Here is a 56156-nt window from a genome sequence, read left to right as displayed (position 1 = left end):
AAACATGGGACAATGGAAAGCCGCTGCGCGAGACGATGGCGGCGGACATTCCGCTCGCCATCGATCATTTCCGCTATTTCGCGGGGTGCATCCGCGCGCAGGAAGGCGGCATTTCGGAAATCGACCATGACACCGTCGCCTATCATTTCCACGAACCGCTGGGCGTGGTGGGACAGATCATCCCGTGGAACTTTCCGATATTGATGGCGGTGTGGAAACTCGCTCCGGCGCTTGCGGCGGGCAATTGCGTGGTCCTGAAACCGGCCGAGCAGACCCCGGCCTCGATCATGGTGCTGGTCGAACTGATCGGCGATCTGCTGCCCGCGGGCGTGCTCAATGTCGTCAACGGCTTTGGCGTGGAGGCGGGAAAACCGCTCGCCAGCAGCAATCGCATCGCCAAGATCGCCTTTACCGGCGAGACGACGACGGGCCGGCTCATCATGCAATATGCGAGCGAGAACCTGATCCCCGTCACGCTGGAGCTGGGCGGCAAGAGCCCGAACATCTTCTTCGAAGACGTGTGCCGCCACGACGACGATTTTTTCGACAAGGCGATCGAGGGGCTGGTGATGTTCGCGCTCAACCAGGGGGAGGTGTGCACCTGCCCGAGTCGGGCGCTCATCCATGAAAGCATCTATGACCGGTTCATGGAACGCGCGATCGCGCGGGTGGAGGCGATCAAGGCGGGCAACCCGCTCGACATGGAGACCATGATCGGTGCGCAGGCCTCGTCCGAGCAGCAGCAGAAGATCCTCTCCTATATCGATATCGGCAGGCAGGAAGGCGCCGAATTGCTGACCGGCGGCGAGGCGGCGCGCTTCGATGGCGAGATTGCGGGCGGCTATTACGTGAAGCCGACGGTGTTTCGCGGCAACAACCGGATGCGCATCTTTCAGGAGGAAATCTTCGGCCCCGTCCTGTCCGTCACCACGTTCCGGGACGATGACGAGGCGCTGCGGATCGCCAATGACACGCTCTATGGCCTCGGCGCCGGGGTGTGGAGCCGAGATGCCAACACCTGTTACCGGTTCGGGCGTGCGATCCGGGCCGGGCGGGTGTGGACCAATTGCTACCACGCCTATCCCGCGCATGCGGCGTTCGGCGGTTACAAGCAATCCGGCATCGGGCGCGAGAACCACCGCATGATGCTCGACCATTATCAGCAGACGAAGAACATGCTGGTCAGTTACAGCCCGAAGAAACTCGGTTTCTTCTGAGGCGCTACCGCTCGCGATGCGGCGAATGTCCGCCGCATCGCATCCCGCATTCAAAAATCGAGGAGAGATGTCATGAGCAAGACCATGAAAGCCGCCGTCGTGCGCGCATTCGGCGAACCGTTGCGGATCGAGGAAGCGCCGGTGCCCGAGGTGCAGCCCGGCATGATCCAGGTCGCGATCCAGGCGTCCGGCGTGTGCCACACCGATCTGCACGCCGCGGAAGGCGACTGGCCCGTCAAACCCGAACCGCCCTTCATTCCCGGACACGAGGGCGTGGGCTTCGTCTCCGCCGTGGGGAAGGGCGTGACCCACGTGAAGGAAGGGGACCGGGTCGGCGTGCCGTGGCTCTATACCGCGTGCGGCCATTGCACGCATTGCCTCGGCGGATGGGAAACGCTCTGCGAAAGCCAGCTCAACACCGGATATTCGGTGAACGGCGGTTTCGCGGATTACGTGCTGGCCGACCCGAACTATGTCGGTCACCTGCCGGACAACATCGGCTTTAACGAGATCGCGCCGGTGCTGTGCGCCGGGGTCACGGTCTACAAGGGGCTGAAGATGACCGACACGAAGCCGGGCGATGCGGTGGTGATCTCCGGCATTGGTGGGCTCGGTCACATGGCGGTGCAATATGCGGTCGCGATGGGGCTGAACGTGGTGGCGGTCGACGTGGACGAGGCAAAGCTCGACCTCGCGCGCAGGCTGGGCGCCGTGGGTACGGTCAACGCGCGGACCGAGAGCGACCCCGCCGCCGCGGTCAAGCGGATGACCGGGGCGGCGCGCGCGCCGCGCTGGTGACCGCGGTGAGCGAGACGGCCTTCGAACAGGCGGTCGGCATGGTCGGGCGCGGCGGGACGGTGGCGCTCAACGGCCTGCCGCCGGGGGATTTTCCGCTCAACATCTTTGGCATGGTGCTGAACGGTATCACGGTGCGCGGCTCGATCGTGGGCACGCGGCTCGATCTTCAGGAATCGCTCGATTTCGCGGGCGACGGGAAGGTGAAGGCGACGATTTCCACCGCCCGGCTCGACGATGTGAACGCCGTGTTCGACCGGATGCGCAAGGGGCAGATCGAAGGGCGCGTCGTGCTCGACCTGACCCAATGACAGGCGCCGCCCCGGGGCCGGGGCGCGGGGCGATCATGGATGGCGGCGTCGTCCGCCGCGTGATCGCCACCGCGGCGGGGGCCGCACTGCTCTCGGAGCTGATCGCGCGGCACGGTCCCGTGCTCATCCACCAGTCGGGCGGGTGCTGCGACGGGTCCAGCCCCATGGTCTACCCCCGGCACGCGTTCCGCCTCGGCGCGTCGGACATCCTGCTGGGCATGATCGGCAGCACGCCGGTCTATATCGGCGCGGCGCAATTCGCGGCGTGGAAGCATACGCAGCTCATCCTCGATGGGGTCGACGGGCGGGGCGGCATGTTCAGCCTCGATAACGGAACGGGCCGGCGCTTTCTCTTGCGCAGCCGCGCCTATGACGAAAGGGAAATTGCCATGTTGCACCGGGCAGACCGCCTTCGCGCGATGCAGGGCGCGCTCCTACACGATGCCGACGCATTCTGGCTTTGCGAAGCCCGCCGCCTCGACTGGAGCGTGTTCCCGACCCGCGCCGACGAAAGCAGCTTCGACGCGCATGATTTCGGCATACGCTGGTTCGCCGATGGCATGCTCAACGTGTCGGTCAATTGCCTCGACCGGCACATCCCCGCGCGTGGGGACCAGTAGGCCATCGTGTTCGAGGGCGATGAGCCGGGAGAAGGGTGCGTCCTGACATATCGCGAATTGCACGCGAAGGTCTGCCGCTTCGCCAATGCGTTGAAAGCCAACGGCATAGGCAAGGGCGACCGGGTCGTCCTCTACATGCCCATGGTGCCGGAGGCGGCCATCGCGATGCTGGCCTGCGCCCGGATCGGCGCGGTGCATTCGGTGGTGTTCGGCGGATTTTCTCCCGACAGCCTGGCCGACCGTATCGTCGACTGCGGCGCGGCCTTGATCGTCACCGCCGACGAAGGCACGCGCGGCGGCAAGCGCATCCCGCTCAAAGCCAATGTCGATCTCGCCCTCGACCGTGCGCGCGATGTCCGCACGGTCATCGTCATGCGGCGCACCGGGGGCGCGGTCTCGATGACCAAGGGCCGCGACATCTGGTGGCAGGATGCCTGCGCCGCGGTGTCCGCCGATTACCCGGCCGAGCCGATGGAGGCGGAAGACCCGCTTTTCATCCTTTATACCTCCGGCTCCACCGGCAAGCCGAAGGGCGTCGTCCACACCACCGGGGGCTATCTGCTGTGGTGTACGCTCACCTACGATCTGCTGTTCGGGCCGGAAAAGGGCGGGGATGTCGCCGACGATCTGTTCTGGTGCACCGCCGATGTCGGATGGATCACCGGGCATAGCTATGTCGTTTACGGCCCGCTTTCGAACGGGGCGCGTACGGTCATGTTCGACGGGGTGCCGAACTATCCCGATCCGGGCCGCCTGTGGGAAACGAGCGAGCGGCTGGGCGTGACGATCGTCTATACCGCGCCGACCGCGATCCGCGCGTTGATGCGCGAAGGCGACCGGTGGGTGACGGCGCGCGACCTTCGCGCGATACGCTTGCTGGGAACGGTGGGCGAGCCGATCAATCCCGAGGCGTGGAAATGGTATCACCGGACGGTCGGGCGCGGCGAATGTCCCATCGTCGACACCTGGTGGCAGACCGAGACGGGGGGCGCGCTGATCGCGCCGGTGCCGGGGGCAACCGACACCCCGCCGGGAAGCGCGACCCGGCCTTTGCCCGGCGTTTATCCCGAACTGCTCGATGGCAATGGTCACGTCCTGCCCGGCGCGGCGGAGGGCAATCTCGTGCTCACCCGAAGCTGGCCCGGACAGATGCGTACCGTCCACGGCGATCACGAACGGTTTTTTCAGACCTATTTCAGCACGTTTCCCGGCACCTATTGCACCGGTGACGGCGCGCGGCGGGACGCGGATGGCCATTACTGGATCACCGGGCGGGTCGATGACGTCATCAATGTTTCCGGACATCGCATGGGCACCGCCGAGGTGGAGAGCGCACTCGACGCGCATGACAGCGTCGCCGAAGCCGCGGTCGTGGGCATGCCGCATGCCATCAAGGGGCAGGGGATCCACGCCTTCGTCACGCTCAATGCCGGGGAGGAAGGGGGCGACGCCCTGCGCTGCGAATTGCGGGCGCTGGTGCGCCGCGAAATCGGCCCGATCGCCACGCCCGACATCATTCAGTTCGCACCGAACCTGCCCAAGACGCGTTCGGGCAAGATCATGCGGCGCGTGCTGCGCAAGCTCGCCGAGGGACGGTACGATCAACTCGGCGATCTCTCCACGCTCGCCGACCCCGCCGTGGTGGAGCAATTGCGCGCGGGCACGAACACGCCGTACTGAGCGCCGTCATTCGCCTCGCGCGCGCGTGCCGAATTCAAACTTGAAGGGTGGTTTGATGAATCCGAATTTTCTTTCGCCATGCCGCCCTGCCTCGAGGGCACTCCGGCCATAGCCAGCCCCATACGCTCGCGCGTCACGTTCGGTCGGGTAGGGATACATGATCAAATGCCCGGCTTATTGCCCCAGTGCCGGCAAGTGAATTCCGTCCTTCACACAGCAAGGCCTCATAGCCAGCCACCGATTCGGGGCGAAGCCAGCTCAACTTGATGGGTCTTTGCATGCGCTCCCGATCAAACGCGCTGCAAATACGTTTCACCTACGGGGAGCACCCGCCGGAATTGGGCAGCGCATCAAATGGCGGAAAAGCTGGTGCACCCGACAGGATTCGAACCTGTGGCCTCTGCCTTCGGAGGTCTAAGCTACCCAGTCTAGCGCGGTTTCCCCGAGATTGAGCCGGTTAAAGAAAGCTCGACTTTCTGCGGGTTTACACTAGAAAACGGTCTCGCCGGGTATCGGCGGGGCTTAGCGCAGCGCGCGCTTTTGAGTTCCCCGGCGTTTCCCCGAATGGTTTTGGAAGAAGCGAGATGGAAGCGACAACAACAGCCGTGGAGCACGACGCGAAGCGGGACACGATCACCGATAAGGCGATTGCCAAGCTCAAGGCCGAGCCCGGGAAGCGCCTCGAGTGGGCCGACACCGTGGTGCCGCAACTCCGGCTCCGGGTCAGCGACAAGGGGGCGAAGCACTGGTCAGTGATCTACCGGGTCTCTGGCGCTGGCGACGGCGGCAAGAAGGGGCCGATGCGCCGAATGTCCTTGGGCGATTATCCCCGCGTGACCATCGCCAAGGCCCGGGACGCGGCGCGCGATGCTCTCGACGTTGCGGAGAAGGGCTTCAACCCGGCTGTTCAACGCAAGACCGAGGCCATCGCCCGGAACGAGCGGACCTTCGAGGCCGTGGCCGAGAGGTTCATCGACGAGTACGCGAAGGAGGAGCAGAAGGAGTGGAAGTCCACGAAGGCCTACCTCGACACCTATGTCGTGCCGCACTGGCGCGGGCGGCCGGTCGATGAGATCAAGCGCTCGGACGTGAACGCGCTGCTGGTGAAGGTCCGCGCGCAGGCAATCGAGCGAGCCCGGGAGCGGGCGAAGAAGGCGGGCAAGCCGAGGACCGACGAGCGCCACGAGCTGAGCGGTCTCTAGGCCGCCCGGGAAGTCCGAAAGCGCATCCGCACGCTGTTCAACTGGGCCGGGGAGGAGGACCTCGTGATCTTCAACCCCGCGCTCGTGATGCCCACGAAGAAGAAGAGCGCGAAGAAGTCGCTCGCCTACACGGCCCGCCGTCGCGCGTTGTCGATGGACGAGCTGCGCCGCGTGTGGGACGCGGCGGAGGAGATCGGCTATCGGTACGGCCGGGTGATCCAGCTCCTTATCCTGACTGGGCAGCGGCGCTCTGAGGTCGCCAACCTGAACACCGATTGGCTCGACATGAAGGAGCGATGCGTGACGGTCCCGGCGTGGCATTACAAGACCGACCGGCAGCACACCTATCCGCTCTCGGCCCCCGCCGTCGCCATCATCGAGGCGCTCCCCAGCTACAAGGCGCTGCCGAAGAAGCTGGACAAGACGCACTACCTCTTCCCCACCGACAAGGGTGACCGTCCGATAAGCGGCTTCTCGAAGGCTAAGCTGCAACTGGACGCGAAGATTGCCGAGCTCGGGGAGAAGAAGGGCCTGCCGCCGCTCGAGCCATGGACCGTCCACGACATTCGCCGGTCCGTTAAGACCGAGATGTCCCGGCTGGGCGTCCCCCACCTCCATTCCGAGCAGGTCCTCGGCCACGTCCTGCCAGGCATCGGTGGCGTGTACGATGTGCACGACTACATGGCCGAGAAGCGGGCAGCGCTCGACCTGTGGGGCGACCAATGGGCATAGAGCCGGACCCCGAGACGCGGCAGCGGGCCTCCGAGGCATACTGGGCAGCGGAAGTGCCGTTCCAGTCCAGCCGCAATTCGGCGGACGCCCGCGAACGCATCCGCAACATCAAGTCGCAGGCGGGGATAGACGGCTTGGAGCCGCGTCTCCGGGAGCTCTGGGACTGGCACGTCAAGTACCAGCGCGGCTTCGCTGAGATGCCCTTCGAGATGCAGAAGGCTGAGTTCCTCTTCCTACAGGTCGAGGAGGCAGTGCCAGAGCTCGAGATACCCGCGCCATACGGCCGCCGGGGGTACGACGCCTATCAGGCGGCCGCCGTCCCGCTTCTGGCTTGGTGGGAGGCTGGCGGCAACCGCGTGACTGCCAATCGCGGGCGAGCCGCCTCTAAGGAGGGCCGGAAGCAGCCCAAGCCGAGCGCGGCCGTTTCCTTCCTCGCAGCGGAGTTCCTCCGCATCACCCCGGACCTCGGGGACCGGGCGCTCGACGTGGCGTTCAAGGTGGCACAGCGACACATTCGTAATCGCACGACATTACGGTAATTTCTTCTAGGCCGCGCAGCGGCGAGAACCTCCTCAGACGAGAAAAGCCGTCGATAGAGGAGGTCAACATGACCCAGCGCCAAGTATTGCTGACGCTGCCCGAGGTGGTGGCGATGACACGGCTGAGCAAGCCGACGATCTACAAGTACATTGCCGACGAGGAACACGACTTCCCGAAGCAGGTCCGCCTCGGCCCGGGCCGGGTTGTTTGGGTGAAGAGCGAGATCGACCACTGGCTAAGGCAGCGGATGAAGAGACGGGACGAGGACTTCGATAAGTTCGCCGCTCGCATGTCGGAGGAGCTCGGCATCCCGGTGACAGTCGCTAAGCGCCCCTCGGACACCGCCTGACGGCGTGCCTCGGGCCGCCCAAACGACAATTCCGCCAATCCTGAAAGGGAAGGACGGACCGTCCGGCTTCATGACGTAAGCCGGACGGCCCTAACCATCGGCGGGGCAGGAGAACCCCATGAGTGACGTTATACCCGGCGCGGAGCCGGGACCGAAGGCCGAAGGGTTGAGCGCCGATACGCTCCCCGAGGCCAAACTCGAGGAAGCCGTCGCGCATCTCGCCCGCGTCCGCCCCGGCGGGCTAGTCGCGTTGACGGCCATCCCGCCGGACGGCGGCCCGACAAAGACCCAGACATTCGGCCCCGGTGACGAAGGCGCGGCCCGTCAATGGCTCGAGGACCGAACGCGCGAGGGGATGAACCTCTATTGGACCGTGAACCCGACCCGCGGGCGCATTCGGTCGAAGGCCAAGAAGGAGGACATTGAGAACCTCGACTGGATCCACGTGGACATTGACCCGGTCGATGGCGCTGACCCGGCCGAGGCGCGGGCAGCAGCGCTCACCTTCCTCGGAGACTACAAGCTCCAGCCCACCCTAACCTTGGACAGCGGCGGTGGCATTCAGGCGTTCTTCCGTATTGAGGAGCCGGGCCTGTATATCGGCTGCAACCTCGAAGTAGCCGAGCAGGCGGAGTGCTACACGCGGCAGCTCGAGGCCGAGCTCGCCAAGATGATTGCGGAGGACCCCGAGCTCCGCGCCCTGATAAGGGTCGATGGCACTCACGATTGCTGCCGCCTCATGCGCCTCCCGGGCACGATCAACCGGCCCAACAAGAAGAAGCGGGACGCTGGCCGGGAGCCCCGGCTCGCCTCGGTGGTCGAGTATCACCCCGGGCGGGTGTACTCCTTGGGTGACGAGCTCACCGCCGCGCCACCTAGGAATGCCTCTCCGAGTGCCGGACAGCCGACGGTACAGCTCGAGGGCGATCCACCACGCCTGCGCGACCTAGACGAGCTCCCTTCCGCTGTGACGAACCGGACCCGGATGCTGATCGTGCAGGGCGATGACCCCGATGACCCGTTGCGTTACAATTCGCGCTCGGAGGTGACCTTCGCCGTCTGTTGCGAGCTCGTCCGGGCGAATTGCAGCAACGAGCAGATCGCGCTCGTCCTTCTTGACCCCGATTTCGGAATATCGGCCCACACCCGCGCGCAGAAGGGGGCGCTCAAATATGCGGAGCGCCAGATTGAACGAGCGCGGGCCGAGGTCGAAGAGCCGATGCTCGCCCGGCTGAATGCCGACCATGCGGTGATTATGTCCTACGGCAACGCCTGTCGCGTCGTCTCGTGGCAACCGAGCGAGGTGGACCCGAACCGGCAGGAGATGGTCGTCCAATCCTTCGCTGACTTCAAGAACCGCTACCTGAATGTCCGGGTCCAGACCGGCCAGACCAAGGAGGGCAACCCCGTCTATTCGCCAGCCGGTAAGTGGTGGCTCGAGCATCCCCTCCGGCGGCAATATCGCAGCGTTGTGTTCCTGCCGAACGAGGAGGTGGACGACCGCTTCGAGTACAATCTCTGGCGCGGTCTCGCCGTACAGCCGCGCGCAGGCGAGTGGCCCCTGTTGCGGGAGTTGATCGAGGACGTGCTCGCAGCCGGAGATCGGGACGCGGCCAAGTACCTGCTGAATTGGGCCGCCTATTCCGTGCAGCACCCGGAGCGGCGGGCCGAGGTGGCGATAGTCCTCCGGGGAGGCAAGGGCACCGGCAAGAGCACCTTCGGTCGCCTTATGAGCCGGATATTCGGCCAGCACGGCACGACCATCGCGAGCTCCCACACCATGACCTCCAACTTCAACAAGCCGCTGCACGACTGCTGCCTGCTGTTCGCGGACGAGGCGCTGGCGCGGGGTGAGAGCAAGGCCGAGGGCATCATCAAGAGCCTAATCACCGAGCCGAACATCATGATCGAGCCGAAGGGCGTGGACCCCTTCCCGTCGCGCAACCGGCTCAAGGTCATCATCGCCTCGAATGACGAGTGGGTTGTGTCCGCCAGCGCGGACGAGCGCCGCTTCGCCGTGTTCAACGTGTCGCCGGACAAGGCCTTCCCGCCGGGGAGCCCCGAGACTGACGAACGAGTGCAGTGGTGGATCAAGTTGAACGAGGAGATCGACAACGGCGGCCTCGAGGCCTTCCTGCACGACCTAATGGCGATGGACCTAGGCAACTGGCATCCGCGCCTCGATGTGCCGCAGACGGTCGCCTTGCGTGAGCAGAAGATCAAGACGCTCAAGCCGATGGAGGAATGGCTGCTGGACGTAATCGAGGCGGGGATTATCCCCGGGCAGGCTCCGACCGGGGCCGAGCTCAACGTCCGCTCGTCGAATGGACGGGACCGGCGCGACGGACTGCCGGGGCCGCAGGACACGAGCGAGCGCGACCGGCGCGACGGGTGCGCGGGGCTCTATGACCTGTTGCGGCAGTCCAGCCCCGCGCTTCGCAATGTGTCGGACGCTCGGCTCGGTGCCTTCCTGCGGGAGTGGGGCTTCGAGAATTACAAGCACCAGCAAGCGGGCGACTACTGGCGGGGCTGGGCATTCCCGCCGCTTGCCGACCTCCGCAGGCGGTGGCGCAAGGCCTTCGGCGCGTGGGACTTCGATGAACCCGAGGACGGCTCGGAGGCCACGTGGGCGAACGCCGCGCCGTACTGACCCCGGGCCAGACGGGTTCGCAGACGGGTTAGGCTTGCCCGAAACCACGCGTTTCTTGGACCGCAGACGGGTTAGACGGCTAGACGGGTCGCGCGGCAATTCAGCCCGAAAGGGAGCCAAAGGGAGGCTCGAAGGCGGAGGTCTCGGTTATTCTCTGACCTTCTCTCTAACCCGTCTAAGCCGTCTAAGCCGTCTGCCGCCAGTATTTTTGTGGCCCTCGGGCAGACGGGTCGAGCCTCCGCAGACGGGTCGAGCCGTCTTGTTGGGCATTTGTATGGGCGAGGTGGTCTGCCGCCCGCCGTTTGCTGCGTTTGTCCCCGCGCGCGCGGGCGCGAGATCGGGCCGCCCGCAGCCGGGAGCTTTTCCTCTTAGAGGCCCAGCCCCGCCTGCGACGTTTCCAGCGTTCCTTGGGCTTCTTGTCGCAGCGCCGTTCCCCGGGGCATCCGAGGGGAAACGCGGCCGCTATTATCAACGCTCCGCCGTTCGTTCCGTTGGCCTCGCCAGCTACTCTTCGCACATGAAGCTGACCGACCGCCGCAAGAGGGTTTTCCTCGCAGAGCTCGCCCGCCACGGCATCATGGCGCGCGCCGCCCGGGCCGCCAGTCCGCGCGCGTCCGCCCGGTACGGTGCATTGCAGACCTTCAAGGATGAGCGCGACCGTGACCCGGAGTTCGCGGCGCAGTGGCAGGAAGCGGTCGAGGCGGCCGAGGCCAGCATCGAGGCCGAGATTTACCGGCGCGCGCAGGAGGGGTGGGAGGAGCCCATCTTCGGCGGCCGCCACAAGGAGAAGATCGTCGGCACTGTCCGCAAGTATTCGGACCGCCTGCTCGAGCTGCGCGCCCGGGCGATGCTGCCCGCCTACCGGGAGACGCACGGCATCGCCGTGAACAAGCAGGTGACGCACACGGTCGATGCCGGTGTCTTGGGCGATGCCGTGGCGAAGGTCGCTCTCCAGATGGCCGACAGCCTCCGCCCGCAGCTTCCGGCTCCGGCCCGGGTGATCGACCATGAGTAGGGACAGCGCCCTCGACCTCCTCGCCTTCGCGGTGGGCTACCGGCTGATGTCTCCCGGTGAACGCCGCGCGCTGCGCATCTCGGTCCTCTACGAGATGGGCGAAGCAGCGCCTGCGACCCCCGAATTGGCCGTCCTGTGGCATGAGGACCGGCTGATTCGGGGCGAGCGGGAGCCCACCAGCGTCTATGACCGATGGGTCCTGATGAAAGCCCGGGACGAGGAAGCGCGACCCGCATTCGATGAACAATTCTGGCGCGCCCGGCGCGCTGACCTCGAGGGCGCAGGCTTCGAGCCGAAGGAGGCGCGCGACGTGATCGCCTCGGTGCGCGCGTCCTTGGGCAACCCCACAGGAACGGAAGGAGACGACAATGGGAATTTTCAAGCAGCAGCGGCCTGATGGGTCGGAGCCGGAGACCGGACAGCCGGACGCCGAACACACCGACCGCCTGCGCGAGATCGCGGCCGAGAAGGTCGAGGCGGCGCGCGCCTCTCGGAGGCCATCGCGGCCGCCGGGGAAGCGATGAGCGCCCTCTTCGACAGCGACCGGGCATTCCTCGCTGAGTACCGTCAGTGCTACGGGGCTGAGGCGCATTCCGCGTCCCGCTTGATGCACCAGTTCCGGGGGACCCTGTTGGGCGACCTCGAGGTGTCCGCGCCGGACCTCCTCCGCCACCTGAACCAGCCGCGACAGTCCCGAGCGAAGGCCCAGACCATCGCCACCCTGATAGCCCGGCAGGTCGAGAATGACCTGTCCTCCCTGCCCACTGAAAAGGAACCCGCACAATGACCCTGCCCAAGAAGATGGTCGTCCGCGACATGACCGTGAACGAGATTTCGACCGTGGACGTGCCCGCCGTGAGGGGCGCGACCGCCGTGATATTGAAGAGCACAACCGCCACGCTGCGCAAGAACGCGGCCGAGGTCGCGGCTGGCGAAGCCGCCCCGCTGTACAAGGCGGCCGAGTACGCAGACGCGATGATGGTACGCGCCGGGGAGATCGCCCTCGAGAAGGGCTGCACCCCCGGCAAGGCCCTCCTCGATTGCTCGGACACCGACCCGGTTCTGATCGAGCTGGCCTGTGCCGAACGCTCGGCAGAGATCGCCTTTCGGAAGGCCCGCACCGATGCGGTCTATGAGAGGAGCGACCGATGGAGCTGACCGAGGAGGCGGTCCTGGGCCACTACGTCGCCACCTTCGACGAACGAACCCGGAGCGCGCACACCGTTGCGCTCTCAGCCGCCATCGCCACGGTGAAGGACCGCTGGCCCACGCTCGAGCTCGTCCGGCGCGTCTCGCACATCTACGGCGTGATGGTCGAGGAGCTCGCTGCGTTCTTCGGGCTCATACGCCAGCCCGGGGAGCGGGAGGTGTGGGTGGACGTGTTCCGCTCGCCCGACAACCAATCGCTCGTCCGCGACACGATGAACGCGGGCCAGCGCCGGGCCTACGGGACGATGCTGGTGATGCTCGAGGTGGCGTGAAACAGCGGCCCCGGACATACCGCAAGCGTCGGGACGTGTTCGATGAGCTCGTCCCGACCGAGACGCGGCCCTGCCTCCGGTGCCGCAAGCCCTTCGAGAGCGAGGGGAACCACAACCGCCTGTGCTACGCCTGCGCGAATGCGGACGTGAGCCCCTATGCTGTTTAGCGCTGGAATAGGAGACACTATCGTGAACAATGCCGCCCTGTCGAATGCCTCGTGTACCGAAAACGCAGCCCGGTACGCGGAATGGTGCGAGAAGGCCGCCGCGTGTACCTTTGGGCAGTACCTCGAGCTCTACCGGCACCATTGCGACCCGCGCGGTGACTTCGCGCGTGACGGCTTCGACGATACAGGCTTCCCCTCCGGCGCGAAGAGCTGGGAGACGGTCGAGAGCTACCTGTTGAGCAAGCGCGCGTGTATCGAGGCATTCGAGGCCGGACGCCAAATCTGGCGCTCGTATGTCCGCGATATGGCACAATGGGGTGACGAGGAGCTTGTCGCCGCGTGGGAACACGAGAGGTGCTCGGGCTTGGCGGTCGCCTAGCCGTCGAGGAAGGCCCGGAGCCGGGCGGCCAGTGCGTCGAGGTCCGCGATCTCGCATTCCCACACCGTGGCGCTGGACCACCCCATGCCATCTAGCGCGATGCGCGCCGCCTCGTCCCGTTCGACGTTGCGCGCCAGCTTGGGTGCCCAGTAGCCCGTGTTGGAGCCCGGCGTTCGACCTTCCCGGCACTCCGCGTGCTGGTGCCAGAAACAGCCGTGAACGAATATGACCTTGCGCCTCGGCCCAAACACCAGATCGGGCTTGCCGGGGAGATCGCGCCGGTGGAGGCGGTAGCGGTAGCCGAGGCCGTGGAGCATCCGGCGGACGATGAGCTCGGGCTTCGTGTCCTTGCTGCGTATCCGGCGCATATTCTCGCTGCGCCGCTCCGGCGTCAGCTTGTCAGCCATCCCGAGAAATGCCCGCCTCCTCGGCCAGCCGCCACTCCTCGTCTGTCTTGGGCGTGTAGGAGATGTACTCGCCCCGGCGACAGAACGGCAGGCCGAGCGCCTCGATAAGCGCGGGGTGCTTCGTGCCGGTTAGCAGGAGGATGCCCTTCTCGAGCAATCGGTCCCGGCTCCCCCGGCCGTTGTCCGCCCGGGTCCGGCGTGTGAAGTCCTTCTGCCGGGCCGTCGCGTCGATCACGTCCCGCGTGATCGGCCGCTCTTGAACCTCCTCGAACAGCGCCATGACACGTTCGTTGCCGGAGCGGGCGGAGGTGATCCGCTCCGTCGCCTCCGGGGAAACCGTGCGCCAGAAGTTGGGCGGATAGGGATGCTCACAAAGCAGCCAGAGGATATGCTCGAAGCCGGTTGCGCTGATTCCCCGCTTCGCGTCCCGATTGCCGACGCCGCCGTGCATCACCTCGGGCCGAATGACGATGAGGCCCACGTAGCAGAGCGAGCGCTCCTCGTCCGCCGCGATGATGAGGCAGGGGTGTCCGTATGCCTCGGGCGGGATTGTCCAGTTATCGCCGGTCGTGAATTTGATATCGACATCGTGGCCGAGGATGATCGTATCGAGGAGCCCCTTCTTGAGCCGCAGGAAGCGGCGCACGACAATCTCGACGTGCGTGCCAATGAAAGTCTTCTCGACCTTCTCGAGCTCGTTGAAGTCCCGGCGGCCGGTGCGCGGCGTATTGATGAGCGCGTCGATGCATTCGCGCAGCATAATCGGCATCTCGGTCGAGAGCTCGGCCCGGCCGCCCGCCTTGCGGTCTATCTCGTCTGCAATGCTCTTGAGCAGCTCGTAATCCGGGTGTCCCGGAACGACTAGACTTGCTGGTATCCTCTTGCGCAAAACCACCCCCGCGAAACTGTCGGGGGGTGGCTAGCACATTGTGAGATCGGGATGAAGTTAGGCGCGGCGCTTGGCGACCGCGGGATTGGCGAGGGCTGTAGCCACCTTCTCCGCAACGGCTCGAGCGACCGGGGGCGGGAAGGCATTGCCCACCTGTCGATAGGCGGCCGTCTTGCGGCCCACGAAGCGCCAATCGTCCGGGAAACCCTGTAGCCGCGCTACCATCGGGACCGTGAGCCGGGGCATTCCCACAAAATCCCGCTCCGGCGGGGCATCGGCCAGCGTCTTGCCGTTGACCCCGAGGGTGGCCCATGCCGCCTTTGCTCTCGTTGGGCCGAGGTCCGGGCCGCCGTGCTTCTTAGAGCCGCCCACCACCGTCGGCGCTATCTCGTCCGCCCGATCGCGCCACTTCTTCGCGCCGCGCCAGCCATCGGCCGCCATCTGGTCGTAAAGGGTTTGGCCGACCGTCGCCGGGTTATGGGCCTCCGCTTCGGGCCAATCGAAGGCATCGACGTACTTGGATTGAAGCGCGACAATGACGACACGCGGCCGGAGCTGCGGGACGCCGAAGTCCGATGCGTTGAGCAGCCGCCAGTCTGCCTCGTAACCGAGCTTCTTGAGCTGCTTCTTCAGCCCCTCCCGGTAATCGTGGAACACGGCGCTGAGGAAGCCCCGGACGTTCTCGATCATGACAGCGCGGGGACGCGTGGCGTCGATGATGTCGAGGGCATCCGGGAAGAGGTTGCGCTCGTCGCGCTCTCCGAGTTGCTTGCCAGCGAGCGAGAACGGCGGACAGGGGAGCCCGCCTGCGACAAGGTCCACGCCCTTGAAATCGGCGGCCCGCTCCTTGAACACCCGGAGATCGTCCTCGATCACGTTCCAGCTCGGCCGATTGGCCCGGAGCGTCTCGCAACAGCTCGAATCAATCTCGACCAGCGCCTCGTGCTCATACCCGGCCTTCTCGAGACCAAGCGCCTGTCCCCCGGCCCCGGCGCAGAGTTCTAGCGATGTGAGCATGACGTTCCCCTGATTCACGATTTGTTCTTCACTGCCCTATTGAATCGAAAGCCGGGGATCAAGGCAAGAGATTGTTCATCCCTGTCCGGGGAAAACGGGTCCAGCCGCGTGACTCGAGCGGGAGTCTCTGCGGCACCGAGAGTTCCCCTGCCGTTTCCCCGAGCTCCTCTGGGGCCGAGGATTTCACATCTAAGCTGTTAAAAAGGTTGGCGCACCCGACAGGATTCGAACCTGTGACCTCTGCCTTCGGAGGGCAGCGCTCTATCCAGCTGAGCTACGGGTGCGTGCCGAACGCGATTAGCAGGGTGATGATTGGCTGACCAGCCCTTTTCAAAGGGCGTCGGCACATTCGGGCCGGGAATCGAAAAATCCGCCATGAGCGTGCATTTTCACGGGGCGCAAACGTCCCGAACGCTTGCCAGGTTCGTATTTTGTTCTTTAATACGTCACCATGTCCGATTCGCTTTTACATACCACGCCCGCGTCCCCGTCCCCGTCGGCGCCATCGACACGGGCGCAGGCCGTCGCGCGCGGAATCGGCCGTCTGTTCGCGCGCAACGATATCTGGACCCTGCCGGAAGTCCCGCTGCGCAATGGGCGGCGGGCGGATCTCATGGGGATGGATGCGAGCGGGCGTCTCATCATCGTGGAGATCAAGGTGGCGCGCGCCGATCTGCTCGGCGATTCCAAATGGCCCGATTATCTGGACTATTGCGATCGGTTCTACTGGGGGCTTTGCCCGTCGCTCGACCGGGCGTGCATGGACATGCCGGAGTTCATGCCCGATTCCTGCGGGCTGATCGTGGCCGATGGCTATGATGCGGAAATTCTTCGGCCCGCGCCCTTGCTCACGCTCGCGCATGCCCGCCGGAAGAAAGAGGTGGAGCGGCTCGCCCGCATCGCCATCCGGCGCCGGCAGGTGGAGTGTGACCCGCAATGCGCACCGTGGGGCCAAAACGAACTGAGCTGAGTGTCTCGATGCGCTTCGCCATTTGAATGGCGGCGCTTTGCCGCTAAGGCACGGGGCATGAGCGCGACGATACCGGGATGGGTTCTGGCCATGGGAGCATCGGCCCTGGCAATGACGGCCATCGTCGCGGTGCGCTACATGCTGACGAGCGGCGGTTTCGCGCTCGCCACGCGGATGACGCGGCCGGGTCATTATAACGGGCTGAACGCGCAGATCGGCAAGGAGATCGGCTGGTCGCTGCTTTCCGCCGCGATCTACGGCATTCCGGCGGGCATCGTCGGCTGGGGCTGGCAGGAGCGCGGCTGGACCCGGATCTACGACGATGTCGGTGCCATGCCGCTGTGGTGGTTGCCGGTGTCTCTGTTCATCTATCTCTTTGCGCATGACAGCTGGTTCTACTGGACCCATCGGTGGATGCACCGGCCCGGCCCGTTCCGGATGATGCATGCGGTCCACCATGCCAGCCGCCCGCCGACCGCGTGGGCGGCGATGGCGTTTCACCCGTGGGAGGCGCTCACCGGGGCGGTGGTGATCCCGGCGCTGGTGTTTCTCGTTCCGATCCATGTCGGCGTGCTGGCTCTGGTGCTGGCGATCATGACGGTCATGGGTGTGACCAATCACATGGGGTGGGACATGTTTCCGGATGCCGTCGTTCATTCGCGGTTGGGGCGCTGGCTGATAACGGCGAGCCATCACCAGGTGCATCATCACCGTTATGCCTGCAATTACGGGCTGTATTTCCGGTTCTGGGACCGGATATGCGGCACCGACCGCGGGATTGCACCGCAAGGATGGGATCGTAAGCGATGAAATTTTTCGGGCCCGCGTTACGGCACCGAGCGTTCAGGCAGACAGCCAGGATCGCCGCATTGCCGGTCATCGCCTTCACGCTCCCCGGCGCGGTCGGCGCGGGCGATTTGCGGGTGACGGTTACCGATCTGCGCAATCACGACGGCAAGCTTTTCGCCTGCCTCGCCCCCGTGGCCGAGGCGTTCCCCGATTGTGCGCATGACGGGCGCAAGCAGGTGATCGGCGCCGCGGGCGAGCCCCGGCTGGTGTTCGAGGACGTGCCCCCCGGCCAATATGCGATCGCCGTATTTCACGACGAAAACGGCAATGGGCGCGTGGACAAGACATTGATGATGCCGCGCGAAGGGTTCGGCTTTTCCCGCGATGCGAAGGTGCGCATGGGCCCGCCGCGGTTTCGCGACGCGTCGTTCCGCGTCGGCGCCGATGGCGGGCGGCAATCGATCCGCATGCGCTACATGCTGTAACGCCGGCGGTCTTTTTCTTGCCAGCCCGGCGCGCCTTGTGACAGGACACGGGGCATGACCGATGCTCCGCTCCTGCGCTCCGCCCTTTACATGCCAGGTTCCAACGCGCGCGCGATCGCCAAGGCGCGCGCATTGCCTGTCGATGCGATCGTCCTCGATCTCGAGGATTCGGTCGCGCCCGAGGCCAAGGCCGACGCCCGCGCGCAAATCGTCGCCGCATTCAACGACGGCGGTTTCGGTCCGCGTTACCGGGTGGCGCGGATCAATGCCCACGACGGCGCATGGGGCAGGGCGGATCTCGCCGCGCTGGCGCAGGCGCCGCTCGACGCCGTGCTGGCGCCGAAAATCGACGATGCCGCGGATGTGCGCGACCTTGCCGATGTGATGGCCGGCGCGGGCTTTGCCGATGATGTCGCGCTGTGGATCATGGTGGAAACGCCGCTTGCCGTGCTCAACCTGGCGCAGATCGCGGCGTGCGCTGCGGATACGCCGCTGGCGGGGATGGTCCTCGGCCTCAACGATCTGGCGAAGGACAGCGGCATCGCGCAATTGCCGGGCCGCGCGGCGTTTCAGCCCGTTCTGACCATGGCGGTGCTGGCGGCGCGGGCGCATGGGCTGATCGTGCTCGACGGGGTGTGCAATGCGCTCGACGACGAGGACCGTCTGCACGCCGAATGCCGGCAGGCGCGCGACGGCGGTTTCGACGGCAAGACATTAATCCACCCCCGGCAGATCGCGACGGCGAACGCGATCTTTGCCCCTTCACCGGACGAAATCGCGGAGGCGGAAGCCATCGTCGCGGCGTTTGACGACCCGGCACATGCCGGGCGCGGCGCGATCCGTGTCGACGGCAAGATGGTCGAGCGGCTTCACCTCGCCCAGGCCGAGGTCCTGCTCGCCCGCGCGCGGCGTATTGCCGCCCGGCCGCAGGATCCGCCCGCGGAAGGTCAGGCGCAGGGGCGGAATTAACCACCGGTTTACCCGAAGCCGATAGCTGTTGTCGCTTCAAGTGGCGACGACGGGAATGGCAATGTTGAACTGGAACGGTGAAAATCGCCGCCGGAAATGGCAGGACGAATTTCCCGCCGACGACGCTTCCCTCGACGCGATCGCCGATCCGGACATGCCCGATGCCGCGCAAATCGGCGATGACGCGCCCCCCGCCATCGGACAGGACGAACGCCGCATGCAGGTTCGCGCCTATAATTGCTGGGCGCAATTGCTGGGGCAGGGGCGCTATCCGTTGGTGAGCGCGATCAAACCGAACGAGAACGACGATTTCGGGCCGTTCAGCGTCATGCTCGATTTCGCGGCGGGAATCGAAAACCCGCTCGTCTCGCATCTGGGCGCGGCGCTGGCCGATGAATGCGGGGTCTCTGCGCCGGGCACGATCACGCAGCTGTCCGATGTGCCGCCCCATTCGCTGCTGTCGCGCGTGACCGATCATTATATTCAGATCCTCGCGCATCAGACCCCCATCGGGTTCGAGGCGGAATTCGTCAATCGCGAGCGGCGGATGGTTCTGTATCGCGGTATCCTGCTTCCCTTTTCGCGCGACGGGCGGGGTATCGACCATGTATTCGGCGTGCTGAACTGGAAAGAAATGGTGGAAGAGGACATTCTGGGCGAACTTCGCCACGAGCTGAGCCGGGAAGGCGGGGCAATCGCAGCAGGCGGTGAGCAAGGCAAGCGCATGGGGGAAAGCGCGGCGCAGATGCTCGACGCGTGTCCGACGGTCGGGCTGGACGCGCTCGATACGATCGGGCCGGAATATACGCTCCTGCTTGCGCGGCGGGACGGTGCGGGGCGGGTCGGGGTGCTGGGCGAACTGCCCCATGACGACAGGCTCGTCACGCGGGCGGCGCGCAATCTGCTGGCCTCGTCCGGCACGAAAGCGAGGGTGCGTCGTTGATGACCCCATGACGCTGTTTGAAAGAGAACCACGCCTCGTTCCCTATTTCGGTTATCGCAACACCCACGGGCTGAGGATCGAGGCGCGCGCCTTGCGCAATCGCGAACCGCGGTGGGACCATTCCGCCAAATGGCGCAAGATCCGTGCCCTGCTCGACCATTTCGCATCGCGGGAGGAGCCGCGCCTGCCGGTGACGCTCCTGGTGCGTTCCCCCGACGGCATCACCGCCCGGTATGAGGGCGTGACGAATGACGAGGGTTTCGTGGCCTTCGATATCGCGCTCGACAATTGGCCGATGCCGCCGACGACACGGTGGGAAACGGTCGAATTCCACTGGGCCACGCGGGAGGGTCCGCAACGGGCCGACGGCTTCGTGCTCGCGCCCGGCACCGACACCGACCGGGCGATCATATCCGACATCGACGACACCATCATCGAAACCGGCGTGACCGGCGGCCTGCGCTCGGTCCTGCGCAACTGGAACAGGCTTCTGGCGCAAATGCCGGCTGAAAGGACCGCGGTTCCGGGCGTCGATACGTTCTATGGCGCGCTGGCGGGCGGGGGCGAGGACGGCGCGCATACGGGTGAGGCGGGTGCGGAATTGCGCGCGACGCGGCATCCGTTCTTCTACGTGTCGTCCAGCCCGTGGAACCTGTTTTCCTATCTCGTGACCTTCATGAAGACGCGCGGCCTGCCGGTCGGTCCGATCCATTTGCGCGACTGGGGCTTCAACCGCGCGACGCTCGGCTCGTCGAGCCACGGTACGCACAAGGTCGACGCCATCGACCGCATTCTCGCGTTCTATCCCGAAAAGCGGGTCCTGATGATCGGCGACGATACGCAGGGCGACCTCGTCGCGTTCAGCCATGTGGCGGCGCATAATCCGGGCCGCGTCGCCGCGATCTTCATCCGCATGGCCGGCGACACCCATTCGCCCGAGGAGCAGGCGGCGAAGAAACGCATTGCCGATGCGGGCGTGCCGCTGTGGACCGGTTCCGCCTATGACGGGGGGCAGGCGTTTCTGGAGGAGATCGGCCTCGCCCACGATGGGGAGGCGGAGCGGATCGTGGCCGCCGCCGAACGGAATGACAAGAAGAGCGCAGCCATCTGACGCGCCCGAAGATCGGCGCGCCCGGCCGGACTTTCGGGCGGTAGAAGGGCGAGAATCGCGGATGCTGCCGGCATGACGGCTGCGGCGCGGGCGCTGCGTGGCTTGTCCTCGTCACGCGCTGGCCCTATCCTGCGGCTTCATTGCCCGTTCACACCGGCGGGCACACCACCGGCCTTCATGCGAGCCCGACCGATCATGCCCGTTTCCGCCCTGCGGTCCCTTCTTGCGCGAACGCTCTGCATCCTTGCGGTGGTGCTGCTGTCGGTGCGTCCGGCGGCGGCGCAGTCGATCCTGCGCGATGCGGAGACGGAGGCGCTGCTCGACGAGATGGCCGCGCCGTTGATCCGCGCGGCGGGGCTGGAGCCGGGGAACGTCGATCTCGTGCTCATCAACGACGGGTCGGTCAATGCCTTCGTCGCGGGCGGGCAGGCGGTCTATATCCATTCGGGCCTTATTGCGGAGGCGGACAACGCGCTCGAGGTGCAGGGCGTGATCGCGCACGAGCTTGGCCACATCACCGGCGGCCACGTCATCGGTTTCGGCGACGGGGCGAAGGCGGCGGGCAATATCTCGATCCTGTCGCTGATCCTCGGCGTGGCGGCGGCTGCGGCCGGCGGCGGCGAGGCGGCGATGGGCGTCATCGCCGCAGGACAGCAGGCCGCGATGGGCAAGTTCCTCGCCTTTACCCGCGGGCAGGAATAGGCCGCCGATCTTGCCGGCGCGAAATATCTGGCCGGTGCGGAGCTGTCCGGGCGCGGGAGCCTCGATTTCTTCCGCAAGTTGCAGAACCTGGAACATCGCTCCGGCTATTATGCCGATTCCAGCGACACGTTCTATCGCACGCACCCGCTCTCGCGCGATCGTATCGAAACGCTGCGCACGGTCTATGAACGGGACGATGCGTGGGACAATCCCGCCGATCCCGACATCGAGCGCCGGTTTCAGCGGATGAAGGCGAAGCTTTACGGCTATCTCGCCCCGCCGGAACAGGTGCTCATCGCCTATCCCGAATATGTGGACACGGTGCCCGCCCGCTATGCCCGCGCGTATAGCCGGCACCGGCAGGCCCTGTTCGACAAGTCCGTGGCGGAAGCCGATGCGTTGCTGTCAGATGCGCCGGACGATCCCTATTTCCTCGAACTGAAGGGGCAAATATTGCTGGAGGCGGGGCAGGCGGAGGCCGCGCTCGATCCGCTGCGCCGGGCGGTGTCGCTTACCGGGAATCAGCCTTTGATCGCCACGCTGTTCGGTCATGCGCTGCTCGCCACCGAGGATGCCGCGCATCACGCGGAGGCGGAGCGCGTCCTGCGCGCGGCGGTCGCGGTCGACAGGCTGAATCCGCAGGCGTGGTATCAGCTGGGACGGATCTATGCCGAACGCGGCGATCTACCGCGCGCGCGGCTTGCCAGCGCGGAAACCAAGATGATGACCGGCGATCCCATGTCCGCGCTGCAGAATGCGCAGGCCGCCGAAGCCGCATTGCCGACCGGCACGCCGGACTGGCTCCGCGCACAGGATATTGCGTTGCAGGCGCGCGATGCGATTGAACGAAAGCGCAAACGCGACTAGCCTTGCAATCCATGAAGGCCGCAGATCGATCCCGCTCCCACCGCATTGCCCGGCGTCTCGTCGCGGCGTTCGCGGTCATCCTCGTCATCGCGTTCGGTGCCGCCGTCCTCTACAGGACCGGCCCCGCCGAGGCGCAGTCCGACAGCGCCAGCGACATCGCCGCCGACGAATTCGACGAGGGTGAGCGCGCCGCGATCGAGGCGCTGGTCCGCAATTATATCCTCGAACATCCCGAAATCCTGCCCGAGGCGATCGAACGCCTCCGCATGAAGCAGGCGGGCGAGGAAATCTCCCGCATCGGCGATACGCTGACCGAGCCGTTCCCCGGCGCGGTGCTCGGCAATCCGGACGGGAGCCGCACGCTTGTCGCCTTTACCGATTATGCCTGTGGTTATTGCCGGCAATCGGTGGCGGACGTGAAGGCGCTCATCGCGAAGGACGACGACCTGCGGGTCGTGGTGCGCGAATTGCCGATCCTTTCGCAGGCGAGCGAGGATGCCGCGCGCATGGCGCTCGCCGCCGCGAAGCAGGGCCGCTATGCCGCGTTCCACGACGCGATGTACGAAGGCGGTAGGCCGGATGCGCAGAGCATCGCCGCCGCCGCGGCGCGCGCCGGGCTGAACATGGCAAAGGCCCGTGCCGATGCCGATGGCGCCGACATCGCGCGGGAGGTGGAAACCAATCGCCAGATCGCCGCCCAATTGCAGGTCGACGGAACACCGGCCTGGGTCGCGGGGGACTCGCTTTTGCGCGGGGCAGTGGGGGCAGACGCGCTGCGCGAGGCGCTTAACCATATTGAAAGATAAAGCATCCAACATGGCGGGGTGATGCGATTTTACTCGGCTTTTTCTTTGTTCTTCGCGGTCGCTATTGCCGGTGCGGCATTGGCGCTTCCATCCGCCGCACACGGCTTGGGCAACCAGGAAGATAACGCCTATCGCGGCTTGCTCGATCTCGATGCGAAGCTGCTGACCGTGGGGTGGCGACTGGCACGGGGAAACGCCCCGTTCTGTCACCAACGCCGCCCGTCTGTGGGCATGCAGATGGTCGATGCGCAAAGCTTCGGTAACGCCAGGGCGGCACGCGCGTCGCTCGGCCTTTCCGGTGATTTCGGCATTGGCGGGCTGGCGTCTGGCGGTCCGGGCGACCGGGCGGGCGCCGCCAGAATTCGTGAAGTCGTTGCGATCGGGGCACGGCCCGTGTCCGATATCGCGGAAAGCCAGCCCGGCGACTTTCGCCGGATGCGCGACCTGCACGATCATGTCGACACGCTGTTGTCGCGGCGTGGCATCGTCCGCATTGCCGGCCTCGATCCCCAGGGCACGCTGCGCCGGGTAACAATCGCGGCGGAGCCGGTTTGCGCTTACCGGTTCGAGATTCTCACCAATAGCGGCACCGCGCGAAGCGATGGTCGCCGCGTGCTGATCGGGGATGCGCTGGCGAACAAACATGGCGATAAGGATTATTTCCCCGCGATCGTCGCGCATGAATTCGCGCATGTGATCCTGCGCCATCCGCAAGAACTCAAGGGCAGACGAACCAACGGCCGCGTGCGCCATAGCGAGCGTGAGGCTGATCGGCTGACGATATGGCTGCTTGCCAATGCGGGTTACGACGTGCAGATCGGCCCGGAACTGATGCGGGAATATCTGCGGTTGCGGGATGTCGGAATATTCGATCCGACGCATGACGCATGGGACGAACGCATCGATGTCATGGAAGAGGAAATTGCCATCATCGACCGCATCCGTGATGAAAACAACGATGGCCGCATGTGGTTCGACTGGTCGTCACGCTTCCCAATGAGCCGGGACGAGGCGAAACCGCGACGATGAGCGTGCGACAGGCTCCCGCGCCTGTGTCGCGAGGGGCCTCGGCGCGCTATGGCGGGGTTATGAACCGGCATAGCCCCATGACCATGCTGCCCTTTGCCCAGGCGCCGTTCTTTCAGGACAAGAATCAGGCGTTCTGGCGGCTGCAGGCGGCGGGCTGGGGCGGGGCGATGCTGCTGCGCGGGGTGACGAGCCTCGCCAATGAACGCCCGCTCTCCTTCCTCGTCATCGTGGTCATCGGGTCGATCACCGGCTTTTCGCTGAGCCTCATTCTCTCGGTCATCTATCGCGTGCTGATGGGGCGGCGTGCCATCGTGACATGGGGCGCGACGGGGATCGTGCTGGCCTTCGCGGTCGGCCTCTATGCCTTCATCGACAGCTGGGTCATATCGCTCTACCGGCCCGCCGGGGAAACGCCGTTCGCACAATTGTTCCTCGGCGTGTTCTATCTCGACATGACGCTGCTGGGTGCGTGGTCGGCGCTGTATTATGCGATCAATTTCTATCTTCAGGTCGAGGAGCAGAACGACCGTCTGCTCCGCCTCGAAAATCAGGCGACGAGCGCGCAGCTTGCCATGCTGCGTTATCAGCTCAATCCCCATTTCCTGTTCAACACGCTCAATTCGATCTCGACGCTGGTGCTTCTGAAACAGACGGAGCCCGCCAATGCGATGCTCTCGCGGCTGTCGAGCTTTCTGCGCTATACGCTCGTCAACCCGCCGACCGGGCGCGTGACCGTCGCGCAGGAGATCGAGACATTGAAGCTGTATCTCGACATCGAGCGCATGCGGTTCGAGGAGCGGCTGCGCACCCGGTTCGACATCGCGGGCGACGTGCGCGACGCGCTGATGCCCTCGCTGCTGCTTCAGCCGCTGGTCGAAAATGCGATCAAATATGCCGTTTCGCCGCAGGAAACCGGCGCGGAAATTACCGTGTCGGCCGAACGCATGGGCGCGATGCTGCGGATTACCGTCGCCGATACGGGGCCCGGCCTGCCGCAGGACGTGGACCCGGAGGATGTCATCGGCGTCGCCCATGGCAACGAGGCGCAATCGACCGGCGTCGGCCTCGCCAATATCCGGCAGCGTCTGGTTCAGGCCTATGGCGAGGAGCAGCGTTTCGAAATCCGTTCCCGCCCGCAGGATGGCTTTGCCGTGGTGATCGACGTTCCCTATGATCCGGCGGGGCCGGCGATCCGTCCCGCACCCCCCAACGCGCGTCCGGCAGCCGCCCCGACGGCGTCGGAACGCAACGATGCGTGAAACCACATCGCCATGCGCCCGTTTGTTGGGCACATGTCTTTATCAGGAAATCCGATGACAATTCGCACGATCCTCGTCGATGACGAAAAACTGGCCATCCAGGGCCTGCAACTCCGCCTGCAGCAGCATCCCGATATCGAGGTGATCGAAACCTGCGCCAACGGGCGCGAGGCGATCCGCGCGATCAAGACGGAAAAGCCCGACCTCGTCTTCCTCGACATTCAGATGCCCGGTTTCGACGGGTTTTCGGTGGTGAAGGGCGTGATGGAGATCGAGCCGCCGCTGTTCATCTTCGTCACCGCGTTTTCCGAACATGCCGTCCGCGCGTTCGAGGCCAATGCCGTCGATTACCTGATGAAGCCGGTGGACGAGGACCGGCTCGCCGACGCGATCGAGCGGGCCCGCACGCGCATTTCGGAAAAGCGCGGGCTGGAAGAGGTCGAGAAGCTGAAGAACGTTCTCGCCGAGGTGGCGCCCGACGCGGTCGACCCGAACGAGGAGGACGACGCCGGCACCGCATCGTCCGGGGGCCGATTCGAAAAAATGCTCAACGTGAAGGATCGCGGCCAGATTTTCCGCGTCGATGTCGGCACCATCGAACATATCGAGGCCGCGGGCGATTACATGTGCATCTATACCGGCGACAATTCGTTGATCCTGCGCGAAACGATGAAGGATCTGGAGCGCCGGCTCGACCCCCGCGATTTTCAGCGCGTGCACCGCTCCACCATCGTCAACCTGAACCAGGTGCGGCAGGTGAAGCCGCACACCAATGGCGAATGTTTCCTCGTGCTGGGTTCGGGCGCGGAGGTGAAGGTGTCGCGCAGCTATCGCGATGTCGTGGCAAGGTTCGTGCACTGATGAAGATTCCGCATTTCGACCTCGACGCCTTCGTCCGCGACACGCTGGCCGAGGATATGGGCGAGGGAGTGCCCGGCGGCGGCCATGACGTGACGAGCGAGAGCGTCATTCCCGCAGACGCGCGCTTTGACGGCGTCATGGACAGCCGCGATCCGGTGACGGTGGCGGGGCTTCCCATCGCGGCTGCGTTCTTTCGCGCATTGGACCCGTCGTGCGAGATCGCGATGCTGGTGGCCGATGGCGATGCGGTTGCGCCCGGAACCGACCTGATGCGCGTGTCGGGCAATGCGCGCGCATTGCTGACTGCGGAGCGCAGCGCGTTGAACACGGTGCAGCATCTTTCGGGGATTGCCACGATGACCGCGCGCTATGTCGCCGCGATGGAGGGGCACGCGACGCTGCTCGACACGCGAAAGACCATTCCGGGCCTGCGCCATCTCGAAAAATACGCGACCCGTATGGGCGGCGCGCAGAACCATCGCATGGGTCTTTGGGATGCGGCGATGATCAAGGATAATCACGTGGCGGTCGCAGGCGGTGTCGGCCCGGCGGTCGCGCGCGCCAAGGCGGCGGGCGTGGTCAGCATCATCTGCGAAGTGGACAGCATCGACCAGATCGAACCGGCGATCGGCGCGGGGGCGACGCATCTGCTGCTCGACAATATGGGGCCGGACCTGCTGCGCGAGGCGGTAAGAATAATCGCCGGGCGCGTGCCCGCGGAGGCATCGGGGGGCGTCACGCTCGACACCATTGGCGCAATCGCCGCGAGCGGGGTCGATTACGTGTCGGTCGGACGATTGACGCAAAGCGCGCCGGCTGCCGACATCGGGCTGGATTTCAAACCGGCGTAGGACGCTATTTCCGCCGTTCGGCAAAGAACGCGCGGAGCAGGGCGGCGGCCTCCGCCTCTCCGATCCCGGCGTAGATTTCGGGGCGGTGGAGCCATTCCGCCCGGTCGAACAGGCGCGGGCCATGCTCCACCGCGCCGCCCTTTTCATCGGCGGCGCCGTAGTAGAGCCGCGCGATCCGCGCGTGGGTGATGGCCCCGGCACACATCGCGCATGGCTCCAGCGTGACGTAGAGATCGCAATCCATCAGCCGCGATGTGCCGAGCATGTGCGCCGCACGGCGAATCGCGAGCATTTCCGCATGGGCCGTCGGGTCGTGGTGGCCGCGCGGTTCGTTATGCGCGACCGCTACGATCGCGCCGTGCCGGACCACGACGGCACCGACCGGAACCTCGCCGGCATCGGCGGCGATGCGCGCCTGTTCCAGGGCGGCGGCCATCGGTGCAGGCAGGGGCCAGCGCACGCGGTCGGGCAGAGGGGGCGGCACGTTCATCGGCGCAAGGCTTGCCCGAGTCGCGGCGGCAGGGCAATAAACGCGGTATCGGTGCGACGCGGCGTGGTTTGCTTGACGATTCGGCAGGCTCTCGCTATGCGCCGCGCTTTCCCGACGAATTATACCGTCCTTTATCAAGCGAGTTAAAACCATGTCGCGCATCTGCGAACTGACCGGCAAGGGCCGACTGATCGGCAACAATGTGAGCCACGCCAACAACAAGACCAAGCGCGTGTTCCTTCCCAATCTTCAGCGTGTCACGCTGATGAGCGAGAAGCTGGACAAGAGCTTCAAGTTCCGTGTCTCGACGAACGGCCTGCGTTCGGTCGAGCACAATGGCGGGCTGGACAACTGGCTGCTGAAGACCTCGGACACCAAGCTCAGCCCCCGCGCGCTCAAGGTGAAGCGCGAGCTGACCAAGGCGAACGCCGCGGCCTGAACCGCCGCGGGCGCCTAGGGCGCCGGCCAGTCGAGGCGAAGCAGATATTGATGCTGGATTATGCTGGCGAGATTGTCGTCGGATACCAGCCATATGTGCACGCCCCCGTCGCGCGCCGGCTCTATGGCCAGACCTTCGTAATTATCCGCCAATGGCCCGCTGTCGATGCGGGCCATTTCGCGTGCCTGCCATAACCCGCCCCAGCGAATCTGCGCCGGGTCGGCGATGGCGATGCTGGTCGAAAATCCGGTCAGCACGCTGAACTTCCGCCCGAGGATCAGCACGCGCCCGTCGGGCAATTGTGCGCCATCGACCGGGCGAAACCCGTTCGGCATGGCGAGGTGAAAGATGCGCCCCTGTGCCCCGCTCGCCTGTTCGGCAGGGGGCTGTTTTGCCGGGCGCCGAACACCATCGCCGACCGGGTCTCCATCGAAAAGTACGCCGACATGACTGTGTGAGCGACCGGGGCTGACGGCCTCGCCGATCACGATGAAGCGACCGTCGCGCAGGCGCACGATGGTTTCCGGCCCGGTGTTGCGCGGCCACGATGCCATCGCCGCGGGTTGCACGGCCACACCCGCCTCCGCGCCCGCCGCGAATCGCGCGATCGCGTTGAGATGTTCGAAAGTGATCCAGAATGCCCCGGTATCCCGGTCGACCGCCACGCCTTCGAGATCGTTGAGGGCGTGCGGCCCGAAAGAGGGGACGCGCGCCGAACTGATCGTGACGCCGCCCGCGTCGCCCGGTTTCGGAAAACTCACGCGCCAGCCGCGGTCCGACACGGCGAGAAAACGCCCGTCGGGCAGGATGGCGAGCCCCGAAAGGCCGTGAAAATCGGGTCGCGATCCGTCGAGCCGCCATGCCCCGCCGGGCGTGAAGGGACCGATCTGCATGCCCGCGCCTGCGACCGGGACGGCGGTAATCGCAAGCGGCCCGGCATCGACCGGCCGCGTTTCATGCGCTCCAAGCATTGCAAGAGCACACAGGGCCAGCACCGCCGCGCCGCCGATCCGCCCGAGCCGCGCGGCGGCGCTCACCCCGTCAATTGCCCGTCATCGGCCCGGTGAAGAGGATCGGGTCGAGCCGCGCATCCTTCCACTTCATGCTCCAGTGCAGGTGCGGCCCGGTGGCGCGCCCGCTCGATCCGATGGTGCCGAGCTGCTGACCCTGGCGGACGATGTCGCCCTCCTTCACGTCAAGCCGCTGGGCATGGAGAAATGCGCTGTTGAGGCCATGGCCGTGGTCGATGATGAGCAGCTGCCCTTCGAGGCTGAAGCCCTCCGGCGCGGCGAGAACCACCGTGCCGTCGGCTGGCGCCACGAAAGGCACGCCCGCGCCCGGCGCGATGTCGATGCCGGAATGATAGCTGCCCGGTTCGCCGCGATAGATGCGCTGCGATCCGAAAACGCCCGAAATACGCCCCTTCGTAGGCCAGATGAAATCCTGTCGCCAGCCCGTGCTGCCGGTGTCGCGGGCGCGGGCGGTGCCGATGCGTTCGAGTTCCGGACGACGAATGCGCATGAACGCCTCGCTCGGTCCGCCAGTGCTGCGCGCGATATTGACGCGCTCGATCCGCCAGTCGCGCGGCGAAATGGCGATGGCCTCGCTCGCACTCGATCCGTCGCTGCGTTTGGCAACGAGCGTGGCGACCGTGCCGGCCTCGCGGTCGAACGCGGCGAGAAAGCTGCCGTCCTCGCCCATGGGGACACCTACGCCATTAAGCTCCAGCGTGTCGGTCCCCACCGGCGCGGTGCCGCGAATCCAGCCGCCCTGCGTCATTTCACCGTCATAGGCGAAGCGGGCGGGGGGCAGATCCTGCCGTTCGGGAAAGGTCACGTCGATGGGGCGCGGGAGCGGCACCGGGGTCGCGGACGCCTCGGGCATGCGGGCGGCGGCGTCGCCCGGTTCCGATTCGGGAACGACGGCGCATGCGGCGATCATGCCGGCCATGGCGGCGGCACCCGCGGCGCGCGAAAGGATGCGCGCCATCACGACGGGTAAAGCGCTTCGGTCGCGATTTGCGCGCTGGCGTAGGGTTCCTGCTTCTCCACATCCCAGTAGCGCAGCATGTCGAGCGGGATCGGCACCCCGCTCACCGCGCAGAGTACGTGATCCCCCGCGGTAAGCTGGCGAAAGGAATTGGGGCCGTATTCCAGGCGGGCGGGCTTTGCATCGGAGCTTGAAAACATGTGCGATGATCTAGCGGGCCGGGCCTGTCAAAACAATGACTGCTGTTCCGGTTCGTCGCGCTTTTCCGGCGTCTTGCGGGGCGGGCGGCGACGCGGCGCGGGTGTTTCGCGCTTTGGCGGCGCCTGGGTCACTGGCGCCACGTCGAGCGTTCCGTCCCCGAAGCGGAGGGTCAGCGCAGGCTTGCCCGCCGCGTCGTCACGCCGGCTGATGGCCTGCCCGTCGGCGAGCACCATGGCATAGCCGCGCGACAATGGGGCGAGCGGGTCGAGCTGCGTCAGCACGCTGCGCAGCGCGGCCATCCGTTCGCGTTCCTGCGTCAGACCGCGCGTGACGATCCGGGGGATGGCGGGCACCCGGTCCAGGGCGCGCCGTTCGTGGCGCACCGTGGCGGACAGGGCGCGCGTCATCTGCCCGCGAAGGTCGGACAGCACCGCCCCCTGCCGCGCGATCCGTTCGTTCAGCATGGTCGGGCGCAACCGCCCGCGCAATTCGGCCAGCGTGCTGCCCGCCCGGTCAGCCCGCATGGCAAGACCGCGCCGCAGCCTCTCGCCCAGATCGTCGAGCTTTTGCCCGCGTTCGGCCATCATCGCGGCGGGATCGGGCAGGCGTTCGCCCCACGCCGCCAGCCTTTCGCGGGCGAGCGCGACGGGCCGGGCCACGCCGCGCCGCTTGCGCAATCCATATTCGTCGAGTGCCATGCGCAATTCGCTGCGCACGGGTACGGCCAGTTCGGCCGCGGCGGTCGGGGTCGGCGCGCGCAGATCGGCGGCGAAATCGGCGAGCGTCGTATCGGTTTCGTGGCCGACCGCGCTGATCACCGGGATCGAGCATTCGGCGATAGCGCGCACGACGATTTCTTCGTTGAAGCCCCACAGATCCTCGATCGACCCGCCCCCGCGTGCGACGATGACCACGTCGGGGCGCGGCACCGGTCCGCCCTGTGGGAGCGCGGAAAAACCGCGCACGGCGGCGGCGACCTGTTCGGCGCTGCCCTTGCCCTGCACGATGACGGGCCACACGACGACGCGGCTTGGAAACCGGTCGGACAGGCGGTGCAAAATGTCGCGGATGACCGCCCCGGTCGGCGAGGTCACGACCCCGATCACATCGGGCAGGAACGGTAGCGCACGTTTGCGCGACGCGGCGAAAAGCCCCTCCGCCTCCAGCTTCGCCTTCACCCGTTCGAGCAGGGCGAGCAGCGCCCCTTCGCCCGCGATCTCCATCGAATCGACGACGATCTGATATTTCGAACGTCCGGGATAGGTGGTGAGCTTGCCGGTGGCGACGACCTCGATGCCGTCTTCGGGCATGAAGCCCAGCCGCCCGGTATTGCCGCGCCACATCACGGCGTCGATGACCGCCTTGTCATCTTTCAACGCGCAGTAAAGATGCCCCGATGCCGCGCGCTTCACCCCCGACAATTCCCCGCGCAGCCGCACATGGCCAAAGCGATCCTCCACCGTGCGTTTCAACAGGCTGGATATTTCGCTCACCGTGACCGGCGCATCATTGTCGCCGGGGGAAACGCGCGCTAACAGCGCGTCACTTTCATCGCCCCCGGACAGGCTGGGCGTTTCACGCGAATTGACAGGGCGACGGGCCAATGAACATCCTTCTGATCGGTGCGGGCGGGCGCGAACATGCGCTGGCGTGGCGGCTTTCGCAATCCCGGCTGCTGACCGGCGGCGGCGTGCTATTTGCCGCACCGGGCAATCCGGGCATTGCGGATCATGCGCGCTGTATCACGCTCGAGGTGGGCGATCACGATGCGGTTGCCGCTTTTTGCGAGGATAACCGTATCGGTCTGGTCGTCGTCGGGCCGGAGGCTCCGCTTGTCGACGGGCTGGGCGACAGCCTGCGCGCGCGCGGGACGGCGGTGTTCGGCCCCAACGCCGCGGCGGCGCAGCTCGAAGGGTCGAAGGGTTTTACCAAGGATCTGTGCGCGCGCGCCGGCATCCCGACCGCCGGTTACGCGCGCTGTGATGACAGGGACGCGGCCCATGCGGCGCTGTCGCGCTTTGCCATTCCGGTGGTGATCAAGGCGGATGGGCTGGCGGCGGGCAAGGGCGTCATCATCGCGGAAACCAGCGAAGACGCGAAAGCCGCCATCGATGACATATTCGGCGGCCGGTTCGGCGCGGCGGGTGCCTCGGTCGTGATCGAGGAATTCATGACCGGCGAAGAGGCGAGCTTTTTCGCGCTGACCGACGGGAGCACCATCGTGCCCTTCGGCTCGGCGCAGGACCACAAGCGTGTGGGCGAGGGCGACACCGGCCCCAACACCGGCGGCATGGGCGCATACAGCCCCGCGCCCGTCCTTTCCGCCATGATGGAGGGCGAGGTGCTGGAACGCATCATCGCGCCGACGGTGCGCACCATGGCGGAGGAGGGGACCCCGTATTGCGGCGTGCTCTATGCCGGGCTGATGCTGACCAGCGAGGGGCCGAAGCTGATCGAATATAATTGCCGGTTCGGCGATCCCGAATGTCAGGTGCTGATGATGCGGCTGGAGGACGATCTGGGCGAGGTGTTGCTGGCCGCTGCGGAATACCGGCTGGGGAGCATTGCGCCACCGCGCTTCTCGCCCGAAACTGCGCTGACCGTGGTGATGGCGGCCAATGGCTATCCCGGCACGCCCGAGAAAGGCGGGGCGATTACCGGGCTGGACGCGGCGGAAACCGATGGTGCGCGCGTGTTCCATGCCGGCACCGCGATGCAGGATGGCGCGCTCGTCGCCCAAGGCGGGCGCGTGCTGAACGTGACGGCGAGCGGCGACAGCGTCGGTGAGGCGCAGGACCGTGCCTATCGCGCCGTCGATGCGATCGGCTTCGATACCGGGTTCTGCCGCCGCGACATCGGATGGCGCGAGGTCGCGCGCGAGCGGGACGCATGACGCCCCGCCCGCGCCGCACCGCCTAGCCCAGACCCTGCGCCACCAGCGATTTCAGGTCCGCTTCGGGCCGCGCGCCATAGTGGGAGATGATCTCCGCCGCCGCGACGGCCCCCATGGTGAGGCACTCGGCAAGCGGGCGCCCCTTCACATGGTAGGCGAGGAACCCGGCGGCGAAGCTGTCGCCGGCGCCCGTGGTATCGACGATCTTCTGCACCGGCTCGGCCTCGACCTCGGCGCGCTCGTCCCCTGTGACCGCGACGGCGCCGTTCTCGCCGCGGGTCACGACCAGCACCGGCAATTTCGGCGCGAGCGCCGCGATGGCCGCCTCGCAGCTTTCGGTCCCGGTGAGCGCCATCGCCTCGCCTTCGTTCGCGAACAGGATGTCGATCTCGCCGCCGTCGATCAGCGCGCGAAAATCATCGCCGTGCCGGTCGAGCAAAAACGCATCGGACAGGGTAAAGGCGATCTTGCGACCCGCATCGCGTGCCGCCTGCATGGCATCGCGCATGGCGGCGCGCGGCGTGTCCGGATCCCACAGATACCCTTCGAGATAAAGCACCGCCGCATCGGCGATCCGCGCGCCATCGACGACCCTGGCCGTCAGCTCCTGCGACGCGCCGAGGAAGGTGTTCATCGTGCGCTGCCCATCGGGGGTGACATGGACGAGGCAGCGCGCGGTCGGCACATCGCCTGTATGCGCGGCGGTGTCGAAATGGATGCCGGCGGCGCGGATGTCATGCGCGAACACCTGGCCGAGCTGATCGTCCGCGACCTGCCCGATGAACGCGCATTTCGCGCCCAGCGCCGCCAGCCCGGCGCAGGTGTTGGCCGCCGAACCGCCGGACACTTCGCGCCCCGGACCCATCGCGCCGTAGAGCGTTTCGGCCCGCGCCGTATCGACGAGCGCCATCGCGCCCTTGTCCAGGCCGTGTTCGGCGAGGAAGCCATCCTCACACGGGGCGATCACGTCGACGATGGCATTGCCGATGGCGAGAACGTCGAATTGGGGTGCGGTCATCAGGTCACTCGTCTTGCTGCATATTGCGGATGATCTTGCCGGTTAGGGAAGCGCGGCGTTGACAGCAAGCGTGTCGCGCCCCCTATCGTGCACCATGTCCATCGCCCGATCCGCACCCGTGTCGATTCCCACCGCCTTCGCGCTGGCCTTTGCGCAGATCGCGCAGCGGCGCGTGTTGGGTCTTCTGCTCAAAAGCATTGCGCTCGCGCTGATGTTGAGCGTGGCGGTGGCGGCGGGATTTTCGGCGGCGCTGCTGTGGAGCATCTCGGCGATCTTCGGCGCGGAATGGGCGACGGGCGGTGCGGGCACGGCGCTTGGCGTGGTAACGAGTGTGCTCGGCGTGTGGCTTGCATGGCGGATCGTGGCGATGGCGGTGCTGCAATTCTATGCTGACGACGTGGTCGCCGCGGTGGAGGCGCGCCATTATCCCGCGCTCCGTCCGCGCGACGTGCCCTTGCGCGAACAGGTGCGGCAGGCCGGGCGCGGGGCGATGCGCGCGCTGATCGCCAATCTGATCGCGCTACCCTTCGCGCTGGCCCTGCTGTTTACAGGGGTGGGGACGGCCATCGTGTTCGCGGTGGTCAATGCATGGCTGCTGGGGCGGGAATTGCGCGACATGGTCAGGCTGCGCCATGCAGCCGATCTCCGTGATGCCCCGCTTGGGCCGCTTAGCCGTTTCCTGCTCGGGCTTGTGGTGGTAGGGCTGCTGGCCGTGCCATTGCTGAACTTGCTGGCGCCATTTCTGGGTGCGGCGGCGGCCACGCATATGGTGCACCGTGCCGCCGCGCGACCTTGATGCTGGATGACATTTGAATGCTGAAACAATCCGTTGCCGCTGCCGTGCTCGCATCCCTGCTGGCCGGGTGCGCCGTGCCCGCGTCGCAGGCACCCGTCGGGCGCCGCGATGGCGTGCCGTCCTCGACACCCCTGCCGCAACGTCCCGATGTGCCGACATCGACCGCATTTCGCGCGCCGCGGGTGATGAACCTGCCTGGGCTCGAAGGGGTGATCGGCGCCGATGCCGGGCGGCTGGTGCAGCAATTCGGCACGCCGCGGCTCGACGTATGGGAAGATGACGCGCGCAAGCTGCAATTTACAGGCAGCGCCTGCACGCTCGACATCTATCTCTATCCCGCGACCCCGCGGGCGCAGGAACGCGCGACCTATGTCGATGCCAGGCGCAGCGACGGGCGCGAGGTGGACCGGGCCGCCTGCGTGCGCGCGCTGCGCCGGTAATTCGGGCTCAGACGGTAAAGCTTTCCCCGCACCCGCACGCGCCGGTGGCATTCGGATTGTCGAAGGTGAAGCCCGCCTGGAAATCGTCTTCCTTCCAGTCCATCACGCTCCCCACGAGGTAGAGCACGCTCGCCCCGTCGATCCAGAACGTCCCGCCCGGCGTTTCGATGCGTTCGTCCATCGCCGCTTCCTCGCTCACGTAATCGACCGAGTAGGCCAGCCCCGAACATCCGCGCCGCGGCGTCGACAGCTTGACCCCGATGGCATCGTCCGGCGCGCGCGCCATGAGGTCGGCGATGCGCTGCTCCGCCGCGGGGGTCAGCGTGACCGCGGCGGGCCGTTCGCGTGCCGGGGCGCGTGTCTTCGTATCGGTCATCACAGCATCCCCAGTTCGAGTTTCGCTTCATCGCTCATCTTGCCCGGATCCCATGGCGGGTCCCAGACGAGATTGACCTCCGCATCGCCGACGCCGGGCACGGCACCGACGCGCAGTTCGACCTCGCCCGGCATGGATTCGGCGACCGGGCAATGCGGCGTCGTCAATGTCATCTGCACCGTGGCATGGCCGCCCTCTGTCACCTCCACGCCGTAGATCAGGCCGAGATCGTAGATGTTCACCGGGATTTCCGGATCGTAGATTTCCTTGAGCGCGGCGATGATCGCCTCGTACAATTCGCCGCCGGGTTCGCCGTCGCTCTGCGCCTGCGGTTTTTCCTTCAGGAAACCTTCGAGGTAATCCTTTTTCCGGCCCAGCTTCTGCGCATCGGTTTCGGGCGCGTCATCGGCCACGTCCTGCACCCGGGCGCGGGGCGGGGGGGCCACATCGCCCACGGTTTCGTTGGGCGGGGGCGCGATGATGCGGTCGTTGTTGTCGGTGTCGTTCATCAGCCGAAAATCCTCTGCGTGCGTTCGATGCCGCGGATCAGCGCGGCGATGTCGGCCTCGTCGCTATACAGGCCGAAGCTGGCGCGGGCCGTCGCGGCCACGCCCAGATGATCCATCAAGGGCTGCGCACAATGGTGCCCGGCCCGGATCGCGACATTCTCTTCATCCAATATGGTGCCCAGATCGTGCGGGTGAATACCCTCGATCTCGAAACTGACGATGCCGGCGCTGTCCTCCGGCCCGAAAAGGCGGACGGAATTGATGCGGCTCAGCTCGGCGCGGGCCTTCGCCACCATCATGTCCTCGTGCCGGGCGATCACGTCGCGGCCAATATTCTCGACATAATCGATCGCGGCGGTCAGGGCGATGGCCTCGGTAATGGCGGGTGTGCCTGCCTCGAAGCGCTGCGGCGCGTCGGCCCAGGTGGTTTTTGCAAAGCTCACCCGGTCGATCATCGCGCCGCCGCCCTGCCACGGCGGCATGGCGGCGAGGATGTCGCCCCGCGCCCACAACGCGCCGATCCCGGTGGGACCGTAGAGCTTGTGCCCCGAAAACACGTAGAAATCGCAATCCAGCGCGGCGACATCCACCGCCATGCGCGGCGCCGACTGACACCCGTCGAGCAGCAGCTTTGCCCCGACGCCATGCGCCAGATCGGCGGCGCGTCTTGCGTCCAGCTTCGAGCCGAGCACGTTCGACACATGGGCGAAGGCGACAAGCTTGTGCCGTTCGCTCACCATCTCCGCCGCGGCGTCGAGGTCGATGGCGCCATCGTCGGTGAGCGGACACACGTCGATTTCCACGCCCACCCGTTCGCGCAGCATCTGCCACGGCACGATATTCGAATGATGTTCGAGCGTGGAGAGCATAATGCGGTCCCCCGCCTTCAGATTGGCGAGGCCCCATGTCTGCGCGACGAGATTGATCGCCTCGGTCGCGCCGCGGGTAAAGACGACCTCGTCCTCGTGCCCGCCGATGAATTCGGCGACCCGCCGCCGCGCGGTTTCATAGCCCAGCGTCATGTTCGCGCTGCGCCCGTACACGCCGCGATGGACGGTGGCGTAATCGCGGCCCAGGGCATTTGTCATCGCGTCGATCACCGCCTGCGGCTTCTGCGACGTGGCGGCGGTGTCGAGATAATGCCAGGCATCGCCCGTTTCGGTGACGAGACCGGGAAAATCACCCTTGCGGCTCATGGTCGCGGTATCGGTCATAATTTGCGGTCCAGCACGGCGAGCGCCTTTTCCAGCAGTTCCTCCTGCCGCGCCTCGTCCTCCAGCGCGAGAAACGCATCGGCGACGAACGCGCGGATCTGCAACTTGCGCGCCAGTTCGGGCGGAAGTCCGCGCGCCGCCATGTAGAACGCCGCGGTTTGATCCAGCGCGCCGATCGCGGCGCCATGTGCGCATTTCACGTCGTCGGCATAGATTTCGAGCTGCGGCTTCGCATTGGCGGACGCCCCTTTTTCAAGGAGGATCGCCTTGAAATCCTGCGCCGCGTCGGTTTTCTGCGCTTCCTTCACCACGTCGATCCGGTCGAGGAAATTGCCGACGGCCTTGCCCCAATGCACGGCGCGCACGACCTGGTTGCTGGTCGCGTCGGGCTCGTCATGGGCGATGCGGGTGACGAATTCGCGCGTGGCATCGCCGCCGCCGATGGTGACGCCGCCAAATTCGAAATGCGCACCCTTCGCGCAGCGCACGACGACCTCCATCCGCGAATAGGGCGCGCCCGTGTTCACGGCAAAGATCGCCGCCGTCGCCCCTTCGCCGATATTGACGCGCAGGCGGGTAAGGTCCGCCCCGTCCGCCGCGTCGAGCACGAAAGTCTCGCACATGCTTTCGCCCACCGGCACATCGATATCGCGCCAGTTTTCGAATGTGTCCTTGCTCATCCCCTTGAGCGTGTCGAGCGCGCCATAGCGCCATTCCTCGTCACGCCGGGTCGGCAAATGATCCATGACGATGTCATCTGTCATTACGCGGCCACCGCTTCGTAGCCTTCGCTCTCGAGCTGGCTCGCCAGTTCCGGCCCGCCCGTTTTCACGATCGCACCCTTGGCGAGCACGTGAACGTAATCGGGCTTCACGTAATCGAGCAGGCGCTGATAATGGGTGATGAGCAGCACGCCCTTGCCGCTTTCGCGCATGATCGCGTTGATCCCGTCGCCCACCACGCGCAGCGCATCGATGTCGAGGCCGGAATCGGTTTCGTCCAGCACGGCGAATTTCGGGTCGAGAATGCCCATCTGCACCATTTCGGCGCGCTTCTTCTCGCCGCCGGAAAAACCGACGTTCACCGCCCGCTTCATCATCTCCATGTCCATTTTGAGGAGGCCGGCCTTCTCCTTCGCCAGCTTCAGGAATTCGCCGCCCGACAACGGATCCTGCCCACGCGCCTTGCGCTGCGCATTGGCGGCCTCGCGCAGGAATTGCACGTTGGAGACGCCGGGAATCTCGACCGGATATTGAAAGCCAAGGAAAAGCCCCGCCGCCGCACGCTCATGCGGTTCGAGTTCGAGCAGGTCCTGACCATCGAACGTCACCGAGCCGCCGGTCACCTCATAACCCGGACGCCCGCCAAGGACGTAGGAAAGCGTCGATTTGCCCGCGCCATTGGGGCCCATGATGGCGTGGATCTCGCCCGCGCCGATTTCGAGGCTCAGGCCCTTGAGGATTTCGGTTCCGCCGACTTCGGCGCGAAGGTTTTCGATTTTCAGCATGGTTTTCGTCTTTCTCAACGTCGGTCGGTCGCGCCGGTGCGGTACGGGCCGCGGTCATTGGGGCGCGTGCGGTGATCGGGGCGGGAGCGCGCAATCGTGGAGCGCGGCTTGGTACGCCGTGCGCGCCAGCGTTCCTTCATTGCGGCGAGGATTTCGGCCAGCACCGCGTCGATATCCTCGGCAATGGCCTCCTCGGAAAAGCGCATGAGGTGAATGCCCACCTCGGCCAGCGACTTGTCGCGGCGGTGCGCGATGGCGGATGCGCCATCGGCCTCGCTCTCCACCTGAATCGCGAGGCCGAGCGGCTGACACGCGAAATCGACGATGGCGGAGCCGATGACGACCTGCCGGCGAAAGCGATATTTGCCGAGGTCCGCCTTCACGAAGCGGTCCCATAGCGCGGTCTGCGCCTCGGTCGGGTGGCGGCGCAATTCGCGCGCCCGGTCGTGCAGCGTGTCGAGCCGCGTCTCCGAAATGGCCCAGCCGCGCCCCTTGCGGTTGAGCGTGGGCGCCGCGTCGTCATCGCCGCGCTCGCGGATCTGAAGGGTCTTGCGCTCCGTCACCCGACGCTCCCTTCGAGGCTGATGGCGAGCAGTTTCTGGGCCTCGACCGCGAATTCCATTGGCAATTGCTTCATCACTTCCTTGGCAAAGCCGTTGACGATCAGGGCCACGGCTTCCTCGGTTTCGAGGCCGCGCTGCTGCGCGTAGAACAGCTGATCGTCGGAAATCTTGCTCGTGGTGGCCTCGTGCTCGACCTGCGCGCCGGGGTTCTTCACCTCGATATAGGGGACGGTGTGCGCCCCGCATTCATTGCCCAGCAGCAGCGAATCGCACTGCGTGAAATTGCGCACGTTGTCGGCATTCGGCCCCACGCGGACGAGGCCGCGATAGGTGTTGTTCGACTTCCCCGCGCTGATCCCCTTTGAGATGATGGTGGATCGGCTGTTCTTGCCATTGTGGATCATCTTGGTGCCGGTGTCGGCCTGTTGATGATTGTTGGTCACCGCGACGGAGTAGAATTCGCCGACGCTGTTTTCGCCGTTCAGCACGCAGGACGGATATTTCCACGTCACCGCGCTCCCGGTTTCGACCTGCGTCCACGACACCTTCGAATTGCGGCCCTGGCACAAGGCGCGCTTCGTCACGAAATTATAGATGCCGCCCTTGCCGTCGGCATCGCCGGGGTACCAGTTCTGCACCGTGGAATATTTGATCTCCGCATCGTCCATCGCGATCAGCTCGACGACGGCGGCGTGCAGCTGATTCTCGTCGCGCATCGGCGCGGTGCACCCCTCGAGGTAACTCACATAGCTGCCTTCGTCGGCGACGATCAGCGTGCGTTCGAACTGTCCCGTATTCTCGGCATTGATGCGGAAATAGGTCGACAGCTCCATCGGGCACCGCACGCCCTTGGGGATGTAGACGAAGGTGCCGTCGGAAAAGACCGCGCAATTGAGCGTCGCGAAATAATTGTCGTGCATCGGCACAACCTTGCCGAGGTGCTTCTTCACCAGATCGGGAAATTCGCGCACGGCTTCGGAGATGGAGCGGAAGATCACGCCCGCCTCCTCCAGCTCCTTGCGGAAGGTGGTGGCGACCGAAACCGAATCGAACACAGCGTCGACGGCGACCTTGCGCGCGCCTTCGACCCCGGCGAGCACTTCCTGCTCCGCAATCGGGATGCCGAGCTTTTCATAGACGCGCAGGATTTCGGGATCGACCTCGTCGAGCGATCCGATCTTTTCCTTCGCCTTGGGCTCGGCGTAGTAATACGCGTCCTGGTAATCGATGGGATCGACCTCCAGCTTGGCCCAGTCCGGCGGCGTCATGGTCAGCCAGTGGCGATACGCCTTCAGCCGCCATTCCAGCATCCATTCCGGCTCCTTCTTCTTGGCCGAGATGAAGCGGACGGTGTCCTCCGACAGGCCCTTGGGCGCGAATTCCTGCTCGATATCCGAGTGGAACCCATGCTCGTAGGTTTCGAGCGACTTGGCCGCAGCCTTTGCGGCCTGGTCCATGTCGGCCCGGCTTTTTTCCTGCGGTGCCTTGGTCTGCTGATTCATGGTGTCGGTCATGCCGCCACTTCCTCCTGCGCGAGTTGCGCCAATGTGATCTGTTCCAGTGCGCCGCGAATGGCGCGATTGACCTGCGGCCAGTGGGGACGCGCGCCGCATGTGCCCTCGATCGCGCAATCGCCCGTATCGGTGGCACATGTGGTCATGGCGATGGGGCCCTCGATCGCCTCCACGATATCGGCGAGCGTGATCGCCGCCGCCGGGCGGGCCAGCCGGAATCCGCCGCCCGATCCGCGCACGGAATTGAGCAGGCCCGCCTGTCCCAGACGGCTGACGAGCTTTTGCACGGTGGGGGCGGGCAGGCCGGTTTCCGCCGCGATTTCCGCCGCATTGGTGCGCGTGCCCCCGCAATGCAGCGCGGTGGCCCGCATCGCCACGACGGCGTAATCTGCCATGCTGGAAAGGCGCATATCCTGCCTTTGGTCCTTCGTGCCCATACCGCCCCGCCTAATCGGAGCGATTCGTTCCGATTAGGCATTTGGGAGCGGCAGGGTCACAAATCAACCATAGACCGATAGATGCGAGCGGTTCTTAACTGGCAGAACGGCGCGGGTTGTCAGGCGCCCTGCTGCGCCGCGATCCACGCATCGACGTTCTCCTCCATCACCGAAAGCGGGACCGGCCCGCTCGCCAGGATGGTATCGTGAAAGCCGCGCCAGTCGAACCGGTCGCCAAGCGCCGCCTGCGCCCGGTCGCGCACTTCCATGATTTTCAGCTTGCCGATCATGTAGGCCGTCGCCTGTCCCGGATAGACGATGTAGCGTTCGATCGCCTTTTCGATATCGCCGTCGGGATTGGGCGTGTTTTCCGAAAGATACGCGATGGCCTCCTCCCGGCTCCAGCGTTTGGAATGGATGCCGGTGTCCACCACCAGCCGCGCCGCGCGCCACAATTCCATGCCGAGCCGCCCGAAATCGGAATAGGGATCCTGGTAAAACCCCATGTCCTTGCCCAGCTCCTCGGAATAGAGGCCCCACCCCTCGGTATAGGCGGTGAAGCGCCCGAAGCGGCGAAACGCGGGAAGATCGTCGAGCCCTGTCTGAATCGACAATTGCAGGTGATGGCCGGGCAGCCCCTCGTGATAGGCGAGCGCCTCCAGCTCGTTCTTGCTCATGTCCTCCAGCCGGTAAAGGTTCACGTAATAGGTGCCGGGGCGCGACCCGTCGGGCGCGGGGCTGGAATAGAACGCCTTGCCCGCCGATTGTTCGCGAAACGCCTCCACCGGCTTCACCACCAGCGGGTCGGTCGGCAGCATGCCGAAATATTGGGGCAGGGCAGCCTCCATCCGGTCAAGCTTCTGCGACACGTCGGCGAGATAAGCCTCCCGCGTGTCGTAGTAGAACCTCGGATCGGTGCGGGTATATTCGAAGAATTCCTGCAGATCGCCTTCGAAGCCGACCTCGGTCATGATGGCGCGCATCTCGTCATGGATGCGGTCGATTTCGCGCAGGCCGATATTGTGAATCTGCTCCGCCGTGAGGTCGGTGGTGGTATAATCCTTCAGCCGGGCGGCGTAATATTCGTCGCCTTGCGGAAAGCGCCAGACGCCGTCGTCGGTGCTGGCCATGGCCATCTGCCGCTCCATCTCGGTGCGCAGGCGGCGGTAGGACGGCGCGGCGCTATCCCGCCATGCGGCGATGGCGGCTGCGTTCAATTCCGCCTCCCGCGTGGACGAAAGGTCGAGCGCGGCGACTTTCTCGCGGAAATCCTCGATAATCGCCTGATCGCCGTAATCGCTTCCGGTTTCGAGCAGGTTGTCGATGTCGGAAATGACATAGGGATAGACCCAGCGCGGCGGCATGATCCCATCCTGCGCACGCGCGGCGGACCGCGCGATCAGCGTGTCCATGACCGGCCCGATGCCTTCGATGCGGGAGATATAGGCGAGGGCGTGATCTTCGTTCTCGACCACGTGCTGATTGATGAGGAACGCGGGAAAGCTGCTCTGCGCGCCGTTCATCTGGTCGAAGATATAGCCATAGTCGCGATAGGGGAAAAGCGCGGCGGAATTGCGCGCCTGAATGGCGAACAATTCGTAGGACAGCGCATCTTCCTCGTTCAGATTGGCGGGGTCGTAACTGGCCGCGATCCGCTGCGCCGTTTGCTGGAGCAGGCGTTCGTCGGCGATTTCTGCCGCGTCGGTGCCAGGGCTCCATTCGCCATAGCTGTCGTCGCGAATGCCGCGATAGGTGCGCGATTCGGGCGACAGGGCGAGCTGCGCCTCGTCGAAGGCTTCGAACTCGGCATTGAGTGCGGCACCCTGCTCGTTCTCGGCCATGGGGTAGGTCGGCACCTCCGGCGTTTCGACCGTGGCGCAACCGGCCAGTGAGGCACTGGCCAGGAGCATCGGGATAAGGGCTTTCATCTGTCGTTCTCCGCAGGATAGGAAATGCGTTTCCGCCCTTTTGTCGCAAATGCAACGATAAGGCCAGCCGCCGCCGTCCCCATCGGCATATCGACAGCCGCGCATCGGTTGCATAGAGGCAGGCGCCATGATCTATCCCGTCGTTCGTCCGCTGATCTTCCGTCTCGATGCAGAGCGCGCCCATGGTGTCGCGCTGCGGGCGTTGAAGACGATGCCGTCCGCCCTCCTCGCCAGCCCGCCGCTGCCGCAGGCCAGCCTCGCCAGCGAGGTCGCCGGGCTGCGCTTTCCCAATCCGGTCGGCATGGCGGCGGGTTTCGACAAGAACGGGGAGGTGCCGGACGCGCTGCTGCGCTGCGGCTTCGGCTTTGCCGAGCTGGGGTCGGTGACGCCGCGCCCGCAGGCCGGCAATCCCAGGCCGCGCATGTTCCGGCTGGCGAAGGACAGGGCCGTCATCAACCGGCTGGGCTTCAACAACGAAGGCGCCGATGCGGTGGCGGTGCGCATGCGGCGCCGTGCCCGCATCGACGGCGCGCGCGACGGCATCGTGGGCATCAATATCGGCGCGAACAAGGACAGCGCGGACCGCATCGACGATTACGCGCGCATGACCCGCACGATGGCGCCCTATGCCTCCTATCTCGCCGTCAACATCAGCAGCCCGAACACGCCGGGCCTGCGCGCGCTTCAGGACGAGGGCGCGCTCACCGAACTGCTCGACGCGGTGAACGAGGCGCGGGGCGCGATCCGCGTGCCGGTGTTCCTGAAGGTGGCGCCCGATCTGGAGCCTGCGGACATCGACGCGATCGCGCGCATCGCGGCGGACAAGGGGCTGGGCGCGCTCATGGTGTCGAACACCACCGTGGCGCGCCCGCCGCTGGCCTCCCGCCATGCGGACGAGGCGGGCGGGCTTTCGGGCGCGCCATTGCGGGAGATGGCGCTGATGCGGCTGCGCGATTTCCGCAAGGCGACGGGCGGCACGATCCCGCTCATCGGGATCGGCGGGATTTTCACGGCGGAGGACGCGTGGGAGCGGATCCGCGCGGGCGCCAGCCTGGTGCAGCTTTACAGCGCGATGGTGTATGAAGGGCCGGGCATCGCGGCGAAGATCACGCGGCGCCTGCCCGAACTGATGCGGCGCGATGGTTTTTCCACGATTGCGGAGGCGGTGGGAAGCGAATAGCACTACGTTCCATGCTTCGCTTCAGAACCGCTTCGCTCCTTGCCCCGCTGATGCTCGCGATCACCGGCGGCTGCGCAACCCTGCCCATGAACGAGGGGGGCGGGCGCGACGCAGCCGTTCAACCCGCGCCGCAGCAGGGGATGGTCAGCGCCGCCGATCCCCGCGCGGCACAGGCCGGGGCCGAGATCCTGCGGCAGGGGGGCAATGCCACCGATGCCGCAATCGCGGTTCTCCTTGCGCTCAATGTCGTCGAGCCGCAGAGCAGCGGCATCGGCGGCGGCGGTTTCCTCGTCCTGCGCGACGACGGGGCGCTGACCACCTATGACGGGCGTGAAACCGCCCCCGCGGCGGCGACCGGTGACTGGTTCATGCGCGACGGGCGGCCCATCCCCTTTGCCGAGGCGCGGCCCGGCGGGCTTTCCACCGGGGTTCCCGGCAATGTCGCGATGATGGCGCTGGCCCATGCCGAACATGGCCGGCTGCCGTGGCGCGCATTGTTCGGGCCGGCCATCCGGCTTGCCCGCGACGGCTTCACCGTGACGCAGCGGCTGCACGATACGCTGGCGAGCGCACCCGACATCGCCGGGTTGAGCCCGGAGGGGGGCGCGCTGTTCTTTGGCCCGGACGGCGCGCCGGTGCCGGTCGGCACCACCTTGCGCAACCCCGAATTTGCGCGGTTTCTCACCCGCGTCGCGGACGAAGGGGCGGCCGCGTTCTATACCGGCGACAATGCCCGCGCCATCGTCGAGGCGGTCCGCACCGCGCCGCGCAATCCCGCGCCGATGACGCTGGCCGATATGGCGGGCTATCGCGCGGTGCAGCGGCCCGCCGTGTGCGGCGATTACCGCGCCTATGCGATTTGCGGCATGGGACCGCCCTCGTCCGGGGCGACGACGGTCTATGCCATCGTGAAGCAGCTTGAAGATTTCGACATGGCGTCGCTGGGCGCGGAGGATCCGCAGAGCTGGCACCTGATCGCCGATTCCATGCGGCTCGCCTATGCCGACAGGGGCGCGTATCTTGCCGATGGCGATGTCGTGTCGGTTCCGGTGCGCGGCTTGATGGACGCGGATTACCTCGCAGGGCGCGGCGCGATGCTGTCCGCGACCGCGGCGCTCGACAGGGCGGAACCGGGCACACCGCCGGGATCGGTCGCGATCCGACCCGCCGGCGTGCACGCGACGGAGCATGGGACATCGCATTTCGTGGTCGTCGACGGCGAAGGGGACGTCGCCAGCCTCACCTCCACGGTGGAAAGCGCGTTCGGATCGGGCCTCTTCGTCAACGGCTATTTCCTCAATAACGAGCTCACTGATTTCAGCTTCGTGCCGGTGGAGAACGGCATGCCCGTCGCCAATGCGGTCGGGCCGGGCAAGCGCCCGCGCAGTTCGCTGTCGCCGAGCATCGTGATGGATCCCAATGGCGATTTCCGGCTCGCCATCGGGGCGGCGGGCGGATCGACGATCATCGCGCAGACGGCCAAGACGATCATCGCGGTGATCGACTGGAACATGGATGTCGCGGATGCCATCGCGCTCCCGGTGATTTACGCGCCGGGCGATACGGTGCTCGTGGAGGAGGGGACGGCGCTCGTCGACATGGCGGAGGCGCTGACCGCGATGGGGCATGACGTGCGCGTGTGGCAGGGCCGCTTCAAGGCCAACGGGATCGAGCGTGCCGACGGTATCCTGCGCGGCGGGGCCGATCCGCGCAGCGAAGGGGCGGTCGTCGCCGAATAGGCACGGATGCGGCGGACGCAAGACGTGCGCAAGCTTGTGCGGACGGGCGCGGCGACCTAGATCCCCCGATCAAGAGAGGAGATACCGGCCAATGGCAAGGACCCGTTCGAACGAGGGGCCGCACGCGATGACCCTGTCCGAGATCGAAAACGCGACGAGTCTGGTGGCGATGTTCCTGTCGCGCGCCGACCGGATGGGCGATGCGCCGTTTCTCGTGGCGAGGGAGGACGGCGACTGGCGCCCGCTATCCTGGGCAGAGGCGGCGCGCCGGGTCTGCCTCATGGCGGAGGGACTGCGGCGGATCGGGCTCGAAAAAGGGGACCGGGTGCTGCTCGTCGGGGAAAACCGGCCCGCGTGGTGCATCGCCGACCTCGCCATCATGGCCGCCGGGCTGGTCACCGTGCCCGCCTATACCACCAACACCACGGCGGATCATCTCCATGTGCTCGAAAATTCGGGCGCGCGGGCGGCGATCGTCTCCAATTCGAAGCTGGCGGCGACCTTGCTCCCCGCCATGCTCAACAGCGATTGCGCCGAACATCTCGTCTCCATTGACCCGCTGCGGCAGGAACAGGCGGGACAGGTGCGCTTTCACCGCTGCCCCGACCTTTACGAAGGGGACGCCGCCGCCGCCCGCGCCGCGGTCGATGCGCGCATCGCGGGTGTCACGCGCGAAGACCTCGCCTGCATCATCTATACCAGCGGCACCGGCGGCGCGCCGCGCGGGGTCCGGCAGCATCACGGCGCCATCCTGCACAATTGCGCCGGGGCGGCCCGCGTCATCGCGGAGGATTTCGGATGGGAGCACGAACGCTTCCTGTCGTTCCTGCCGCTTTCGCACGCGTATGAACACACCGGCGGGCAATATCTGCCGATCTGCCTCGGCGCGGAAATCTACTATGCCGAGGGGCTGGACAAGTTGTCGGCCAATATCGAGGAGACGTCGCCCACGATCATGGTTGTCGTGCCGCGCCTGTTCGAAGTGATGCGCGCGAAGATTCTGCGCCAGATGAAGGGGCAGGGCAGGGTGGCGAACACGCTGCTGTCGCGCGCCGTCGCGCTTTCGCAGCGGCAATCCGAAGAGCGCACCCGCCCCCTCCTCGACGCGATCGAGGACACGGTACTCGACCGCAGCCTTCGGCCCAAGATCCGGGCGAAATTCGGCGGGCGGATCAAGGCGATGGTGTCGGGCGGGGCGCCGCTCAATCCCGATATCGGCTATTTCTTCACCGGGCTCGGCCTGCCGCTGATGCAGGGATACGGACAGACGGAGGCCGGCCCGGTCATCAGCTGCAACCGGCCGGCGGCGGGGCTGCGGATGGATACGGTCGGCCCGCCGCTGCACGGGGTGGAGGTGCGGATCGCGGACGATGGCGAGATCCTCGTGCGCGGGGAACTGGTCATGCACGGCTATTGGCGCAACGCATCGGAAACGGCGAAGGCGTTGCAGGACGGCTGGCTCCACACCGGCGACATCGGCCATCTCGATGCGAAGGGCCGGATCGTCATCACCGATCGCAAGAAGGACATGATCGTCAACGACAAGGGCGACAATATCGCGCCGCAGCGGGTGGAGGGTATGCTCACCCTCGAACCCGAAATCGCGCAGGCGATGGTCACGGGCGATCGCAAACCCTATGTCGTCGCGCTGATCGTGCCCGATGCGGAATGGGCCGCGGAATGGGGCCGCGCGCACGATCGGGACGGAGAATGGCGCGAATGGACCGAGGATGCGGCGTTCAGGGCCGCGATCCGCGATGCACTCGACCGGGTGAACGCCCATCTTTCGGTGATCGAACGGGTGCGCGGATTTGCCTTTGCCGACGAGGCGTTTTCGATCGAGAACGAGGAAATGACCCCGTCGCTCAAGATCCGGCGGCACAAGATCCGCGACCGTTACGGCAACCGGACCGACGCGCTCTACCGCGGGTAGGCGGCGGCGCCCTCAGTGTGCAGGGGGCTGCGGTACGAGCGCCTTGTCCGCGACGAAAGTCGGCACGAATTGCGGACGCCGCGACGACCAGCCGGATGCGGTGGCGTCGTCCTCGCTTATGGATTTGAGCAATCGCGCACGGCGTTCGGGCGCCAGTTTCGGCATCGCCGCCACCGCGCAGAACGACGCGGGCAGCCACAGCCTGACACCGGGGCCGAGCATCCTTTCATACAGGAAGCGATAGGCATCGAATTTCGAGATGCACCCCTCGCACAGGTCGAACACCGTCAACCGGACGAGGCGCCCGAAGAACAGGTCGACATTCTGATCGACATGGGTCGGGATCGCGGCGCGCAATTCGGCGATGTCCTTGTAGGCCATGACCTGCTGCCGGATGGAAACGGCCTCCCGGCTCGTGCGGGCATAGCGTTCGTAGGGATCGTGCCGTTCGAACGCGATGTCGAGGCTGCGCCGAATATAGCGTTGCTCTGCCGGATCGAACGCGGCGAACACGCGCATCTCGGCGATAAGCTGCTCTCCTGTGCTGTCCTGACCCATCCCGATACCCCCTTTCGCGTCCAAGCGGAGAGGAAGATCGCGCGGTTTGGTTAAACTTTCGTAAACACCGCGCCGGCAGGGATCAGACCCGCAGCGTCAGATCAGGCCCGATAGCGGGCTGGACGGATCGGCATATTTGCGCGTCGCCATGCGCCCGGCGCGATAGGCGGCGCGTCCCGCCTCCACCCCCCGCCGCATGGCCTGCGCCATGAGCACGGGGTTCTTCGCCTCGGCAATGGCGGTGTTCATCAACACCCCGTCGCAGCCAAGCTCCATCGCGACCGCGGCATCCGACGCGGTGCCGACGCCCGCATCGACGAGAACGGGCACGTTCGCCCCCTCCACGATGAGGCGGATGGTCACGCGGTTCTGAATGCCGAGGCCCGACCCGATCGGCGCGCCCAGCGGCATGATCGCGACGGCGCCCGCTTCCTCAAGCTGCTTCGCCGCGATGGGATCGTCGGTGCAATAGACCATCGGCTTGAACCCTTCGGCCACCAGCGTTTCGGTCGCTTTCAAGGTTTCGCGCATGTCGGGATAAAGCGTCTTCGCCTCGCCCAGCACCTCCAGCTTCACAAGGTCCCAACCGCCGGCCTCCCGTGCGAGGCGCAGCGTGCGCACCGCCTCGTCCGCGTTGAAGCAGCCCGCGGTGTTCGGAAGATAGGTCACCTTCTTGGGGTCGATGAAATCGGTCAGCATCGGCGCCTTGGGGTCCGTCACATTGACGCGGCGCACGGCGACGGTGACGATCTCCGCGCCCGAAGCCTCCAGTGCGGCGGCGTTTTGCGCGAAATCCTTGTACTTGCCGGTGCCGACGATCAGGCGGGAGGTGAACCGGCGTCCGGCCACTTCCCAGCTATCGTCGTCATCGCCATGGTCCCCGCCGCCGACGAAATGCACGATTTCGAGCGTATCGCCATCGGACAGCACGACATCGGCGAGCGTGGAGCGCGGCACGATCTCGCCATTGCGCTCCACCGCGATCTTCGTCGGATCCAGCTCCAGTTGACGGGCGAGGTCGGCGACGGTCGCGCCGCCGGGCGCATGCATGCGGTCGCCATTGACGTGGATTGCGATTGTGTCGGTGGTTTGGGTCATGCGCACGACATAGCGCGCGTTGGCCGCTCTGCAAGCCGCGACGTGGATCGCGGGCGCAATCGGCTCAGATCGCGCAGCGGTGGAGCCGCATGTTCCATACATGCGCCGCCGCCACGAGCGCGACGCCGGTGATGGTCAGAAACGCCTCCACCGGACCATGCGGTCCGGCGATCGCGCCGGCCATGACCACGATGCCCGCTCCGCCGAGATAAAGCGGCCCGCGCCGGCCCGAGCGCAGCGCGGCCAGCCCGATCGTCGCCCCGCCAATGAGCAGCGCGATAACCAGACCGAATTTGTGAATATCCGGCGACAGCAGCGCATGCCCGCCGATCCCCACCGCACCGACGAGGAGGATCGACGCCACGCAATGCACCGCGCACAGGCCGGACAGGCCAATGCCGAATCGGTCGAGGCTGAGCCGGTCGAGGAAACGGGGACGCTGCATGGCGTCTAGGTATGATACATTATCACATTGCGCAACCCGCTCTTGCGATTTTTCCGATTTGGTCGCAGGGGCGCACGCATGGCTGTGCAATATTCCATGCCCGAAGGCAGCTTGCCCGTCGGTCCGGCGCGTCCGCTTTCCATTGCGCGCTGGCTCATGGTCGTTGCCGTGCTCGTGGTGGCGATGGTCATCGTGGGCGGCATCACCCGACTCACCGAATCGGGGCTTTCCATTACCGAGTGGAAACCCGTCACCGGCGCGCTGCCGCCGATGAACCAGGCGCAGTGGGAGGCCGAGTTCGCCGCCTATCGCCGCATTCCCGAATATGTGCAGGTGAACGGGCCGGCGGGCATGACGCTGGCGCAGTACAAGTTCATCTATTTCTGGGAATGGGCGCATCGTTTGCTTGGCCGGGTGATCGGCCTCGCCTTTGCGCTGCCGCTTGCGTTCTACTGGATTCGCGGGATGATTCCCGGCGGGTATAAACCGCGTCTGCTCGCGCTGCTCGCGCTTGGCGGGTTGCAGGGGGCGTTCGGCTGGTTGATGGTGCGTTCGGGCGTCGGGGCGGACGCGATCGCCGATGCACGCACCGATGTCAGCCATTACTGGCTTTCGATTCACCTGATGACCGCGCTCTTCACGCTGGGCGGGCTGGTGTGGACGGCGCTCGATCTCCGGCTGAATGCGCGGGGGGTGCCGCCCGCCCGGTTGCGGGCCTTTGCGGTATTCGTGCTCCTCGTGCTCGCCATCCAGCTTTTGTACGGGGCGTGGATGGCCGGGCTCAATGCGGGCTATGTCGCGCGGGACTGGCCCTTGATGCAGGGCGCACTGTTTCCCGCCGGGATCGACTGGTCGCAGGGCGCGCTGCATGCGTTGAGCGCGGATCCCTTTCTCGTGCATTTCATCCATCGCTGGTGGGCGTGGGCGGCGGTCGCGGCGCTGATCGTTCTGGCGCGGCGGATCAGGGTGCGGTCGCGCGGTGCGTCGGTGGCGATCCATGCCGCCTTCGGGATCCAGATCCTGCTCGGCATCGCGACGGTGATGAGCGCGCTGGCGCTATGGATCGCGGTGGCGCATCAGGCGGTCGGCGCGCTGCTGGTGATGGCGACGGTCTGGGGCGCGCATGTGCTTGGCGCCCGCGACCGCATGCCGGGAAGCGTGCTCAAATAATCAGGGGTGGATCGCCTTTTCGGATCGGGGCTGCACCGCGAAACGCCCGATCCTGCCAAGTAAAACACCCGCCATTCAAAGTGTTCGCGGCCCGTAATCACAGGGCTTGCTTGAAATTGTGCCATCTCGCGACTAGCGTCCCGTTCGGGGGTGTCGGGGCGGTCGACCTTCGCATGTTTTACGAAGGTCTCGCGCCGCCCGGACGAAATAGTGATTGGGGACGCAGTCATGAAATCGCCGTGGGGACGGGCGTTTCATAGGGGGCACGGGATTTTGGACGGGTTCGGCCCGCGCGCCGGTGCGCCTGCGCTCGACGCTGCGGCGCCGGATGGTTTCGCGATCCGGCGGCGCCTGCGCGCGATGCTGTCGCTTCTGGCGGGGGGAACAATCGCTCTGCTCGCGCTACTTGTGGTCCTTCGCCCACAGGTCGCACATGCCCGCACTCTGCATCTTTCCGATTTCTGTTATGCCGTCACCGCCCTGTCCACCGATGATCCGCCGGGTGCCGATGCCTACGATTGCGCCGGGCCGCCGGAGGAATACAACACGCGAAGCCTGTGGCTGCGGCTGAAGCGCACAGGGGCTGAGGATGCCGATGCCGAGGCGGTTCTCATCATCGGGAATACGCGGTTCGAACGCATGGAGGTCCGCTTTGTCGGGGTGACGGGAAATGTGGCCCGCTATGCCGTTGCGGTCGGCGATTTTTCCGAACACTGGCGCCCCGGTTCCAAGATCGCGTTTTCGGACCATGCGTTGAACGCACCGCTGGAATCCATCGTCCTCAGGGTCGACCGGCTTTCCGACGTGCAGTTCCTGCGCATGAACATCACGCATGACGACGAGGCCGCGCTTCAGTTCGCGGCCCTGGCGGCGACGATCGGGGCGGGGCTGACGCTGCTGTTGATCGGTGCGCTTTACAATGCCGGCCTTGCCGTCGCGATGCGCTCTGGAAGCGCGGCGTGGCAGGGGGCCTGGGCGGCATGCGTGCTGGTCTGGGGGCTGATCTGGTCGCAGATGATCCTCGCCTTCGTGCCCGGACTTGCGGGACGGACCTCGGCACAGATCGCGACGTTTCTCGCCTGCCTGGCGATATTCCTCGCCACGGCCAGCGTGGTGAGCGCAATCCGCGAGGCGAGGGTGCCGCGCACCTTGCGCCGGATCACGGCGGGGGCGGGGGCGCTCATCGGTCTATCGGGCGTACCGCTTGCGCTCATGAGGACGGGCCCGCTGCATCTTCTGGCGGATATTATCGGCATTCTCGTTCTTGGCGTGCTGGTGCTGTGCGCGGCGTGCATCGTGGTGGCGTGGCGGCGCGGGCATGCGCCTGCGATCTCGCTCGGCCGGGCGTGGGCGGTGCCGATGCTCGCGCTCGGCAGTGTGCAGGTGTTCGATACGCAGGGCATGTTCTGGGGCGGCGGATCGCAGGTCATCGTGCTTTACGCCGCGGCGTGGCAGACGCTCTGGCTCGCCATATCGACGACGGCGAAATATGCGCATTTGCGCAACGAACGCGATCGTGCGCGCAGCGCGGAGGCCATCGCCTATCGCATGGCGCGGCAGGATGCGCTGACCGGGCTGGGCAATCGGCTGCATTTTATCGAAGCGGCAGAAGCGATGTTCGGCGCCGGTGCCGGCGTGTCGCCGGTGGCGCTTTTGCTGATCGATGTGGACCGGTTCAAGGCGATCAATGACGGGTTCGGGCACGATGTCGGCGACGAGGTGTTGCGGTGCATTGCCGATACGCTCCGCCGTACGTCGCCCGCAGGTTTTCCGGTCGCGCGGATGGGCGGGGAAGAGTTCGTGATCCTGACGCACGGGTTGGCGGGCAGTCCGCTCACCGCCTTTGCGGAGCGGGTGCGGACGGCGGTGGCGGAATGCCGGCACGATGCGCTCGGCGACGGATCGCGGCCCATTACCGTGAGTATAGGGGTCGCCGAAACGCGCGGGCAGACCGCGTATGACACGCTTTACCGCATGGCGGATCAGGCGCTCTATGCCGCGAAGGAAGCGGGACGGAACCGGGTGCATATCGCCGCGGTGCCGAATAGCCCGGCGACGGCGCGTCCGCTTGCACCAGAGCCCGATACCGCACGGCCTGCCTCCCGCATCGGCGCGCCGACGCCGTGAGCAAGGGCACGCCCCTTGATTTCAGGGCTCCTCGCGGCGGCGCCTGTTTCGTCCGCGCGTCATGGGATCGGGCTTTTTCGGGCGCGTCCATCCCGCGGGCGGCTCGACCGACTGGCGCCCGGTGCCAAGCCCCATGCGGCCAGGCTGTTGCCGGGTCAGCCCGCTCGTATCCGCATCCGCCGCACCGTCGGCGTCGGCGCCGAGCCTCAGCAGGTTGATACGGTCGCGCAGTCGCCGCGCCTCTTCGAAATCCATCGCCGCTGCGGCGTCTTCCATGGCTTTGCGCAGGTTTTCGATCGTATCGTCCATCACCGTGCAACGCAGGCGGTGCCGGTTTATATCCCCGCACGCCCTGCGTCCTTTGCAGCGGGGCGGGTTTGCGGCTAGGCGGCGGGCATGTTGAACATCAAGGATATCACCGTCCGCCTTGGCGGCCGTTCCATTCTCGACGGCGCGAGTGCCAGCCTTCCGCCGCGCGGCCGGGTCGGGCTGGTCGGGCGCAACGGGGCGGGAAAATCGACGCTGGTGCGCGTCATCGCCGACATGCTGGAGCCGGACGGCGGCAGCGTCGAGATGCCAAAGGGCAGCCGCATCGGCTATATCGCGCAGGAAGCTCCCGCCGGGCAAGCGACCCCGTTCGATACGGTGCTGGCCGCCGATACCGAACGCGCCGCGTTGATGGAGGAAAGCGAAAGCTGCACCGAACCGGTCCGGCTCGCCGAGGTGCACGAACGCCTGCTCGCCATCGATGCCTATTCCGCGCCGGCACGCGCGTCGCGCATTCTCGTCGGCTTGGGCTTCGACGAGGCGGCGCAGCATCGCCCGCTCGACAGTTTCTCCGGCGGGTGGCGGATGCGCGTGGCGCTGGCCTCGCTGCTGTTTTCGGCGCCGGACCTGCTTTTGCTCGACGAGCCGTCGAACCATCTCGATCTGGAGGCGGTGCTGTGGCTGGAGGATTTTCTCAAATCCTATCCGGCCACAATTTTGCTGGTGAGCCACGAACGCGATTTTCTCAACAATGTGGTCGATCATATCCTGCATCTGAGCGGGGGGCGGCTCACGATCTATCCCGGTGGCTATGACGCGTTCGAGCGTCAGCGCGCGGAACGACAGGCGCAGCTCGCCTCCGCCAAGGCGAAGCAGGAGAGCGAGCGCAAGAAGCTGCAGGATTACGTCGCGCGCAATTCGGCGCGTGCCTCCACCGCAAAGCAGGCGCAATCGCGGGCCAAGGCGCTCGCCCGGATGCAGCCGATTGCCGAGTTGATCGACGATCCTTCGCTGAGCTTCGATTTTCCCAGCCCGGACGAATTGCGCCCGCCGCTCGTCACGCTGGACGAGGCGAGCGTGGGGTATGACGGAAGTCCGGTGCTGCGCAGGCTCGACCTGCGGCTGGACGAGAATGAGCGGATGGCGCTGCTCGGCCGGAACGGCAATGGCAAGACGACGCTGGCGCGCCTGCTCGCCGGGCAGCTCGACCCGATCGAGGGGGCGATGAACGCCTCGCCGAAAATGCGGGTCGGCTATTTCACGCAGTATCAGGTCGAGGAACTCGACCGCGGCGACACTCCGCTTCAGCATATGAGCCGGCTGATGAAGGATGCGAAACCGGCGCAGGTGCGGGCGCAGCTTGGCCGCTTCGGCTTTTCCGGGCCAAAGGCGGAAACCGAGGTCGGGCGCCTTTCGGGCGGGGAGCGGGCGCGGTTGGCGCTGGCGCTGATCACGCGGGAGGCGCCGCACATGCTGATTCTCGACGAGCCGACGAACCATCTCGACGTCGACGCGCGCGAGGCGTTGATTCAGGCGCTCAATGCCTATTCCGGCGCGGTCGTCATTGTCAGCCACGATCGTCACATGCTGGAGATGACGGCGGACCGGCTCGTGCTTGTCGATGCAGGCACGGCCAAGGATTTCGACGGCTCGATCGACGACTACATTGCGTTCGTCCTGGCGAAGGATCCCTCTGAAGGGGGGAAGGGTGATTCGGCCAATGCGAACAACCGCAAGGAGCAACGCCGCGCCAATGCCGAGGCACGCGAAAAGAGCCAGGCGCTCAGGAAGGCAGCGCGTAAGGCGGAAAAGGACATGGAAACCCATGCGGCCGCGATCCGCCTCCACGATCAGGCGATGTTCGACCCGGGCTCGGCACAGGGCGCGCTGGCAAAGATGACGATGACCGAGCTCATGAAACGCCGGGCCGAGTTGCAGGACAAGCTCGATGAAGCCGAGGCGGTCTGGCTCGAGGCGAGCGAGACGCTCGAAGCAGGGGGCGTGTAGGATGGACCTCGACGACCAGCTGCAGCGTTACTTCGCCACGCGTGACCCGGAGCAGATCAGCCCCGGCGCGCTTTCGGCGGGATTGGACCGGATGGCAGTCGACCTCGGCATGGAGGAGGATGCGGGACGGCGTTTCGCCCTCTGGTCACTGATGCTGATGCTGGGGCGGGCGCCGGATATCGATTCGACTTTCAAGAGTGCCGATGAACGCCACGCGGCCCGTAA

The 56156-nt window shown here is 66.0% G+C and carries 56 protein-coding genes, 1 tRNA gene and 3 pseudogenes (2 of these 60 only partly in view); 37 read left to right on the top strand and 23 right to left on the bottom strand.

Going from position 1 to position 56156, the window contains the following annotated elements; all coding sequences use genetic code 11:
* The 14 genes and pseudogenes from adh to JD971_RS02905 form a co-directional block, all read left to right on the top strand.
* Nucleotides 1–1217: the 3' portion of an aldehyde dehydrogenase gene (adh, locus tag JD971_RS02970; protein WP_202085825.1), read on the top strand. It extends 304 nt beyond the left edge of the window; the window shows 1217 of its 1521 coding nt (coding positions 305–1521); its start codon lies beyond the left edge, outside the window; its stop codon occupies nt 1215–1217.
* Nucleotides 1218–1289: 72 nt separating this feature from the next.
* A pseudogene (gene adhP, locus JD971_RS02965) lies at nt 1290–2323 on the top strand (alcohol dehydrogenase AdhP).
* Nucleotides 2324–2358: 35 nt separating this feature from the next.
* Nucleotides 2359–4623, top strand: a pseudogene (gene acs, locus JD971_RS02960) (acetate--CoA ligase).
* A gap of 584 nt (nt 4624–5207) precedes the next feature.
* Nucleotides 5208–5825: an Arm DNA-binding domain-containing protein gene (locus JD971_RS02955; RefSeq protein WP_202085823.1), complete on the top strand. Its 618-nt coding sequence runs from the start codon at nt 5208–5210 to the stop codon at nt 5823–5825.
* A gap of 63 nt (nt 5826–5888) precedes the next feature.
* Nucleotides 5889–6557 carry a site-specific integrase gene (locus tag JD971_RS02950; protein ID WP_202085820.1) on the top strand — a complete coding sequence of 223 codons (669 nt, stop codon included), beginning with the start codon at nt 5889–5891 and terminating at the stop codon, nt 6555–6557.
* Entirely contained in the window at nt 6548–7096 is a 549-nt protein-coding gene (locus tag JD971_RS02945) for a hypothetical protein (RefSeq protein ID WP_202085818.1), read from the top strand. Before JD971_RS02950 ends, JD971_RS02945 begins: the two co-directional genes overlap by 10 nt.
* Nucleotides 7097–7164: 68 nt before the next feature.
* Nucleotides 7165–7446 carry an AlpA family transcriptional regulator gene (locus tag JD971_RS02940; protein ID WP_202085816.1) on the top strand — a complete coding sequence of 94 codons (282 nt, stop codon included), beginning with the start codon at nt 7165–7167 and terminating at the stop codon, nt 7444–7446.
* A 118-nt stretch (nt 7447–7564) separates the two neighbouring features.
* Nucleotides 7565–10096 carry a primase-helicase family protein gene (locus JD971_RS02935; protein ID WP_202085814.1) on the top strand — a complete coding sequence of 844 codons (2532 nt, stop codon included), beginning with the start codon at nt 7565–7567 and terminating at the stop codon, nt 10094–10096.
* Nucleotides 10097–10613: 517 nt separating this feature from the next.
* Nucleotides 10614–11111, top strand: coding sequence for a hypothetical protein (locus JD971_RS02930; protein WP_202085812.1), 498 nt, complete (start codon nt 10614–10616; stop codon nt 11109–11111).
* A complete protein-coding gene (locus JD971_RS02925) occupies nt 11104–11508 on the top strand; it encodes a hypothetical protein (protein WP_202085809.1) in 405 nt (134 codons plus the stop codon). The genes JD971_RS02930 and JD971_RS02925 overlap by 8 nt, the downstream gene beginning before the upstream one ends.
* A gap of 123 nt (nt 11509–11631) precedes the next feature.
* Nucleotides 11632–11898, top strand: a complete 267-nt coding sequence (locus tag JD971_RS02920) for a hypothetical protein (protein ID WP_202085807.1) — start codon at nt 11632–11634, stop codon at nt 11896–11898.
* Nucleotides 11895–12269 (top strand): hypothetical protein, encoded by a 375-nt coding sequence (locus JD971_RS02915; protein WP_202085805.1) that lies wholly within the window; start codon nt 11895–11897, stop codon nt 12267–12269. The genes JD971_RS02920 and JD971_RS02915 overlap by 4 nt, the downstream gene beginning before the upstream one ends.
* Nucleotides 12260–12592 carry a hypothetical protein gene (locus tag JD971_RS02910; protein WP_202085803.1) on the top strand — a complete coding sequence of 111 codons (333 nt, stop codon included), beginning with the start codon at nt 12260–12262 and terminating at the stop codon, nt 12590–12592. Before JD971_RS02915 ends, JD971_RS02910 begins: the two co-directional genes overlap by 10 nt.
* 156 nt (nt 12593–12748) lie before the next feature.
* On the top strand, nt 12749–13138 hold the full coding sequence (locus JD971_RS02905) for a YozE family protein (RefSeq protein WP_202085801.1): 390 nt from the start codon (nt 12749–12751) through the stop codon (nt 13136–13138).
* Here JD971_RS02905 and JD971_RS02900 read toward each other — a convergent pair.
* The 4 genes from JD971_RS02900 to JD971_RS02885 all read right to left on the bottom strand — a co-directional run bounded on the left by JD971_RS02900 (nt 13135) and on the right by JD971_RS02885 (nt 15735).
* Complete coding sequence (locus JD971_RS02900; RefSeq protein ID WP_202085799.1) at nt 13135–13545, bottom strand: very short patch repair endonuclease; 411 nt, start codon at nt 13543–13545, stop codon at nt 13135–13137. The genes JD971_RS02905 and JD971_RS02900 overlap by 4 nt on opposite strands.
* Entirely contained in the window at nt 13538–14434 is an 897-nt protein-coding gene (locus JD971_RS02895; protein WP_202085797.1) for a NaeI family type II restriction endonuclease, read from the bottom strand. The genes JD971_RS02900 and JD971_RS02895 overlap by 8 nt, the downstream gene beginning before the upstream one ends.
* Nucleotides 14435–14491: 57 nt before the next feature.
* Complete coding sequence (locus JD971_RS02890; RefSeq protein WP_202085794.1) at nt 14492–15451, bottom strand: DNA cytosine methyltransferase; 960 nt, start codon at nt 15449–15451, stop codon at nt 14492–14494.
* Nucleotides 15452–15658: 207 nt separating this feature from the next.
* Nucleotides 15659–15735: transfer RNA gene (locus JD971_RS02885), tRNA-Arg, on the bottom strand.
* Nucleotides 15736–15902: 167 nt separating this feature from the next.
* Between JD971_RS02885 and JD971_RS02880 the strand changes: the two genes are divergently transcribed.
* From JD971_RS02880 to nadC, 12 genes and pseudogenes are all read left to right on the top strand, one after another.
* On the top strand, nt 15903–16421 hold the full coding sequence (locus JD971_RS02880; protein WP_202085791.1) for an MmcB family DNA repair protein: 519 nt from the start codon (nt 15903–15905) through the stop codon (nt 16419–16421).
* A 57-nt stretch (nt 16422–16478) separates the two neighbouring features.
* Complete coding sequence (locus tag JD971_RS02875) at nt 16479–17231, top strand: sterol desaturase family protein (RefSeq protein ID WP_236672239.1); 753 nt, start codon at nt 16479–16481, stop codon at nt 17229–17231.
* A gap of 59 nt (nt 17232–17290) precedes the next feature.
* Nucleotides 17291–17695: a DUF2141 domain-containing protein gene (locus JD971_RS02870; protein WP_236672238.1), complete on the top strand. Its 405-nt coding sequence runs from the start codon at nt 17291–17293 to the stop codon at nt 17693–17695.
* A gap of 54 nt (nt 17696–17749) precedes the next feature.
* Nucleotides 17750–18664 (top strand): CoA ester lyase, encoded by a 915-nt coding sequence (locus tag JD971_RS02865; RefSeq protein WP_202085787.1) that lies wholly within the window; start codon nt 17750–17752, stop codon nt 18662–18664.
* Nucleotides 18665–18725: 61 nt separating this feature from the next.
* Nucleotides 18726–19607: a hypothetical protein gene (locus JD971_RS02860; RefSeq protein ID WP_202085785.1), complete on the top strand. Its 882-nt coding sequence runs from the start codon at nt 18726–18728 to the stop codon at nt 19605–19607.
* Between the two features lie 7 nt (nt 19608–19614).
* Nucleotides 19615–20718, top strand: coding sequence for an App1 family protein (locus JD971_RS02855; RefSeq protein ID WP_202085783.1), 1104 nt, complete (start codon nt 19615–19617; stop codon nt 20716–20718).
* 177 nt (nt 20719–20895) lie between these two features.
* Nucleotides 20896–22287, top strand: a pseudogene (locus JD971_RS02850) (M48 family metalloprotease).
* Between the two features lie 11 nt (nt 22288–22298).
* Entirely contained in the window at nt 22299–23093 is a 795-nt protein-coding gene (locus JD971_RS02845; protein WP_202085781.1) for a DsbA family protein, read from the top strand.
* Nucleotides 23094–23198: 105 nt separating this feature from the next.
* Complete coding sequence (locus JD971_RS02840; protein ID WP_202085775.1) at nt 23199–24122, top strand: hypothetical protein; 924 nt, start codon at nt 23199–23201, stop codon at nt 24120–24122.
* Between the two features lie 77 nt (nt 24123–24199).
* Nucleotides 24200–25381: a sensor histidine kinase gene (locus tag JD971_RS02835; protein ID WP_202085773.1), complete on the top strand. Its 1182-nt coding sequence runs from the start codon at nt 24200–24202 to the stop codon at nt 25379–25381.
* A gap of 54 nt (nt 25382–25435) precedes the next feature.
* Entirely contained in the window at nt 25436–26242 is an 807-nt protein-coding gene (locus tag JD971_RS02830) for a LytTR family DNA-binding domain-containing protein (protein WP_202085771.1), read from the top strand.
* Nucleotides 26242–27093, top strand: coding sequence for a carboxylating nicotinate-nucleotide diphosphorylase (gene nadC / locus JD971_RS02825; protein ID WP_202085769.1), 852 nt, complete (start codon nt 26242–26244; stop codon nt 27091–27093). The genes JD971_RS02830 and nadC overlap by 1 nt, the downstream gene beginning before the upstream one ends.
* Nucleotides 27094–27097: 4 nt before the next feature.
* On the opposite strand, the gene JD971_RS02820 is transcribed toward nadC, so the two are convergent.
* Nucleotides 27098–27583 (bottom strand): nucleoside deaminase, encoded by a 486-nt coding sequence (locus JD971_RS02820; RefSeq protein WP_202085767.1) that lies wholly within the window; start codon nt 27581–27583, stop codon nt 27098–27100.
* Between the two features lie 151 nt (nt 27584–27734).
* On the opposite strand from JD971_RS02820, the gene rpmB reads away from it, so the two are divergent.
* Entirely contained in the window at nt 27735–28022 is a 288-nt protein-coding gene (gene rpmB, locus JD971_RS02815) for a 50S ribosomal protein L28 (RefSeq protein WP_202085765.1), read from the top strand.
* Between the two features lie 14 nt (nt 28023–28036).
* Here the strand turns inward: rpmB and JD971_RS02810 are convergent, their stop codons facing one another.
* Genes JD971_RS02810 through xseA form a run of 4 tightly spaced genes read right to left on the bottom strand, consistent with a single transcriptional unit; the run spans nt 28037 to nt 31816 of the window.
* The gene (locus JD971_RS02810; RefSeq protein WP_202085763.1) at nt 28037–29059 is read right to left on the bottom strand and encodes an esterase-like activity of phytase family protein; all 1023 of its coding nucleotides are present in this window, start codon (nt 29057–29059) and stop codon (nt 28037–28039) included.
* 4 nt (nt 29060–29063) lie between these two features.
* A complete protein-coding gene (locus JD971_RS02805) occupies nt 29064–30011 on the bottom strand; it encodes a M23 family metallopeptidase (protein ID WP_236672237.1) in 948 nt (315 codons plus the stop codon).
* On the bottom strand, nt 30011–30211 hold the full coding sequence (locus tag JD971_RS02800; RefSeq protein WP_202085761.1) for a DUF2093 domain-containing protein: 201 nt from the start codon (nt 30209–30211) through the stop codon (nt 30011–30013). Before JD971_RS02800 ends, JD971_RS02805 begins: the two co-directional genes overlap by 1 nt.
* A 27-nt stretch (nt 30212–30238) precedes the next feature.
* On the bottom strand, nt 30239–31816 hold the full coding sequence (gene xseA, locus JD971_RS02795) for an exodeoxyribonuclease VII large subunit (RefSeq protein ID WP_371809704.1): 1578 nt from the start codon (nt 31814–31816) through the stop codon (nt 30239–30241).
* Here xseA and purD point away from each other — a divergent pair.
* Nucleotides 31816–33105 (top strand): phosphoribosylamine--glycine ligase, encoded by a 1290-nt coding sequence (purD, locus tag JD971_RS02790; protein WP_202085759.1) that lies wholly within the window; start codon nt 31816–31818, stop codon nt 33103–33105. The two genes, xseA and purD, sit on opposite strands and share 1 nt — an antisense overlap.
* 22 nt (nt 33106–33127) lie before the next feature.
* On the opposite strand, the gene JD971_RS02785 is transcribed toward purD, so the two are convergent.
* Nucleotides 33128–34123, bottom strand: a complete 996-nt coding sequence (locus JD971_RS02785) for an adenosine kinase (RefSeq protein WP_202085758.1) — start codon at nt 34121–34123, stop codon at nt 33128–33130.
* Between the two features lie 118 nt (nt 34124–34241).
* On the opposite strand from JD971_RS02785, the gene JD971_RS02780 reads away from it, so the two are divergent.
* Both JD971_RS02780 and JD971_RS02775 read left to right on the top strand, forming a co-directional pair.
* Nucleotides 34242–34919: an EI24 domain-containing protein gene (locus tag JD971_RS02780; RefSeq protein WP_236672236.1), complete on the top strand. Its 678-nt coding sequence runs from the start codon at nt 34242–34244 to the stop codon at nt 34917–34919.
* A 17-nt stretch (nt 34920–34936) separates the two neighbouring features.
* Nucleotides 34937–35359 (top strand): hypothetical protein, encoded by a 423-nt coding sequence (locus tag JD971_RS02775; protein ID WP_202085756.1) that lies wholly within the window; start codon nt 34937–34939, stop codon nt 35357–35359.
* 7 nt (nt 35360–35366) lie between these two features.
* On the opposite strand, the gene JD971_RS02770 is transcribed toward JD971_RS02775, so the two are convergent.
* The 9 genes from JD971_RS02770 to JD971_RS02730 all read right to left on the bottom strand — a co-directional run bounded on the left by JD971_RS02770 (nt 35367) and on the right by JD971_RS02730 (nt 43407).
* Entirely contained in the window at nt 35367–35735 is a 369-nt protein-coding gene (locus JD971_RS02770) for an iron-sulfur cluster assembly accessory protein (protein WP_202085754.1), read from the bottom strand.
* Complete coding sequence (locus JD971_RS02765) at nt 35735–36244, bottom strand: SUF system Fe-S cluster assembly protein (protein ID WP_202085753.1); 510 nt, start codon at nt 36242–36244, stop codon at nt 35735–35737. The genes JD971_RS02770 and JD971_RS02765 overlap by 1 nt, the downstream gene beginning before the upstream one ends.
* Nucleotides 36244–37458 (bottom strand): cysteine desulfurase, encoded by a 1215-nt coding sequence (locus JD971_RS02760; RefSeq protein WP_202085752.1) that lies wholly within the window; start codon nt 37456–37458, stop codon nt 36244–36246. The genes JD971_RS02765 and JD971_RS02760 overlap by 1 nt, the downstream gene beginning before the upstream one ends.
* Nucleotides 37455–38222 (bottom strand): SufD family Fe-S cluster assembly protein, encoded by a 768-nt coding sequence (locus tag JD971_RS02755; RefSeq protein ID WP_202085751.1) that lies wholly within the window; start codon nt 38220–38222, stop codon nt 37455–37457. The genes JD971_RS02760 and JD971_RS02755 overlap by 4 nt, the downstream gene beginning before the upstream one ends.
* Nucleotides 38222–38983, bottom strand: coding sequence for a Fe-S cluster assembly ATPase SufC (sufC, locus tag JD971_RS02750; RefSeq protein WP_371809703.1), 762 nt, complete (start codon nt 38981–38983; stop codon nt 38222–38224). Before sufC ends, JD971_RS02755 begins: the two co-directional genes overlap by 1 nt.
* A complete protein-coding gene (locus tag JD971_RS02745) occupies nt 38980–39528 on the bottom strand; it encodes an endonuclease domain-containing protein (RefSeq protein WP_202085749.1) in 549 nt (182 codons plus the stop codon). The genes sufC and JD971_RS02745 overlap by 4 nt, the downstream gene beginning before the upstream one ends.
* A complete protein-coding gene (gene sufB, locus JD971_RS02740) occupies nt 39525–40985 on the bottom strand; it encodes a Fe-S cluster assembly protein SufB (protein ID WP_371809733.1) in 1461 nt (486 codons plus the stop codon). The genes JD971_RS02745 and sufB overlap by 4 nt, the downstream gene beginning before the upstream one ends.
* Nucleotides 40986–41038: 53 nt before the next feature.
* Nucleotides 41039–41452: an SUF system Fe-S cluster assembly regulator gene (locus tag JD971_RS02735; RefSeq protein WP_202087283.1), complete on the bottom strand. Its 414-nt coding sequence runs from the start codon at nt 41450–41452 to the stop codon at nt 41039–41041.
* A 146-nt stretch (nt 41453–41598) separates the two neighbouring features.
* The gene (locus JD971_RS02730; RefSeq protein WP_202085748.1) at nt 41599–43407 is read right to left on the bottom strand and encodes a DUF885 family protein; all 1809 of its coding nucleotides are present in this window, start codon (nt 43405–43407) and stop codon (nt 41599–41601) included.
* Nucleotides 43408–43534: 127 nt separating this feature from the next.
* Here JD971_RS02730 and JD971_RS02725 point away from each other — a divergent pair, with 127 nt between their 5' ends.
* The 3 genes from JD971_RS02725 (at nt 43535) to JD971_RS02715 (ending at nt 48259) form a co-directional block, all read left to right on the top strand.
* Complete coding sequence (locus JD971_RS02725) at nt 43535–44587, top strand: quinone-dependent dihydroorotate dehydrogenase (protein WP_202085747.1); 1053 nt, start codon at nt 43535–43537, stop codon at nt 44585–44587.
* An 11-nt stretch (nt 44588–44598) separates the two neighbouring features.
* Nucleotides 44599–46326: a gamma-glutamyltransferase gene (ggt, locus tag JD971_RS02720; RefSeq protein ID WP_202085745.1), complete on the top strand. Its 1728-nt coding sequence runs from the start codon at nt 44599–44601 to the stop codon at nt 46324–46326.
* A gap of 127 nt (nt 46327–46453) precedes the next feature.
* Nucleotides 46454–48259, top strand: a complete 1806-nt coding sequence (locus tag JD971_RS02715; RefSeq protein ID WP_202085743.1) for a long-chain fatty acid--CoA ligase — start codon at nt 46454–46456, stop codon at nt 48257–48259.
* 12 nt (nt 48260–48271) lie between these two features.
* On the opposite strand, the gene JD971_RS02710 is transcribed toward JD971_RS02715, so the two are convergent.
* The 3 genes from JD971_RS02710 to JD971_RS02700 all read right to left on the bottom strand — a co-directional run bounded on the left by JD971_RS02710 (nt 48272) and on the right by JD971_RS02700 (nt 50360).
* Nucleotides 48272–48817, bottom strand: coding sequence for a hypothetical protein (locus tag JD971_RS02710; protein WP_202085742.1), 546 nt, complete (start codon nt 48815–48817; stop codon nt 48272–48274).
* A 96-nt stretch (nt 48818–48913) separates the two neighbouring features.
* Nucleotides 48914–49915, bottom strand: coding sequence for a sulfur carrier protein ThiS (gene thiS / locus JD971_RS02705; protein WP_202085741.1), 1002 nt, complete (start codon nt 49913–49915; stop codon nt 48914–48916).
* Nucleotides 49916–49979: 64 nt separating this feature from the next.
* Nucleotides 49980–50360 (bottom strand): MerC domain-containing protein, encoded by a 381-nt coding sequence (locus JD971_RS02700; protein ID WP_202085740.1) that lies wholly within the window; start codon nt 50358–50360, stop codon nt 49980–49982.
* A gap of 96 nt (nt 50361–50456) precedes the next feature.
* Here JD971_RS02700 and JD971_RS02695 point away from each other — a divergent pair, with 96 nt between their 5' ends.
* On the top strand, nt 50457–51530 hold the full coding sequence (locus JD971_RS02695; RefSeq protein ID WP_202087281.1) for a COX15/CtaA family protein: 1074 nt from the start codon (nt 50457–50459) through the stop codon (nt 51528–51530).
* 228 nt (nt 51531–51758) lie between these two features.
* Nucleotides 51759–53657 carry a GGDEF domain-containing protein gene (locus tag JD971_RS02690; protein WP_202085739.1) on the top strand — a complete coding sequence of 633 codons (1899 nt, stop codon included), beginning with the start codon at nt 51759–51761 and terminating at the stop codon, nt 53655–53657.
* Nucleotides 53658–53678: 21 nt separating this feature from the next.
* Here JD971_RS02690 and JD971_RS02685 read toward each other — a convergent pair whose 3' ends face one another.
* The gene (locus JD971_RS02685; protein WP_202085738.1) at nt 53679–53966 is read right to left on the bottom strand and encodes a UvrB/UvrC motif-containing protein; all 288 of its coding nucleotides are present in this window, start codon (nt 53964–53966) and stop codon (nt 53679–53681) included.
* 87 nt (nt 53967–54053) lie between these two features.
* Here JD971_RS02685 and JD971_RS02680 point away from each other — a divergent pair, with 87 nt between their 5' ends.
* Entirely contained in the window at nt 54054–55931 is a 1878-nt protein-coding gene (locus JD971_RS02680; RefSeq protein WP_202085737.1) for an ABC-F family ATP-binding cassette domain-containing protein, read from the top strand.
* A 1-nt stretch (nt 55932) separates the two neighbouring features.
* Nucleotides 55933–56156 carry the 5' portion of a hypothetical protein gene (locus tag JD971_RS02675; RefSeq protein ID WP_202085736.1) on the top strand. 37 nt of this gene lie beyond the right edge of the window, so only the first 224 of its 261 coding nucleotides appear in the window; it begins with the start codon at nt 55933–55935; its stop codon lies beyond the right edge, outside the window.

Origin of the sequence: Croceicoccus sp. YJ47 (assembly GCF_016745095.1) — a bacterium.
Lineage (GTDB): Bacteria > Pseudomonadota > Alphaproteobacteria > Sphingomonadales > Sphingomonadaceae > Croceicoccus.
Note: the sequence above shows the minus strand (reverse complement) of the source record. Positions and strands in the feature narration are given on the sequence as shown.

What these genes read in the sequence shown, in the direction of transcription:
- JD971_RS02805 (WP_236672237.1), bottom strand. Translation starts at nt 30,011, where the DNA reads ATGGCGCGCATCCTTTCGCGCGCCGCGGGTGCCGCCGCCATGGCCGGC.
- JD971_RS02900 (WP_202085799.1), bottom strand. Translation starts at nt 13,545, where the DNA reads ATGGCTGACAAGCTGACGCCGGAGCGGCGCAGCGAGAATATGCGCCGG.
- JD971_RS02940 (WP_202085816.1), top strand. Translation starts at nt 7,165, where the DNA reads ATGACCCAGCGCCAAGTATTGCTGACGCTGCCCGAGGTGGTGGCGATG.
- JD971_RS02725 (WP_202085747.1), top strand. Translation starts at nt 43,535, where the DNA reads ATGATCTATCCCGTCGTTCGTCCGCTGATCTTCCGTCTCGATGCAGAG.
- JD971_RS02695 (WP_202087281.1), top strand. Translation starts at nt 50,457, where the DNA reads ATGCCCGAAGGCAGCTTGCCCGTCGGTCCGGCGCGTCCGCTTTCCATT.
- JD971_RS02710 (WP_202085742.1), bottom strand. Translation starts at nt 48,817, where the DNA reads ATGGGTCAGGACAGCACAGGAGAGCAGCTTATCGCCGAGATGCGCGTG.
- JD971_RS02930 (WP_202085812.1), top strand. Translation starts at nt 10,614, where the DNA reads ATGAAGCTGACCGACCGCCGCAAGAGGGTTTTCCTCGCAGAGCTCGCC.
- JD971_RS02925 (WP_202085809.1), top strand. Translation starts at nt 11,104, where the DNA reads ATGAGTAGGGACAGCGCCCTCGACCTCCTCGCCTTCGCGGTGGGCTAC.
- JD971_RS02920 (WP_202085807.1), top strand. Translation starts at nt 11,632, where the DNA reads ATGAGCGCCCTCTTCGACAGCGACCGGGCATTCCTCGCTGAGTACCGT.
- JD971_RS02955 (WP_202085823.1), top strand. Translation starts at nt 5,208, where the DNA reads ATGGAAGCGACAACAACAGCCGTGGAGCACGACGCGAAGCGGGACACG.
- rpmB (WP_202085765.1), top strand. Translation starts at nt 27,735, where the DNA reads ATGTCGCGCATCTGCGAACTGACCGGCAAGGGCCGACTGATCGGCAAC.
- JD971_RS02735 (WP_202087283.1), bottom strand. Translation starts at nt 41,452, where the DNA reads ATGCGCCTTTCCAGCATGGCAGATTACGCCGTCGTGGCGATGCGGGCC.
- JD971_RS02875 (WP_236672239.1), top strand. Translation starts at nt 16,479, where the DNA reads ATGAGCGCGACGATACCGGGATGGGTTCTGGCCATGGGAGCATCGGCC.
- JD971_RS02915 (WP_202085805.1), top strand. Translation starts at nt 11,895, where the DNA reads ATGACCCTGCCCAAGAAGATGGTCGTCCGCGACATGACCGTGAACGAG.
- JD971_RS02770 (WP_202085754.1), bottom strand. Translation starts at nt 35,735, where the DNA reads ATGACCGATACGAAGACACGCGCCCCGGCACGCGAACGGCCCGCCGCG.
- JD971_RS02685 (WP_202085738.1), bottom strand. Translation starts at nt 53,966, where the DNA reads ATGGACGATACGATCGAAAACCTGCGCAAAGCCATGGAAGACGCCGCA.
- JD971_RS02835 (WP_202085773.1), top strand. Translation starts at nt 24,200, where the DNA reads ATGACCATGCTGCCCTTTGCCCAGGCGCCGTTCTTTCAGGACAAGAAT.
- JD971_RS02765 (WP_202085753.1), bottom strand. Translation starts at nt 36,244, where the DNA reads ATGAACGACACCGACAACAACGACCGCATCATCGCGCCCCCGCCCAAC.
- JD971_RS02760 (WP_202085752.1), bottom strand. Translation starts at nt 37,458, where the DNA reads ATGACCGATACCGCGACCATGAGCCGCAAGGGTGATTTTCCCGGTCTC.
- JD971_RS02700 (WP_202085740.1), bottom strand. Translation starts at nt 50,360, where the DNA reads ATGCAGCGTCCCCGTTTCCTCGACCGGCTCAGCCTCGACCGATTCGGC.
- JD971_RS02715 (WP_202085743.1), top strand. Translation starts at nt 46,454, where the DNA reads ATGACCCTGTCCGAGATCGAAAACGCGACGAGTCTGGTGGCGATGTTC.
- JD971_RS02855 (WP_202085783.1), top strand. Translation starts at nt 19,615, where the DNA reads ATGACGCTGTTTGAAAGAGAACCACGCCTCGTTCCCTATTTCGGTTAT.
- JD971_RS02800 (WP_202085761.1), bottom strand. Translation starts at nt 30,211, where the DNA reads ATGTTTTCAAGCTCCGATGCAAAGCCCGCCCGCCTGGAATACGGCCCC.
- JD971_RS02730 (WP_202085748.1), bottom strand. Translation starts at nt 43,407, where the DNA reads ATGAAAGCCCTTATCCCGATGCTCCTGGCCAGTGCCTCACTGGCCGGT.
- JD971_RS02860 (WP_202085785.1), top strand. Translation starts at nt 18,726, where the DNA reads ATGTTGAACTGGAACGGTGAAAATCGCCGCCGGAAATGGCAGGACGAA.
- JD971_RS02890 (WP_202085794.1), bottom strand. Translation starts at nt 15,451, where the DNA reads ATGCTCACATCGCTAGAACTCTGCGCCGGGGCCGGGGGACAGGCGCTT.
- JD971_RS02865 (WP_202085787.1), top strand. Translation starts at nt 17,750, where the DNA reads ATGACCGATGCTCCGCTCCTGCGCTCCGCCCTTTACATGCCAGGTTCC.
- sufB (WP_371809733.1), bottom strand. Translation starts at nt 40,985, where the DNA reads ATGGACCAGGCCGCAAAGGCTGCGGCCAAGTCGCTCGAAACCTACGAG.
- JD971_RS02880 (WP_202085791.1), top strand. Translation starts at nt 15,903, where the DNA reads ATGTCCGATTCGCTTTTACATACCACGCCCGCGTCCCCGTCCCCGTCG.
- JD971_RS02830 (WP_202085771.1), top strand. Translation starts at nt 25,436, where the DNA reads ATGACAATTCGCACGATCCTCGTCGATGACGAAAAACTGGCCATCCAG.
- purD (WP_202085759.1), top strand. Translation starts at nt 31,816, where the DNA reads ATGAACATCCTTCTGATCGGTGCGGGCGGGCGCGAACATGCGCTGGCG.
- thiS (WP_202085741.1), bottom strand. Translation starts at nt 49,915, where the DNA reads ATGACCCAAACCACCGACACAATCGCAATCCACGTCAATGGCGACCGC.
- JD971_RS02905 (WP_202085801.1), top strand. Translation starts at nt 12,749, where the DNA reads ATGCTGTTTAGCGCTGGAATAGGAGACACTATCGTGAACAATGCCGCC.
- JD971_RS02680 (WP_202085737.1), top strand. Translation starts at nt 54,054, where the DNA reads ATGTTGAACATCAAGGATATCACCGTCCGCCTTGGCGGCCGTTCCATT.
- JD971_RS02775 (WP_202085756.1), top strand. Translation starts at nt 34,937, where the DNA reads ATGCTGAAACAATCCGTTGCCGCTGCCGTGCTCGCATCCCTGCTGGCC.
- ggt (WP_202085745.1), top strand. Translation starts at nt 44,599, where the DNA reads ATGCTTCGCTTCAGAACCGCTTCGCTCCTTGCCCCGCTGATGCTCGCG.
- JD971_RS02785 (WP_202085758.1), bottom strand. Translation starts at nt 34,123, where the DNA reads ATGACCGCACCCCAATTCGACGTTCTCGCCATCGGCAATGCCATCGTC.
- JD971_RS02910 (WP_202085803.1), top strand. Translation starts at nt 12,260, where the DNA reads ATGGAGCTGACCGAGGAGGCGGTCCTGGGCCACTACGTCGCCACCTTC.
- JD971_RS02945 (WP_202085818.1), top strand. Translation starts at nt 6,548, where the DNA reads ATGGGCATAGAGCCGGACCCCGAGACGCGGCAGCGGGCCTCCGAGGCA.
- JD971_RS02820 (WP_202085767.1), bottom strand. Translation starts at nt 27,583, where the DNA reads ATGAACGTGCCGCCCCCTCTGCCCGACCGCGTGCGCTGGCCCCTGCCT.
- JD971_RS02690 (WP_202085739.1), top strand. Translation starts at nt 51,759, where the DNA reads ATGAAATCGCCGTGGGGACGGGCGTTTCATAGGGGGCACGGGATTTTG.
- JD971_RS02935 (WP_202085814.1), top strand. Translation starts at nt 7,565, where the DNA reads ATGAGTGACGTTATACCCGGCGCGGAGCCGGGACCGAAGGCCGAAGGG.
- JD971_RS02845 (WP_202085781.1), top strand. Translation starts at nt 22,299, where the DNA reads ATGAAGGCCGCAGATCGATCCCGCTCCCACCGCATTGCCCGGCGTCTC.
- nadC (WP_202085769.1), top strand. Translation starts at nt 26,242, where the DNA reads ATGAAGATTCCGCATTTCGACCTCGACGCCTTCGTCCGCGACACGCTG.
- JD971_RS02755 (WP_202085751.1), bottom strand. Translation starts at nt 38,222, where the DNA reads ATGACAGATGACATCGTCATGGATCATTTGCCGACCCGGCGTGACGAG.